Genomic DNA, 53,423 nt, shown 5'->3' with positions numbered 1-53,423 from the left:
CTCGCGCGCCGTGTCGGCTTAGACCCCGGCCGCACTGCTGCGGTCGCCCGCATGCTTACCGACGCGGGCATGCTGCCATCCGGCTCTCCCGGCAAGTCACCGGAACTGACGCCGCAAGACGTTGCGACGCTGATGCTCGGCGTGGCCGTCGACGTGCCGCTGCGTGCCGTTGCGGATACCGTGAGCGAGTACCGCGCGCTTCGGCGTGAAGGCGTACCTGTAGGCGCCCCGGCAAGCATCAGCGTCAGTGCTGGCGAGGCGCTCGATATCATCGCCGAGATCTCTGCCACGGGCTCGCTGGACGCGAGGGCGTTGGTTGCGAAGACCATCCTGTCGGTGGTCGGCTCATGGCCGGAAATCGTCCTGACCGACACCATCGACGTTCGACGCTTCAGCGGCGGCACGCCTGGCTATTGGCAAGCGTACGGCCACCGTAAGTCGGTCGAAATCAACCTCGGCGCGTTCGCTGCCGTCATCGCCGAACTCTTCTCTGGAGACCAGCAATGATCCTTAACAAAATCAAGAAACTCAAGCCCGACGCCCGGCCGGCAAAAGTTGAGCCGATTAAACTCAGCTTCACCGCACTGACATCGCGCGAAGCGCTGCCCGAGCTTGGTGCCGACGAAGATCGCCGCGCCGCAATTTTCAAGGACCGCGCCGCCGCCCTGGCGGAGCGCAAGGCGCTGCAGGCCGAGATTGAAGCCGACAAATCCATTGACATCGCACCCGAGGTTGCCGCGCTCATCGGCGAGAAGCCGTCAGCCAAAGCTGAAAAGCGCGCGCGGGTAGCGGAGTTGCGACGCTTGGAAGCTGTGGCCGGCCAGGCAATCGAACTTATTGAAAAGCGCATTGCCGCGGCCAGGCCTGCCGCCGAGCGCGCCATCTGCGCCGCGGCGCGTCCAGAAGCCGAGAGGCGTGTCGCTGCGCTTGTGAAGGCGCTGCACGCCGCTGACGCTGCCCACGCAGACCTGAACGATCTGTTCCTTGCCATCGAGGCGCAGGGCGTGTCCGCAGGCGGCCTCGGGCAGATCAAACCTTATTGGATGGGTGACGCTCAGGATCCGCAGCGGCGCATCGCGGCGTACCTGCGTGAAATTGTGGAGGCTGGCTATGCAGCTTGAGCGCCGTGAAATTGAACGTGCCAGCAGCGACGGGCGTCGCGGGCCGGCAAAGCGTCTGATCAAACTGCCAGGCGAGAAACGGCACGCAAATCGCAGCGAAACGGCCAAGGACATCGCGCGCAAGATTGCCCTCGACAAGATTGATAAGCAGATCAAGGCACTCAAACAAGATGCCTGAACCTTTCATCTCTGGTTACGCCATCCAATGGCAGCAGCCCGCAAACATCGGCGGGTTCTTTATTGAGCGGTTTCAGAAGGGCAGCCTTGATAAGTCTATCCGCGAGAACGGCGATTCTGTCGTGGCCTGCTGGGCGCACGACACGTCTCGTCCGCTTGCGCGAGTCTCTAATGGATCACTCCAAATTAAGACCGACAACATCGGCCTTTGGTATGCGCTGACGCCGAATCCAGAGTCACCCATGGGACAGGAAGCCATTGCCTCGGTCGAAAGCGGCCTGGTCGATCAGGTCTCGATTTCCTTCTATTCAGAAGCCGAGGAGTGGGACGACACGGGGGATTTGCCCCAGCGACTGGTAACGCAGGCAGGGCTCGTGGAGTTGAGCCTCGTAATCTTTGGCGCCTACGGAAAAGCCACCACGGCCGCCCTTACACGCTCTGACACTGCGATGGGCAACGCGGCTGCAGCAATGCGTCGCGTGCGCGAGAAGGCCGAGGCAGCCCACCGTCTCAGGGGTATCGTATGAGACCGCGCGAGTACGGCAATTTCATCTCCGGCATCGAGCCGAAAGTCATCCTCGACTACGGCGAGCGTTTGAAAGTCGCTGGCCCCTGCGAGTGGTTTGACGAGGGCGCTCGCGTCAGCTTTTGGGTGGTCACCGACTTAACCGGCCCGCAAGTGCGCAAGATCGCGCACTCGCTCGAGCTAGCATAAGCTAACAAGGATTCCGAAATGACGAAGAAGACAGATCGCGCCTCGGCGCCAGTGCGGAGCCGTGCTGACATCATTGACAAAGTCGAAGTGCGCGTCTGGCGTGACGAAGATGCCAGAGCCGGCAAGAGTGCGCACTCATTTGCGACTATGCTCACCCGCGCCCAGTGGGATGAACTCACCACCGAACTCGACAAGCTTGAGAAGCGTCTCGATCTGGAGGCGCGTCGTCGCAAGTTGGACGCCATTTACGCGCTCGAGCGCAAATGGCTCGCAGAGGACGAGGCGGCGCTGGCCGCTATGTGGGCCTAGCCAAGTAGTCGCCGATGTTCTTGAACGTATTTGGATCGTGGATGGCGCGTTGAAGACGCTCACTAAGCACCGCGTCGTCCTCGATCATTTGTAAAATGTCTCGGATCAGCGAATGGGCGAATTCACCGGTCCTACCAACGACCGGGCTGTCCAAAACTATAGCGCAAGCCAACTCGAGATCGTTGAAGAGATCAGCAAACGCAGCATCGCGGTTGCTGTCGTCAACAAACGGCATAGAAGAGATATGATCGATGCGAGTACGAATGCTCTCGTGGATGCCGACGACAGCCGATGCGGATCCAGCTAGTTTATCCCTCCTTATTTGGAAGAAAACCACCACCAGACCCGCAATAGCAACCGGAAAGCCGACTATTGTAACTACGTTTGCGACGTAGTGATCACGGCCGTATCGAAGATGCTCACTACTTTTTGCCGCCAACTGACGTGGAGTTGCCGCCACTCGCGCCGGAGCCGTTGCCCGTTGCGGCAGTGCTTCCACCTGTTGATGATGATCCGGTGAGCTTACCTTGGTAATGCGCCGTGGTTGCGGATTTCTGCGCCACGTCAACCGTCACGGCGGTAGCGGTGGATATGCCAGAAGACTTCTCGGCCATTGCTGTGTCCCTTTGGTTTGTGTGTGAAAAAGAACGGCGGGCCGTAGCCCGCCGCCGATTGTGGATTACTTGTTCTTCGTGTCGCCGTAGCCGGACTTCGGCACGCGCTCCACGGTAGTGGTGTTCGGCCGGCGCTCGGCCTCTTCCACCGTAATGAACTGGCCGGATTTTGAGTCGCGGCCAACATCGAAGGTCTTACGTGTAGACATGGGAGGATGTCTCCTGTGGCTTGCCAAAGGGGCCTCAGGACGCTAGTTGCCGACCTGCTAGGGAGCGGACTCGCGGTCTTTGTTCGTCCACTCGGCGCCACACGACCGCGGTACGCAACAGACAGAGGCAGACGGCGAATCAAACAGCCGTCTGCCTTTTTGTTTGGCAGAATCTTAACAAATTGTAAATAATTACCAGCGTCGCGGCGAGACCGAAAATACACGCTATCGACGGAATGTCAACGAGCGATATGTCAGCATTGCTGGCTTATTTTGTCGCACTGCGGCACGGGCTCGCCGTGCCAGCGCCTCCCTCCATTCACAGGACGCAACCATGACCAACAAACGCGCAGCCGCGCGATCGCACACCCATGCCTTCCTCATCGGAGCAGGACAATAAATGGGAGGATTGCCACGTCGCCCTGGCCGCGGTAGTTGGGGCGGTTGGGAAACCCCAACCGCACCGACCGTTCCAGAAGTCCCCGAAATCCAGACCACACTACCTACGTCTGCCTACGGCCAGACCATCCCGGTTGTGTACGGCAAGTGCAGGCTTCCGGCCGCCTATATCTGGTGTGCGCCTATCCTGACCGTTACCTCGAGCCATATCGAGTTTTGGGACACGGTTACGACTACCACGTCGAAGTTGACGGCCAGGCTGCGCTTTGCGCGCCCGCTGGTGCCGGACTCAACGTGGACCATGCGCAAGCTCTATGCCAACGGTAAGCTGATCTATGACGGTAGCGTTGGCTATCGCCAGAAGGGCCTGAAGTTCACTGCCTATGATGGTCGCGGCGATCAGCCGCGCGATCCGGCGATGGTTAGGGAAGAGGGCGCTGACTTCGTTTCTGCGCACCGCGGCTATCTCGATATCGTGGTGGTGGACTTCGACATCGTAGGCTACGGCGCGCCGCCTGTCTTCGAGGCTGAGTGGATTCAAGATGGCTCCACGACGCATGATTATGAAATCTACACGACCTTTGCCGGCACCCCCAATGCCCGCGATCTGATTCCGGTTTGGGATCAACAGAAGCTTTACGGCTTCGACGACACGGACATTTTCCTGTATTCGATCGGCGCGGCGAAACAATATTTCACCTTCGATCGCGAACCGGACGTCTATAATTACTATCGGGTCTTTCGATACAGCCGAACCCTGGACCGGCTTTTCTATTTTGCGAGTTTCACCGGCACCAGCGATTGGGACGCGGTGCTCTGCGACGGAAGCACCGGCACCGTCGTTGCAACGTCAGGGGACTCAGCGACAAGCAGCTCGCTCGTCGATGGTTGCCTCGTCGATGTCAGCAGCTCAACCGCGCTCGTCGTCGGCTTCGGCCTCAATGAGCAACTGTTTTGTTATCGCCTCACTGCCGACACGGTAACCCGCGCCTACCAGTCGACGGCAAGCTGGAACGGATATTCAGACATTCAATGCATCACGCCCGGCCCGGTGAGCGGCGATGCGGTGTTCTACCTCTGCGCGGATAACGACCTGGTCAAGGCGACGTTCTCGAGCCAGGGGACGTTCAAGAGCACGGCGGTACTGGCGACCTTTGCCGACGCGCTTCGCTATGCCGTTTACGACGACGGAGACCTCGTTGTCTGGACCGATGCCGGAACCGTTTCCCGTGTCGACGGCACGACCGGCGCTATCGAATTCACCAAGTCAGTGCCATATCAAATCGAGGCAATCGGCTCGCGCGATCTAGGCCCGCCTGATCTGCAGCGATTTGTTGACGAACTGTATTTCCTGCCAGTCGGCGGCACGACATCATATTTCACAGACCTCGACCTCGGCACGACGCGAAGCATCGCAGGGGCGAGTTCCACGGCGTCGTACTATTTCGATGGCCAGACAGATCAAATCATCTCGGAGACGGCCGGCGGCATTCCGCGGCGCCTACGCATTACCTCCGATGACGGCACCCAGCGCCAGTTGGAAGACTTCCTTGTCGCCCTAATGGAAGCTGGTGGGTTTTCGTCCGACGAAATCGAAGTCATCAATGTTGACGACGTTATCGATGGCGCCGTGATCGACGTCACCAACGGCGTGCGGGACATCGCCAAGTCTATTTGCGAACCGTACTCGATCGCCATCTTTGAGCGCGCCGGCAAGATCATTTTCAAGCGCGCATTCACTGATGGCGCCTTCGCCATCGATGCAACGTTGGCGACGGCTGGGGACGTGGCGGATATGGCTGCGTGATGGCCATCGAGACAACGGGTCTCACCCCGCGCCTCGCAGCCGTGACCGTCGGCTTCTCACGTTTCGATCTGACGCGCTGGGACGGCGTGATGGCCTGGCTGAACGCAGGGGCGTCACCAAGCGAGTGCTTTCATATTCACACCGACGATATCGCGGCCACAGACGCCGCACTGAAAGAGGAAATCGATGCTTAGAATGAACCAACTCAACGGCTTCGGCGCGAACTTTCGACGGTTCTCAGCGCCACCCTCTGGACCAGTCGTCACCCACAGGGGCACATTCACGACGTCTGGCTCGGTCAATTCGATAACCCAGACAGGCGTTTCAATTGGCGCCGCGGCTGCCGGCAGGCTTGTCGTCGTGACGGGCCACATCGTGCGCGCCGCGGCTGCACAGCGGACGTTTTCAGCCGTCACGTTCAATGGCTCGGGTGGGACGATTCACGGTCAGACTGGCATCAACGATGGTGTCAATGAGGGCGTTCAGGTTGGCATTATGTCGGGCGTGGTCGCCACCGGCACTACCGTTGATATCGTCGTCACATGGAGCGGCCTGTTGCCGGCCGGTTTGATCAATGTCTACACGATCGACGGCCTGGTATCGGCCACGCCAACAGAGACCTTGACCACGACCGGCAACGACCCGTCGGTAACAACCCTCGACGTCGCGGCATCAGGCGTAGTGGTTGGCGCTTTCGGTGGCGTCGAGCCTTCGACAGGGGCTTTCACGCTGACCGGCGTTACTGCCGTCGATGATCGCCAATTCGGTGCCGGTGGCACAAATATGCGCGCAGCCGCAGGCCACGCGTCGGGCCTGTCTGCCACGAGCGCATACACGGTCGGGTGTGCGTCGTCGGCAGGCTTCGAAGCGCTTGTCGCCTCGAGCTGGGCTTAAGGGCTACCGCTTCACGATGATGAACCGCGGGCAGCCCGTCGTCGCATAAGACGGCGTGCTGTAGGTGGCCGTGCCGGTGAAATACTTGCACAGATACCCATCCGCTGCCTTTTCTTGTTTAAGCAGAACGGCGCTTGACGTAGCGACAAGCGCGACGATGAACAGACCGATCAGGAGGCAAAGGCCGGCGAGGATTATCCGCATTTTACGTCGCCTTATCGACCAGCGGCCCCTTCGCAATCATCGCAAGAAAAGCCTACCATTTGTTAGCGCGGGATATCTGTCTGCCGTGCAAGCATATTGCGGCCGACTCTGGCGGGCTCTTGGGTCGTTTATTGCCCGCTGGCTTCGGCCGGCTGGCTTTTTTGTTTCAGCCGATCGCTAGCCTCCAGATACGCAATGTCTATTAGGTACGTCAGCAGATCTTCACCATCCTCATGCATCCGATGGCGGATTACGCCCAGCAGGGATGCAACAAAGCGCAAGTTCTCCAGCTTGCTTGGCGAATCCATGACGCGCCTCCTAAGTTGACGATTCGTCCTATAATATTAGCGTATGCTTTCGCGAACGTCCCGCCCCCAATCAAGCGGCTGCTAATATTTCCATATGGCACACGGAACCGACATTCGCCTTCTAGCGTATAGATGGCAGCGGTCATGTCCGCTTCTGGGTCCCCAGAAAAAGCCCGCCGCCATGTCCTCCAGGCGGCGGGCTTTCGTATCCCGTTGGAACTTATCGGCCTAAGCCGCATTTGGCCCCATGGCCAAAGCCCGTACACGCGATTCCATTTCCGCTTTTGAATGTGACGTGATCCGCCAAGCCTTCCTCCGGTGGGTTGCTGAGGACAATCCGCCCGAAGAGCATCGGCGCCCGGCCGTAAAGCACATCGTGCGCATCATGTCAGGCAACGAGACCATTGACCCGGACATGCTGGACTGGATCGTGCGGAAGGAACCGTAAGGCTCGCTAGTCGTTAGATCGCATGAATCCCCGTTGCCAACTCCCCAACCCTGCAGTGGCCTACTGAATAGCCCGGCGCCCGATCGAGCCGCTCTGCCATGCTGCTGAGCAGCCGGGCTATTCGGTTGCCAAATGACTCGCAAATCCACTCAACAGGTGTAAAATCTATTCATGACCCGACAACCCAAAGGGGGCGTCGATGTTGTGTTCTGTCGTTCCCAATAATTCAGGCCAGTTCACGCCGGCAGCGCCACTGCAGGGACGCCGAGTCCTTGTCGTAGAGGACGAGTATCTGATCGCAGTCGAACTCGAAGAGGCGATCAGGGAAGCTGGCGGCATGGTAATTGGCCCGGTGGCCAATCCTGAAGATGCATCGAGAAAAATCGCCAGCGAGGACGTCGAATGCGCCACGGTTGACATAAAGCTTGGTGCTGCCGCGACTTTCGCCGTCGCGGCCGAATTGAAGGCGCACGGCATCCCGTTCATATTTGTCACCGGGTATGACCGGACCATTGTCCCAAGCGAATTTTCGGGCGTTCGGCGTCTTGTGAAACCCGTTATGCCGGATGACCTCATCAGGCATTTGATAGAGCTGACCTAAGTTCAACGGCGCCTCAGGCCGCGAGCACCCAGAAGCTCGGCAATATCGGCAATCAGTTCGCGAGCCTTGGCCAATTCCGCCGCCGCCTGCTTCCGGACACGGTCATTTTCGTCGCGAAGCTTTTGCGCCCGTTTCATGGCCGCCGCGCTTATATCGAGGGAAGTCCAAGTGTCCATGTCGACCAACTCTAGGAGCGAGCAAATGTTCCGTTTGGGCGGCGGAACCTAAGGCCATCAGCCGCCTTGTCTCAGCATGAGCACCGAGACCAAGGTGGAAAGGGGAGAACGCCACGTTCGCGAAGGCAGGGCACGCATTGCTCGGCAGCGTCAACTCATCGAGGAACTAAGGCACGATGGCCACCGGACCGAGGTGGCCCGAGGGCTGTTGCAAGACTTCGAGGCGGTGCAACGCGAACTTGAGGCGCACCTGGACTTCCTGCGCACATTCGACTGACATTGCGTTCTGGCGCGTCGGACCCCCGCTCGCAAAGTCTCAATTTGAATTTCAAAAATCTGGCTCCTATTTTAGGCCGGTGACCGAAGCGCCATGAATGCAGGGGTGCAGGCGATGGCCGCCACGCTGTTCGGAACCCGGAAGCGCTATCTCAAGGCTCTTCGGATAGCAGCCGCGACAGAGCGTTCAATAGGGCGCTCCGCCACACGGATGGCGACGTGCTACAGCTTGCTCGAGTTGTCTGAATCGCTGTTGCAGAAACCAGTACGGACCGTTTTTGAAACTCCCACCGGACCTAAAGGTGAAAGCGGCCCGGCGGACCTATTGCAGCCGAAGACCGGCAAGCGCGGTCCCTATAAGAAGCGCGAGAAACCTGATATAGCTTAGCGATGAGGGAAACCGTTCTAGCGCTGCTGGAGCAACACGTTCTTTTGGGCGAGCGACACATTGCGCGCCAGCGGGAGATTGTTGCCGACTTCCACCATAAGGGCTTCAGGGCAGACTTAGCCGAAGAGCTTTTGATCCTGTTCGAGCAGATGCAGCTTCTGCACGTCGCTCACCGGGATCGGCTTTTGAATTCAACGCAAGGCTAGGCGAGGTCCTTGAGTCCCGGTAGCATGAGGGAATGAAGCGCAGCACGATCTATGCCGTCTATCACCCACCAGCGAACCGCCTGCCATACCTGGCTGTAGTCATCGCACCCGATGGAACGGCTACCGCCCGTCCATTCGATACGGAGCAAGAGGCCGCAGCGTTCAACAAGCAAATGGCAGCGGCAGGACATCCCGGCAAGGCTAACCATTGAAGCATACCCAGCCGTAGGGGAATGGCTGCAGGCCCTGTAGCGTTACCTCTGGAGGTTAAAAAGCCCCAGCGCTGATGCAGGCGATTCTGGGGCGAGCGCGGGCTTAGTCAAGAGATTGCTAATATATGCAAACGGCATGGGAACAAACGATCGCCACCCTCGTTGAAAGGGCTGGCCGGATGCCCTTGTGTCCCAAATCCCCTCTTCCGGCTAGCCTTGTTGAGCCAAGCCCGCTGCCGTCCCCTCGGCAGCGGGTTTCGCATTGGTTCAACAGCATGTAGACGCCCATGCCGCCATCAGCACGCAGGCAGCCATGCCTACCGAGCGTAGACGGCGCTGATGTAGAGCGGGACGAAGGGGATAACACCCAATAGAGAGAAGAACCGGCCGACCGACGTATACTTTTGCTGGGGCGCATTGGGGTTACTTGAAAACGTCGGCCGCCGGCCTCGGCGGGGGTGCGTCACGAATGACGCAGAGTCAGTTTTGGGTGTGATTAGATCACCCTCAATCAGATTGCCGGCTTATGGTGAACAATCGATTACTATCCACAGGTCGTGCAGCGGAGCGCTAAGGGGCAACTATGCCCGCGCCTTCCGCTTTGCTGGCGCCTTCTTCGCAGGCTTAGCCGCCGTCCGCCCTAGCCCGGCCGCCTTCGCCAAGGCCGACCGTTGGGCAGCGTAGCTGGGCGCCACCATCGGGTAATCCGGAGCCAGCCCCCACTTGGCGCGATACTCGTCCGGCGTCAGTCCGTAGGCGCTCGACAAGTGGCGCTTCAGGGATTTGAACTTCTTCCCGTCCTCGAGGCAGATGATGTAGTCCGGCGTCACCGAACGCCTGGGATTGACGGCGGGCTCCTGCTTCGGCCGTTCGGGCGCGGTAGGCTGGCGCACGCCGGTTAGCGAAGAATGTATCGACGCGATGAGATCCGGCAGGCCGGCTGCGGGTACGGGATTATTGCTCACATAGGCGGAAACAATATCCGCAGTAAGACTGACTATTTCGTGGTCTTCGGCTTGGTCGGTCAATTTTCAAACTCCTATGCTCAACAACGTTCGTAATGAAGAACGTGAACGAGCACAAGAGTTAGCCCGCCAACACGCGCCCGACCGCAATCCCCACACCAATCGCGATGCCGGTTGCCAGGCTTTCCGCCAGGCGTACCGCCGACGCTCTGTAACGGACGCGCGCGGGCCGGTGTGCAAGGATCCGAGCGAGTTCATTGAAAGTGTGTTCCATGGCTTTTCTCGCGCAAGTGACTATAAATGGATTCCACAGAACGGCTTTGGAGTCCAGCGGAGAAGTGCTTAGGCGAAAACGCCTACGTTGCTTGACATTTTAGGCGGTTTCGCCTATCCGGCAAAATAACCACCAAAAATAATTTGTGAATACCCCTTAGACAAAACTTCGATTCTCGGCGAACTTGTTTGCGGGGCGAGCACCCTACCTAGAAATGGTTCGGGCTTGCAGGGTTTTGGGGTAGCATTTCTCGGCTTGGCCGGGGGCGTTTGCTATGTCCAAGCGAAAGCCAAAAGCAGCGGCCCGTTCTCTCTACGGGTGCTTACCCCCGGCCACCACGACGGGCGTGGCGATACGGCCTAAGCAGCCGAACCAAGAGAGACCTGCATCATGAACATGCATGTTGCTACCGCAGAGACCGAAACCTGGCAGTTCGAACTCGACGCGCTCGTGACGCACCGCGATGGGCCTATGCCCTCGCTGGTGCTTTCGAGGATTAGGACCAGCAGGGGAGATGAGGTTTACGGTGTGCGCTCCTTCGCAACCGTGGATCCGAACAGGGACCGCATAATTATGGGTGCGGCGCTTAAGCCGATCGATGACGCGGCTTGGGAAATCTGCCTGCTTGCCGGCACGCCGCTGGATCCGAGAATCGCGCGGCCATTGCCGCAGTGAAAACCACCGTCCGGTTGCCGCGCGAGGCCCGTCTCTGAAAGGAGGCGGGCTTTTTCTCTAAACCATACCGTCCTTCGCGGCCATTACGGCCTCAAATCTAATATGTTAGGCGATATGGTAAGAAAACAGAAAATCAATTAAATCAAGGCGTTAGAAAACAAAAACGCCGCCCAAAGGGCGGCGTTTCGGCATTCTCGGAGGAAACCGGATTACTTGATCTTGGTTTCCTTGAACTCGACGTGCTTCTTGGCGACCGGATCGTACTTGCGGAACGACAGCTTGTCCGTCTTGGTGCGGCTGTTCTTGCTGGTCACGTAGAAGAAACCGGTGTCGGCGGTCGACAGAAGCTTGATCTTGATGTTTGCGGCTTTGGCCATGATGTTCGTCCGTTAATGTTCGTGGAGTTTTGGCCGCTGGAGCACGGGGAAAACACCCGGACGCGGGAAACTTGGCGCGACACATAAAGAACGCGTCCGGAAAGTCAACCCCAAGCGGGTTTCGGCGACGCCCGATGCGGCTGCTGCCGGCAATGGCGGAGCCGGCCAGCGGCGGCAAGGTAGGCGGTCAGGCGTCCTCCCTGACTGGGGAGGCGGCCTTCTTCCAGTCTCCGGCCGTGTTCCACCAGCGGTTGGGGTTGGCGCGGTCGTCAAGGCCCTTGGTGCGGCTGGCAAGCAGCGGCTGGATGCGGATCACCGGCTCCTCATAGCTGTGCGCCTGGTAGATCGCCTCGACGACCTGAGCGGCGAGGCCCTGGTCGTCGGGCAATTCGAACGACACCTCGACCGTACCCGGCCGCTGCCGCAGCAGCGTCTCGGCGCCGGCGGCGGCACCCTCGAGCGGCCGGTAGCGCTCGACGCCATCGGCCGACTGGAAGGCGTTGCTGTCGTAATTGCCCATGCCGAGCGGCGTGATGGCGACCACGGCGTCCATGATGCGATCGACGTCGGCTGCCGGCGCCTGGAAGCTGACAAGCAGCAGCAACTGCATCCGCACGGATTTGGTTTCGAAGCCACTGTCGATCATCTGATATCTCCCTGCATGTGGAGCGTGGGTATAGCAGGGGTGCTCCTGACACGGTGATGTCAGCAGCGTGGGCTGACGAGCGATCAGCCTGTCGGCCTACAGGACCTTGCGGATCAGCCTGACGCCGACCAGCGCTATATAGGCGGCGAAGAACAGAGCGAGCGACCAGCCGAAGCCGGAGGGGCCGAAGACGTCCATGCCGATGCCGATCGCCTGTGGGCCGAGCACCATGCCGACGCCGTAGCAGAGCACGAAGGCGGCGTTGGCGGAGGCGAGCTCATGGCCGGACAATTGCGAGCCGAGGTGGGCAAGGCCGATCGTGTAGAGCGCCGCGACGACGCCGCCCCAGACGAACAGCAGCGCCGCCATCAGGTGCCAGTCCCCGGCGAAGTGCGGCATGAAGATCGTGCCGGCAAGCCCGACGGTGGCGCAGGCCAGCAGCAGATGGCGGCGATCCGAGACGCGGTCGCTGATCATGCCGATCGGAATCTGCAGCAGCACGTTGCCAAGGCCGATCATGGTGAGCAGCAGGGCAGCGTCCGCCTCGGAATAGCCGATGCGGCTGCCGTAGACCGGGAACAGCGCAAAGCCGCCGGTCTCGACCGCGCCGAACACCAGCACCGCGAAGGTGGCGGTCGGCACCAGCCAGATGTAGCGCAGGAAATGACTGGTCTCGCTGTCGGCGACGATGGTCGGGCTTTCGTTGCGCGCCGCCAGCACCGGGATGGCGGCCAGCGTCACCAGGCCGATTGTCACGCCGAAGGGCAGGAAGCCGGTGCTGCCGAGATGGGCGAACAGCCATGGTCCGGCGGCGAAGCCGAGCGACAACACCGTGGCATAGATGCCGAGCACCAGGCCCCGCCGGTGCGGCGGCGCCGAGGTGCTTATCCAGAATTCCGACAGGATGAACAGCACCGTCAGCGCGATGTGCAGCACGACGCGGAGCGGAAACCACATCCAGAAATCCGGCGCGAAGTGGAAGCCGACGAAGGCAAGAGCGCCAGCCGCGATCATCATCAGCATCGTCCAGGCGACGCCGAACCGCATGGCCAGCGGCGTTGCAAGCGGCGCGCCGGCGATCGAGGCAAGGCCGGCGATGGCGGTGTTGAGGCCGATCATCGAAGCCGAATGGCCGCGCGTCTCCAGGATGACGCTGAGCAGCGGCATGCCGAGGCCGATGGCGATGCCGACGACGCTGATCGAGGAGATCGCAGCGATCATCGGCAGCCAGTGTACGCGCTCGTCGCCCTGTTGCTGGGTATCGACCGTCATGGGATGCCTGAATAGCCTAGAGGATTTCGCGGGTGAAGTGGTTGCGGACACGCCGGTAGAGCGGCACCGCGCCGCCGGGGCGCAGCAGCGGATCGTCGGCGAGCCGCTTTTCCAGCTCGTCGAGGATCATCCGGGTGATGTCTGGTATATCGGCCTCGCGGGCCTTGGCGAGCGGCAGCCAGACCAGTTCCTCCAACTCGTTGGTCGGGCCGCCATCCGGCAATTCGATGGCGACGTCGCTGCGCCAGGCGCTGAAGAAGCGGGTATCGAAGCGGCGCACCCGGTTCGGCGGCGTGATCGCGCGGGCGATGAAGCGCAGCACTTCCAGCGAGGGCACGACGCCATGCTCGGCAAAGCCCTGCCAGTCGCGCCTGGCAGTGGTGAAGGCGCCCTTGCGGCCGATAAGCAGGCCGGCTTCCTCATAGGTCTCGCGGATGGCCGACAGCGCGATGGCGCGTGCGCGCGCCTGGCTGGTGCGGCCGAGGCCCGCGGTCAGGTTGGCTTCTTCCTCGGGGTGGAGGTCCGTGGCAACGGCGATGCGGCCGTCGGCCGGATCGGTGCGGCCGCCCGGAAAGACGAATTTGCCGGGCATGAAGGCGTGCCCGGCATGGCGCCGGCCCATCAGCACCAGCACCTCGCTGCCCTTGCGGTCGAGCAGAATCAGCGTCGCGGCATCGCGCGGGCGCAACCGCTTGCCGGCGGGCGCGGCAGCGCTTGGCTCAAGCTTGTCGACGTTCGCCTTGTTCATTCGGTCCCCAAGCTGATGCATGTCGCCCAGACGCCGTGGCGGTCTGGGGGACGATGACATGCATGAAAGCAAAGATCTGAAGCGCGTCGCGTGAACCCGTTCATTTGCGAGGCGCTTTAGCGGAAACTTGCCGCATGCGAAAGTGGCGTTCGGACATCGCCGATTGCGCCAGCCGCGACGTCAGGCCTCGGGGTGATGCTCGATGACGTCCTCTTCGCCGCCGAAGCCGTGCATATAGAGCGCCCATTGCAGGCCGATGACGGCGCCCTTGACCGGCTGCAGCAGCACCACCGCCAGAAGGATGGTCAGCGGCACCCAGATGAGGATGTGCTGCCAGGTGGAGAGCGTGGAGGTCGCCTCGACCCCCATGAACGCGCCAAGCACGATATGGCCGACGATGACCACCACCAGATAGGCGGGCAGGTCGTCGGCGCGGTGATGGTAGAGTTCCTCGCCGCAATGCTCGCATTTGTCGACGGTCTTGACATAGGCGCGGAACAGCTTGCCTTCGCCGCAATGCGGGCAGCGGCCGAGCAGGCCGCGCTTCATCGCCGTCCACAGCGGGCGGGCGACGCGGCCCGAATGATGCTCGCCGCCGAAAACCTGGTCTTCCATCTGCAATTGCCTTGCCATCACCGTCTCCTGCCGCGTGGGCGCGATTGCGACGCGCGGGCGCGGCCCTTGGCCTTGTGAAACGACCGTTTGGAGCCGGGCAGCGGCTTCGGATCGGTCAGCATTTCGAAACGCATCGCGCCGGCCATGGGCGCGACCTCGACCAATCGGACCTCGACGCGGTCGGCAAGCTGGTAGCCCTTGCCGGTGCGTTCTCCGAAAAGCGATCGGGCGGTTTCGTCGTATATATAGTAATCGCCTTCAAGGCTTGACACGGGGATGAAACCATCCGCGCCGTACTGCGGCAATTGGACAAATAGTCCCGCCTTGGTGACGCCGGAGATGCGCGCGTCGAAACGGTCGTCGATATGCTCGGCGAGATGGGCGGCGACCAGCCGGTCGACCGTGTCGCGCTCGGCCGCCATGGCGCGGCGCTCGGTGGCGGAGATCAGCGCCGACACCTCTTCCAGCCGATCGGCTTCCTGCTGCGTCAGGCCGCCCGGGCCAAGACCGAGCGCGGCGATCAGCCCGCGATGCACGATGAGGTCGGCATAGCGGCGGATCGGCGAGGTGAAATGCGCGTAGCGTTTCAGGTTGAGGCCGAAATGGCCGATATTCTTCGGCGAGTATTCGGCCTGGCTCTGCGAACGCAGCACCACCTCATTGACCAGCGCCTCATTGTCGGCGCCGCGCACGCGCTCGAGGATGCCGTTGAACTGTGCGGGCCGCATCTGCGCGCCGCGCGCCAGCGACAGGCTGAGCGTTGCCAGGAATTCGCGCAGCGATTCCTGCTTGGCGAGCGAGGGCGCGTCATGGATGCGGTAGACCAGTGCCTGGCGCTTCGCCTCCAGCGTTTCGGCGGCCGCGACGTTGGCCTGGATCATGAACTCCTCGATCAGCTTGTGGGCATCGAGGCGTTCCGGCACGACGACGCGGTCGACGGTGCCGTCCTCCTTGAGCAGGATCTTGCGCTCGGGCAGGTCGAGTTCCAGCGGCTGGCGGCCGTCACGGCCGCGCTTCAGCACCGCATACGCATCCCATAGCGGCTTCAGCACCGTATCGAGGATCGGCCCGGTCTTGTCGTCGGGCATACCATCAATCGCCGCCTGCGCCTGCGGGTAGGCGAGCTTGGCCGCCGACTTCATCATGACGCGATGGAAGGAATGGCGCAGCTGGCGGCCATCGGCCGCGAACGTCATGCGCACGGCAAGCGCCGGCCGGTCCTGGCCCTCGCGCAGCGAGCAGAGATCGTTGGAGATGCGCTCCGGCAGCATCGGCACCACGCGATCCGGGAAATAGACCGAATTGCCACGCTTCAGGGCCTCGCGGTCGAGCGCGGTGCCGTAGCGGACGTAAGCCGCGACGTCGGCGATCGCAACGGTGACCAGCACGCCGCCGGGGTTCTTCTCGTCGGTATCGGGCGTCGCGAAGACCGCGTCGTCATGGTCCTTGGCGTCGGCCGGGTCGATGGTGATCAGCGGCAGCTCGCGCCAGTCCTCGCGGCCGGCAAGCGCCGCAGGCTTCACCGCATCGGCCTCGGCGATGACGTCGGCCGGGAAGATGTGCGGGATGTCATGCGCGTGGATGGCGATCATCGAGACCGCCTTCTCGCTGGTCAGCGAGCCCAGCACCGCCAGGACCTTGGCGCGCGGCAACCCGTAGCGGGACGCCCGCGCGGGCTCGACCTCGACCAGGTCGCCGTTCCTGGCGCCGTTCTGGAACTCCTTGTCGACGATCAGTTCGGGCTGGCGCCGCTCCACCGGTTCGATGCGCAAGGTGCCGTCCTTGAGGACGCGAAAGACGCCGAGCACGGCATCGCTGCGTTTCTCGAAGATCTTCATCACCCGGCCGGTATAGGCGGGGCCGGCCGGATCGTCGGTCGGGAAGGTCTTGGCGAGCACGCGGTCGCCGATGCCGGGCGCCGGGCCGTTGCTTCCACGCGAAATGCGGATGGAGACGACCGGCGGCGAGCCGGCGCCGCTGTATTCGCTCGGATGCGCCAGGAGCACGCCGTCGCCGTCGCGGCCGAAAATGTCGAGCACGGCGACATGGGGCAGGGCGCCGGCGCGGGTCAGCCGCTTGCGTTCCCTGGTCAGCAGGCCCTCGTCCTGCAGGTCGCGCAACAGATCCTTCAGCCAGATACGGTCGTCGCCGCGCAGCGCGAACGCCTTGGCGATCTCGCGCTTGCCGGAACGGTCCGGATTTTCGGCGATGTAGCGCAGGATCTCTTCGCGCGACGGGCGGTAGTCGTCCCGGACCTTGGCCCTCGTGTCGGCGGTGCGCGGATCGCCGTGGCTTCGTCCGGAGATCCTGCGCGCCACGCCCTATCCCTTTTTCTTGGCCGGGGATTTCTTGGCGGCCGGCTTGCCGGCCGCTGCCGCCTTGCGGAACGGCTTCTTGCCGCCACCGCCCTTGGCTTCCTTCTCGGCGATCAGCGCCAGGGCGTCCTCGACCGTCACCGATTGCGGATCCTTGCCCTTGGGCAGCGTCGCATTGACCTTGCCATAGTTGACGTAGGGCCCGTATTTGCCGTCGCGCACGACGATCTTGCCGCCGCCGTCGGGGTGGTCGCCAAGATCCTTGAGCGCCGCGGGCGTTGCGCCGTTGCGGCCGCCCTTGCCCTTCAACTGCTTCTCCGCAATCACCGAGACGGCGCGATTGAGGCCGATCGAGAACACGTCCTCGATGCTGTCGAGATTGGCGTAGGTGCCGTCATGCAGCACGAAGGGGCCATAGCGGCCCAGCCCGGCCGAGATCATCTTGCCGGATTCAGGGTGCTTGCCGACGTCGCGCGGCAGCGCCAGCAGCGCCAGCGCCTTTTCATGGTCGATCTGTTCGGCGGCCCAGCCCTTGGGCAGGCTGGAGCGCTTGGCCTCCTTGCCTTCGCCGCGCTGGATATAGGGGCCGAAACGGCCGCTGCGCAGCGTGATCTCTTCCGCCGTGTACGGATCCTTGCCGATCAGCCTGGTGCCGTCCTCGCCATTGCCGTTCTCGCCATTGGGATTGGCGGCATCGCCGAGCTGGCGGGTGAAGGAGCATTCGGGATAGTTCGAGCAGCCGACGAAGGCGCCGAATTTGCCGAGCTTCAGCGACAGGTTGCCGGTGCCGCATTTCGGGCAGATGCGCGGGTTCGAACCGTCCTCACGCGCCGGGAACACCAGCGGCGCCAGCTCGTCGTTGAGCGCATCGAGCACGTCGGTGACGCGCAGTTCCTTGATGTCGTCGACCGCGCCGGAAAAATCCCTCCAGAAGTCGCGCAGCACGTCCTTCCAGGCGAGCTTGCCGTCGGAAATCTCGTCGAGCTTTTCTTCCAGCGAGGCAGTGAAATCATATTCGACATAGCGCTCGAAGAAGCTCTCGAGGAAGGCTGACAGCAAGCGGCCCTTGGCCTGCGGCACCAGCTTGCGGCGGTCGATGGTGACGTAGTCGCGGTCCTCCAGCGTCTTCAGGATCGCCGTGTAGGTCGACGGGCGGCCGATGCCCAGCTCTTCCAGCTTCTTGATCAGCGACGCCTCGGAATAGCGCGGCGGCGGCTCGGTGGTGTGCTGGGTGGCGTTGATCGCCTGGCGGGCAAGCTGCTCGCCGGCGCGGATCTCGGGCAGGCGGCGGCTTTCCTCGTCCTCCGCGTCCTCGTCCTTCTGGTCGGTATAGGCGGCGATGAAGCCGTCGAAGCGCACGACCGAGCCGACGGCGCGAAGCTCGGCGGTGCGGGCGCCGTTGACCGCCTCGATCTCGACCGTGGTGCGCTCGATCTCGGCCGGCTGCATCTGGCTGGCGATGGCGCGCTTCCAGATCAGCTCGTAGAGGCGGGCCTGGTCGGCATCGAGATATTGGCGGACCGAAGCCGGCGTGCGCTTGAAATCGGTCGGGCGGATCGCCTCATGCGCTTCCTGGGCGTTCTTGGCCTTGGTCGTATAGAAGCGCGGCTTCTCCGGCAGGTATTTTGCGCCGAATTCGCTGACGATGGCATCGCGGGCGGCGTCGATCGCCTCGGGCGCCATTTGCACGCCGTCGGTTCGCATATAGGTGATCAGGCCGGCGGTCTCGCCGCCAATGTCCATGCCTTCGTAGAGCCGCTGCGCCACCTGCATCGTGCGGGTGGCCGAAAAGCCGAGGCCCGACGAGGCGGCCTGCTGCAGCGTCGAGGTGGTGAAGGGCGGGCCCGGGTTGCGCTTGGTTGGCTTGGCCTCGACCGACAGCGCCTTGAAGGTGGCTCCTTCGAGCATCGCCTTGATGTCGTCGGCCTGCGCCTTGTTGGCGATGTCGAGTTTTTGCAGTTTCTTGCGCTCGAACGCGGTCAGCCGCGCCTCGAAATTCTCGTTGCGCGGCGTGCCGAGGATGGCGGCGATCTGCCAGTATTCCTCGCGGATGAAGCGCTCGATCTCGGATTCACGGTCGCAGACCAGGCGCAGCGCCACCGACTGGACGCGGCCGGCGGAACGGGCGCCGGGCAGCTTGCGCCACAGCACCGGCGACAGCGTGAAGCCGACCAGATAGTCGAGGGCACGGCGGGCGAGATAGGCATCGACCAGCGGCGCGTCGATCTGGCGCGGATTGGCCATCGCATCCAGCACCGAAGACTTGGTGATGGCGTTGAAGACGACGCGGCTGACCGGCTTGTCCTTCAGCGCGCGCTTCTGCTTCAGCACTTCCAGCACATGCCAGGAAATCGCCTCGCCCTCGCGGTCCGGGTCGGTGGCGAGGATGAGGCCGTCGGCGTCCTTGACCGCCTTGGCGATGTCGGCAAGCCGCTTGCCTGAGGCGGTGTCGACCGACCAGGACATGGCGAAGTCCTCGTCGGGGCGCACCGAGCCGTCCTTGGCCGGCAGATCCCGGACGTGGCCGAACGAGGCCAGGACCTTATAGTTCTTGCCGAGATATTTGTTGATTGTCTTTGCCTTGGCCGGCGATTCGACGACGACGACGTCCATGAGGTCTCATATCAGCTATGGGCCAGCGGAAGAATTCCCGCCGCGCGCGACGCGTTCTTTTTCGTCGCTCACATGGCCGTGCTTTTGCAATCGGTCAAGGGCAGGCGGCCAAAATGCGGAGACGTCCGCGGCAATACGCTCTTAGAGTGTATGGAGAGGACCACATAATTTCGAGGAGGGCCGTTCGAGCATCGAGCCAGTGGAACGACCCGGTCGATTCGAGCGAGTCGCAAGGCGCGGCAATGGCGGAAACCGGCCGCCGGGTGATCCAGACCTTGTCCGGCGGCCGGCCGATGTCTCGGGGCGGAAATTCAGTCGGCCTTGACGATGTGCCAGACGCCGGAGGCGCCGTCGCCCGTCGCGTCGCCGGCCTTCTTGTCCTTGATGAAGGTGTAGACCGGCTTGCCGTCATAGGCCCACATCTTGGTGCCGTCGGTGCGGTCGACAATCGTCCATTCATCGTCCGCCTTGGCACCGGCCTCGGCCTTCAGGGGCGGCCAGTTGGTGGCGCATTTGTCGTAGCAGTTCGATTTGCCCTTCTCGTCCTTGTCGTAGGTGTAGAGCGTCATGCCCATGGCGTCGGTGTAGATTTTCGTGCCGCCGACCTCGGCTTCCTTCCATGCCTCGGCGGCCTGGGATGCCGTGGCACCGAGTAAAAGCGCGGCCAATCCAGCAATGATCGACTTCATGACAACCTCCCTGTCGTGATCCAAATGAAGCGTGCGGAAATCGCGGCCTCGTTCTGGTCAACGCATTCGTGGCGCCGTTTCTTCCAATTCTTCGAAAGCGGAGCGGCGACTTGCCACGTGATGGTGATTGGCAGACGCGCCTTTGTCTCGCTATATCAGCGCCATAACGTTCTGGAGCACCAGGAATGGCATTGGATATCGGCTATGTCAGCGCGGTCGGAGCGGGGGCGATCTCGTTCCTGTCGCCTTGCGTGCTGCCGCTGGTGCCGCCCTATCTCTGCTACATGGCCGGCGTTTCGGTCGACGATTTCCGCGGCGATGCCGGCGCCACCGCCAGGGCCGGCGCGCGTGGCGCGCTGATTGCATCCTCCATCGCCTTCGTGCTCGGTTTCTCCACCGTGTTTGTGGCGCTCGGCGCCGGCGCTTCGACGATCGGCCGGCTGCTGCGGCTGTGGCAGGAACCGCTGGCGATGGTGGCCGGCGCGCTGATCATCCTGATGGGGCTCAACTTCCTTGGCATCCTTCGCATTCCGCTTCTGTCGCGCGAGGCGCGCTTCCAGTCGCAGGGCAAGCCGGCCAGCCTGGTCGCCGCCTACATTATGGGACTGGCCTTCGCTTTCGGCTGGACGCCTTGCATCGGACCGGTTCTGGGTCCGATCCTGACATTGGCGGGCGGCCGCGAGACGGTGGGCGAGGGCGCGTTGCTGCTCGCCGCCTATTCGCTCGGGCTCGGCATCCCGTTCCTGATCGCCGCCCTGTTTTCCGGCGCCTTCATGCGCTTCCTCGCCAGATTCCGTGTCCATCTCGGTCGCGTCGAACAGGCGATCGGCGCACTGCTGGTCGTCGCCGGCGTGTTTTTCCTGACCGGCGGCGTGCAGAGCGCGTCCTACTGGCTGCTGGAAAATTTCCCGGGCCTGGGACAGTTGGGGTAGCTCTATCGTCCGCAACGCGGAACGATGCCGGAAAGCCCGCGTTGCAGGCTCGTGCGCAAGCGCGACGGTGAGGCGAGAATGGTATCCAGGGCGGATCTGCAAGAGTTCTTCAAGACGTATGAGAAGGTCTACAACGACGCGATCGCGGGCACCGTCGATCTGGACGACGTCGCCGACATCTACTCGACCGGCTTTGTCTCCGTGACGCCGGCAGGGGTCATCGTTGGCGAAAATGGCGCGGAGTTGAAGGACGTCATGAAAAAGGGCTTCGAGGCCTATCGGGCGATCGGCAGCAAGAAGATGATTTGTGCCGATGTCTCGGTGACGCCCATCGACCAGGACCATTGCGTTGCCAAGGTGCAATGGTCGGGCGAGTACGAACGCAAGAACAAGGATCGTCTGACCATCGATTTCGAGGTCAACTATCTTGTAGAAAGACGCGACGGCCGCCTGAAAGTGTTTGGTTGGATCGCCGGCGATGAGCAGGCGGAATTCAGCAAATACGGTCTGTTGTAGCGGTATGTTGTCTGCTGGATCACGCCTTGAGATGCGCTGATCACGAGTGGGCAGATCCGCCGTCTCACCGGAATTTAACCGCATTGGTGCAGCATGGGCGCTGATGCTAGATATGCCTTGATTCCCGACCCTGTTCATATGGTTGCCCTTTCATGAGCCAGAGATCCTGCCTGTCCGTCATCCTTGCCGCCGGCGAGGGCACACGCATGAAGAGCGCGCTGCCCAAGGTGCTGCATCCGATCGCCGGGCTGCCGATGGTCGCCCATGTGGTGAAGGCGGCGGAAGCCGCCGGCAGCGGCGACCTGGCGCTGGTGATCGGCCATGGCGCGGACGAAATGCGCAAGGCGGCGCAGAAATTCGCGCCGAACGCCGAGACTTTCGTGCAGGAGAAGCGTCTCGGCACCGCGCATGCCGTGCTTGCAGCGCGCGCTGCTATATCAAAGGGTTACGACGATATTCTCGTCATGTTCGGCGACACGCCGCTGATCGATCCGGAAGCGCTTGCCGTCGCGCGGCAGAAGCTGGCGGAAGGTGCCGCGGTCGTCGTCGTCGGCTTCCGTCCGCCCAATCCGACCGGCTATGGCCGGCTGATCGAGAAGGGCGGCCGGCTGGTCGCCATCCGCGAGGAGAAGGACTGTTCCGACGAGGAGAAGAAGATCGGTTTCTGCAATGCCGGAATGATGGCCGTCGCCGGCAGGAGCGCGCTGGAGCTGCTCGACAAGGTCGGCAATGCCAATGCCAAGGGCGAGTTCTACCTGACCGACATCGTCGAGATCGCCGGTGCCAAAGGCCTCGATGTGGTGGCGACGGAAGCCAGTTTCGAGAGCGCGCTCGGCATCAACAACCGGGCCGAGCTTGCCGAGGCGGAAGGCATCTGGCAGGCGCGCCGGCGGCGCGAGGCTATGCTCTCAGGGGTCACCCTGATCGCGCCCGAAACGGTTTATTTCTCGCACGACACCGAAATCGGCGCCGATACGGTGGTCGAGCCCAATGTCTGGTTCGGCCTGGGCGTCAAGATTTCCACCGGCGCCACGATCCATGCCTTCAGCCATATGACGGGCGCCACAATCGCGGAGAACTGCGAGGTGGGACCGTTCGCGCGGCTGCGGCCGGGGACAGATCTCAGGAAAAAGGCCAAGGTCGGCAATTTCTGCGAGGTCAAGCAGGCGACCGTCGAGGAGGGCGCCAAGGTCAACCACCTGACCTATATCGGCGATGCGCGCGTGGGTGCTGCCGCCAATATCGGCGCCGGCACCATCACCTGCAATTATGACGGCTACTCGAAATTCTTCACCGACATCGGCGAGGGCGCCTTTGTCGGCTCGAATTCCTCGCTGGTGGCGCCAATCACGATAGGCAAGGGCAGCTACATCGCCTCCGGCAGCGTCCTCACCGAAAACGTGCCCGACGATGCGCTGGCCTTCGGCCGCGCCCGCCAGAAGACAATTCCGGGCAAGGGCAAGGAAATACGCGAGCGTTTTGCTTCGGCCGCGGCGGCGAGGAAAAAGTGAATTCCGTCAGACCGGTGGCCTGAAAAGGCGAACGATTGCAGTAATCGGATTGCAAGAGCGGTCTGTCATGGTGCATGCGTAAAAATGACCGTTCCGGTGACACGGAACGAAACGCAAAGTGACTTTCACGGCAGGCCGGCAATCCCTAGATAACGCTGGTTTTCCATGGGGAATCGGGGGTAACGGCCATGTGCGGCATCGTCGGAATTGTCGGCCAACAGCAGGTGGCGCCGCTCATCGTCGACGCGCTGAAGCGGCTCGAATATCGCGGCTATGACTCGGCCGGCGTCGCTACGATCGAGAATGGCGAGCTCGGCCGCCGCCGCGCAGAGGGCAAGCTGGTCAACCTCGAGCGCCGGCTGAAGGAAGAGCCGCTCGACGGCACGATCGGCATCGGCCACACGCGCTGGGCCACCCATGGCGTGCCGAACGAGACCAACGCGCACCCGCATTTTTCCGACGGCGTCGCCATCGTTCACAACGGCATCATCGAGAATTTCGCCGAATTGCGCGACGAGCTCACCCGCGACGGCTACAACTTTTCCTCGCAGACCGATACCGAGGTCGTCGCGCATCTGGTGGCGCGCGAGCTTGCCAAGGGGCTGAAGCCAGTCGAGGCCGCGCACCAGGCGCTGAAGCGGCTCTCAGGTGCGTTCGCGCTGGCGATCATGTTCAAGGGCGACGAGGACCTCATCGTCGGCGCTCGCAACGGCCCGCCGCTCGCCGTCGGCCATGGCGACGGCGAGATGTTCCTCGGCTCCGACGCCATCGCGCTGGCGCCCTTCACCAACTCGATCACCTATCTGGAGGACGGCGACTGGGCGGTGGTGCGCCGCAACGAGGTCGCCATCTTCGACATGGACGGCAACAAGGTCGACCGCAAGCGCCAGCAGTCGCTGTCGACCGGCTTCATGGTCGACAAGGGCAACCGGCGCCATTTCATGGAAAAGGAAATCCATGAGCAGCCGGAGGTGATCTCGCACACGCTGGCGCATTATGTGGATTTCGTCTCCGGCGTCTCGAAGCCGCTGGAACTGCCGTTCGATTTCGCCAAGATCGGCCGGCTGGCGATCTCGGCCTGCGGCACCGCCTATCTCGCCGGGCTGATCAGCAAATACTGGTTCGAACGCTATGCGCGGCTGCCGGTCGACATCGATGTCGCCTCGGAATTCCGCTATCGCGAGATGCCGCTGTCGTCGAACGACGCGGCCTTCTTCATCTCGCAATCGGGCGAGACCGCCGACACCCTGGCCTCGCTGCGTTATTGCCGCAAGGCCGGCATGAAGATCGGCGCGGTCGTTAACGTGCGCGAATCGACCATGGCGCGCGAGTCCGATGTGGTGCTGCCGACGCTGGCCGGGCCCGAGATCGGCGTCGCCTCGACCAAGGCCTTCACCTGCCAGCTGTCGGTGCTGGCGTCGCTTGCGGTGCGGGCGGGCGTGGCGCGCGGCACGATCTCGCGCGACGAGGAGAAGGCGCTTGTGCGCGAGCTCTCCGAGGCGCCCCGCTTCGCCAACCAGGTGCTCAAGCTGGACGGCCAGATCGAACGCATCTCGCGCGAGCTCTCCCGCTATTCGGATGTGCTTTATCTTGGCCGCGATACCAATTTCCCGCTCGCCATGGAAGGCGCGCTCAAGCTCAAGGAAATCTCCTATATCCATGCCGAGGGCTATGCCGCCGGCGAACTGAAGCACGGGCCGATCGCGCTGATCGACGAGAACATGCCGGTGATCGTCATCGCGCCGCACGACCGCATCTTCGAAAAAACGGTCTCCAACATGCAGGAGGTGGCGGCGCGCGGCGGCAAGATCATCCTGATCACCGACAGCAAGGGCGCGGCGCAGGCGAGCATCAAGACGATGGAGACGATCGTGCTGCCCGACGTGCCGGAAATCATCTCGCCGATCATCTACGCGCTGCCGATCCAGATGCTCGCCTATTTCACCGCTGTGTTCATGGGCACCGACGTCGACCAGCCGCGCAATCTGGCGAAATCGGTGACGGTGGAATAGGCGCTCGCCAACGCACGCTCTTTAAAAACTTCGCAGTTCCAAACCGCGTTGTGGTTCACTAATGTTGCGGCGCAACCTGCGCTGCGGTGATCCATGTCCGACGCCCCGAAGACCTCAGGCATGACCCGGCTCAGGAACTATTTCCTGACGGGCTTCATCGTTTGCGCGCCGCTGGCGATCACCGCCTATATCGCCTGGTCCTTCATCGGCTGGGTCGATTCCTGGGTGAAGCCCTATATCCCGCTGCGCTACAGCCCGGACACCTATCTGCCGTTTCCGGTGCCCGGCTTCGGTCTCATCGTCGCGCTGGTGCTGATCACGCTGATCGGCTTCATGACCGCCAACATCGTCGGCCGCGCCATCGTCAATTTCGGCGAGCGGCTGCTTGGCCGCATGCCGCTGGTGCGCGGCATCTATCGCTCGCTGAAGCAGATCTTCGAGACGGTGCTGTCGAACAAGGGCGACATGTTCCGCCAGGTCGGGCTGGTCGAATATCCGCGCAAGGGCGTCTGGTCGCTGGTCTTCATCGCCAGCGAGAAGGAAACCGAGATCAACCAGAAGCTCAATCATGAAGGCGACCCGCTGATCGCCGTGTTCATGCCGTGCACGCCGAACCCGACCACCGGTTTCCTGATGTATGTGCGGAAATCCGAGATCGTGCTGCTCGACATGACGATCGAAGACGGCGCCAAGCTGATCGTTTCGGCCGGTCTGGTGGCGCCGGAGGTCAAGACCAAGCTCGTGACGTTGAACGGCGAGCAAATCGAAGGCTCGCTTGCCAATCCGGCGCTTGGGGCCGCTCAACCAGCGCGCAACAAACGCACCGCCTCGTCGCGGCCGAACAGGTAAAGCAGCAGGCGCAGCGCCTCGCCGCGCTCGGACTGCAGTTCCGGATCGCGCGACAGGATCAGACGGGCATCGTCGCGTGCGGCTTCCAGCAGGTCGGCATGGGCCTCGATGCGCGCCACCTGGAAACCGGGGGTGCCGGACTGGCGGGTGCCCAGCAATTCGCCTTCGCCGCGCAGCTTGAGATCCTCCTCGGCGATGCGGAAGCCATCCTCGGTCTCGCGCATCACCGACAGGCGGCGTTTCGCCGTCTCGCCGAGCGGATCCTTGTAGAGCAGCACGCAGGAAGAGGGCTTGTCGCCACGCCCGACCCGGCCGCGCAACTGGTGGAGCTGGGCAAGGCCGAAGCGCTCGGCATGCTCGATGACCATGATCGTGGCGTCCGGCACGTCGACGCCGACCTCGATGACGGTGGTTGCGATCAGGATGCGCGTCTCGCCCTGCTTGAAGGCGCGAATCGCCTCGTCCTTCTCGGCGCCCTTCATGCGGCCGTGAACCAGCCCGATGCGGTCGCCGAACAGCGGCTTCAGCGAGGCAAAGCGATCCTCCGCCGACATCAGCTTGATCTCCTCGGATTCCTCGACCAGCGGGCAGATCCAGTAGATCTTCTGGCCATCGGCGACGGCGTCGCGCATGCGGCCGACCAGCTCGTCCAGCCGCTCCAGCGGCAAGGTGACCGTGCGGATCGGCTGGCGGCCGGCCGGCTTTTCGGTGAGCTTGGAGACGTCCATGTCGCCGAAGGCGGTCAGCACCAGCGTGCGCGGGATCGGCGTTGCCGTCATCACCAGCATGTCGGGCGCGTCGCCCTTGGCGGTGATCGCCAGCCGCTGGTGGACGCCGAAACGGTGCTGCTCGTCGACGACGGCCAGGACGAGATCGTGGAACGCCACCGATTCCTGGAACAGGGCATGCGTGCCGACGACGATGTCGATCTCGCCGCTGGCCAGCCCAGCCAATGTCTCGGTGCGTTCGCGGCCCTTCTCGCGGCCGGTGAGGATGGCGGTGCGCAGGCCTGCCTTTTCCGCCAGCGGCGCGATGGTCGCCAGATGCTGACGCGCCAGGATTTCGGTCGGCGCCATCAGCGCCGCCTGGCCGCCTGCCTCGACGGCGCGCGCCATGGCAAGCAGTGCTACGACCGTCTTGCCCGAGCCGACATCGCCTTGCAGCAGCCGCAGCATGCGCTCGGGGTCGGCGAGGTCGGCAAGGATTTCGGCGAGCGCAAATTCCTGCGACGGGGTGAGCGAGTAGGGGAGCGCTTCGCGCAGCTTTTCGACGATGCTGCCGTCGCCGGTCAGCGGCCGGCCGGACAGGCGGCGGATCCTGGCTCGCACCAAAGCGAGCGAGACCTGGCCGGCGAGCAGCTCGTCATAGGCGAGGCGTCGCCACGCCGCCCCCTCTATGGCGACGTCGATCGGGTCCGCCGGATAATGGATGCGGGTGAGCGCGTCGGCGAAGGCGGGAAAGGTCTGGCGGCGCATGAAGGCGTCGTCCTGCCATTCCGGCAGTTCCGGCAAGCGGCCGAGCGCCTGGCCGATGGCGCGGCGCAGCACTTTGCCTGAGAGACCGGCGGTGAGCGGATAGACCGGTTCGACCAGCGGCAGGTTTTCGGCCTCGCCGGCGAGCGCGATATGGTCGGGGTGGACCATGGTCGGGCGGCCGTTGAACCACTCCATGCGGCCCGAGATGACGACGTGCTCGCCCACCGGCATCGATTTTTCGAGATAGGAAGCATGGGCATGGAAGAAGGTCAGTGCGATCTCGCCGGTGTCGTCGTGGGCGTAGACACGGTACGGCACCGACCGGTTGCCGCGCGGCGGCGGCTGGTGGCGGTCGATGCGCACGTCGAGCGTGACGATCGCACCTTCGGCGGCGAGCGCGATGCCCGGTCGGTTGCGGCGGTCGATCACGGTGTGGGGCAGCACGAACAGAAGATCGCCGGCGCGCGCGGCGCGGTCGCCGAGATCGGCGGCCACGACCTTCTCGATCAGCAGGCCAACCTTCGGCCCGACGCCGGCAAGCGAGGTGATCGGGACGAACAGCGGATCGAGGAGGGAGGGACGCATGATGTCAGCTTATGTCGCGACGGCCATTGCGCAAGGCTGACACCGCGCTCTATCCACGCTATATGCGCCGCTTCAGACAGGGACGCGGCGCCATGACCGGAACGAAACGATCAAGCGAGGGGCTGGATGCCCGCCGCCGCAAGCTCCTGTTCCGCTCCTGGCATCGCGGCATGCGCGAGATGGACCTTATCCTCGGCTCCTTCGCCGATGCCGAGATCGGCGCCTTGACCGGCGAGGAAATCGACCAATATGAGAGGCTCCTCGACATTCCCGACACCGAATTCCTGCCTTTGATCACCGGTGAGCGCCCGGTTCCGCCCGATATCGATTGCGCGGTGCTGCGAAAGATCCTGGCGTCGCGCCACACCATGACATTTTGAACGACGTGATTTCATGAGCCTGATCCCCACAATCGGCCTGCCGAAGGGCCGCGCCGGCCAGTTCATCGTCGACGGCGTCGCCGACGGCTACGAAGCCTTCGCGCTGGTGCAGACTGCGCACGAGATCGCGCCCGACAAGCCAGTGCTGTTCGTGGCGCGCGACGGCCAGCGCTTGCCGGCGATCACCGAGGCGCTGGCTTTTGCCGCGCCGGGCCTACCGGTGCTGGAACTGCCGGCCTGGGATTGCCTTCCCTACGACCGCGTTTCGCCCGGCTCGGACGCGGCCGCGCGCCGGCTCGACGCGCTCGCCGCCATGATCGCACTGGCCAGGAAGCCGCACCGCGCCGTCATCCTCACCACCGCCAATGCGCTGCTGCAGCGCATTCCGCCCGCCGATCTGATCGAAGCGCAGACGTTCCACGCCAGGCCCGGCAACCAGATCGACATGAATGCGCTGGTGTCGCGGCTGGAAACCTCCGGCTTCGAGCGGGTGCCGACGGTGCGTGGCGTCGGCGAGTTCGCGGTGCGCGGCGGCATCCTCGATCTTTACGCACCCGGCTGGAGTGAGGCGCTCAGGCTCGATTTCTTCGGCGACACGCTGGAATCGATCCGCGTCTTCGACGCCGCCACGCAGCGCACCACCGGCCAGCGCACGTCGATGGCGCTGCAGGCGATGAGCGAAGTGGCGCTAACCCCGGAGACGATCAGCCGCTTCCGCCGCGCCTATATCGAGGCGTTCGGCGCGCCGTCGCGCGACGACGGGCTCTATGCCGCGGTCAGCGAAGGGCGGCGCTTTGCCGGCATGGAGCACTGGCTGCCGTTCTTCTACGAGCGGCTGGAGACGGTGTTCGACTATCTGCCCGACGTGCCCGTGGTCTTCGACCATCTGGCGCATGAGGCGCTGGCCGAACGCCACACGCTGATCCTCGACCACTACGAAGCGCGCCGCAAGCAGGCCGACGGCGCGCTGAAGGACGCGGTGCCCTACAAGCCGGTGGCGCCGGACCTGCTTTATCTCTCGCCGGAGAATCTCAAGGCGTCTCTCGGCCCGCGCGAAGACATCGACTTCACCGTCTTCGATGCGCCCGATGTGGGGGGCAAAAAGGTCTTCCATGCCGGCGCGCGGCATGGCCGCAGCTTCGCCGAGGAACGCGCCGATCCCAACATCAACGTCTTCGATGTCGTGGTGAAGCACATCGCCGACGAGCGCGCCGCGCGCCGCCGCGTCGTCGTCGCCGGCTGGACCGAAGGCTCGCTCGACCGGCTCGGCCAGATCCTGGCCGAGCATCATCTTGGCAATTTGAAGCCGGTGGCGACGCTTGCCGAGGCGGAAAAGCTCGAGCCGGGGCAGGCGGGCCTTGCCGTGCTGCCGCTCGAATCCGGCTTCGAGACCGAGAGACTGGTTGTCGTTGCCGAGCAGGACATCCTCGGCGACCGGCTGATCCGGCGCTCCAAGCGCAAGAAGCGCGCATCAGACTTTATTGCCGAAGCCTCGTCGCTGTCGTCTGGCGATATCGTCGTCCATACCGACCACGGCATCGGCCGCTTCATCGGCCTGCGCACCATCGAGGCGGTCGGCGCACCGCACGACTGCCTGGAAATCCACTATGCCGGCGACGACCGGCTGTTCCTGCCGGTCGAGAACATCGAGCTTCTGTCGCGCTACGGCTCGGATTCGGCCGAGGCGACGCTGGACAAGCTTGGCGGCGGCGCCTGGCAGTCGCGCAAGGCGCGGCTGAAGCGGCGCCTGCTCGACATGGCCGGGCAGTTGATCCGCATTGCCGCAGAGCGGCAGATGCGCTCGGCGCCCGCCATGATCCCCGCCGAAGGCCTCTATGGCGAGTTCTCGGCGCGCTTCCCCTATGAGGAGACCGACGACCAGCAGGGCGCGATCGATTCCGTCATGGACGATCTCGGCGCCGGCAAGCCGATGGACCGGCTGGTCTGCGGCGATGTCGGCTTCGGCAAGACCGAAGTGGCGCTGCGCGCCGCCTTCATTGCCGCCATGGAAGGTTTTCAGGTCGCCGTGGTGGTGCCGACTACCTTGCTGTCGCGCCAGCACTTCAAGACCTTCTCGCAGCGCTTCTCCGGCCTGCCGATCCGCGTCGCGCAGGCTTCCCGGCTGGTCGGCTCCAAGGAACTGGCCGAAACCAAGAAGGGCATCGCCGAGGGCACGGTCGACATCGTCGTCGGCACGCATGCGCTGCTGGGGTCGGCGATCTCGTTCAAGAATCTCGGCCTGCTGATCATCGACGAGGAGCAGCATTTCGGCGTCAAGCACAAGGAGCGGCTGAAAGACCTGAAGAGCGACGTGCATGTGCTGACGCTGTCGGCGACGCCGATCCCGCGCACGCTGCAACTGGCGCTGACCGGCGTGCGCGAGCTGTCGCTGATCGCGACGCCGCCGGTCGACCGCATGGCGGTGCGCACCTTCATCTCGCCCTTCGATCCGCTGGTCATCCGCGAGACGCTGCTGCGCGAGCGCTATCGCGGCGGCCACTCCTTCTATGTCGTGCCGCGCATCAGCGACTTGGCCGAAATCCATGATTTCCTGAAGCAATCGGTGCCGGAGCTGAAAGTCGCGGTGGCGCACGGCCAGATGCCGCCGGGCGAGCTCGACGACATCATGAACGCCTTCTACGACGGCCAGTACGACGTGCTTCTGTCGACGACCATCGTGGAGTCCGGTCTCGACATCCCGACCGCCAACACGCTGATCATCCATCGCGCCGACATGTTCGGCCTGTCGCAGCTCTACCAGCTGCGCGGCCGCGTCGGTCGCTCCAAGGTGCGCGCCTATGCGCTGTTCACGCTGCCGGCCAACCGCAAGCTGACCGATACCGCCGAGCGCCGGCTGAAGGTGCTGCAGTCGCTCGACACGCTCGGCGCCGGCTTCCAGCTCGCCAGCCACGACCTCGATATCCGCGGCGCCGGCAATCTGCTGGGCGAAGAGCAGTCCGGCCACATCAAGGAGGTCGGCTTCGAGCTCTACCAGCAGATGCTGGAGGAGGCGGTTGCCGAAGTGAAGGATTCCGGCGAGGTACAGGACGGCGGCTGGTCGCCGCAGATCGCCGTCGGCACGGCGGTGATGATCCCTGAAAGCTATGTGCCGGACCTGCAACTCAGGCTCGCGCTCTACCGCCGCCTCGGCGACCTCGAGAGCACCGAGGAGATCGACGCCTTCGGCGCCGAGCTGATCGACCGTTTCGGACCGCTGCCGGAAGAGGTGACGCATCTGTTGAAGATCGTGTTCATCAAGGCGCTCTGCCGCAGGGCCAATGTCGAAAAGCTCGATGCCGGTCCCAAGGGCGTCGTCATCCATTTCCGCAAGCGCGAGTTCCCCAATCCGGTCGGGCTGGTCAAGTTCATCGGCGAGCAGGGCTCGCTGGCCAAGATCCGGCCAGACCACAGCGTCGTCTTCATCCGCGACTGGCCGAACGCCGAAAAGCGGCTGGCCGGCTCGGCCGTGGTGATGACGCAGCTGGCGCGGCTGGTCGACAAGGCAGCATAACCGTCCAGCGCATTCGCCAGTACCGAAATTCCGGTCTAGAATAGGAATTCGGCTTCGTGTATGGAGCCGCCACCCCATATAGGGGCGGGAATGGCGGGCGAGGGTGCCCGTTCATCTGTTTGTTTGACGCAATTCCGCACGGAGATCACAGTTTTCCCGGAATTGCCGCTGAAGGGCGTTTGGGTGCAACGATGACGAAATGGTCGCCGAATTCGTGGAGAGAAAAGCCGATCAAGCAGGTTCCCGCCTATCCGGACCTTGCCGCGCTGAAGAACACGGAAGCCCAGCTCGCCACCTTTCCGCCGCTGGTTTTTGCCGGTGAGGCGCGCAAGCTGAAGAAGCAGTTGGCTGCCGTCGCCGCCGGCGACGCCTTCCTGCTCCAGGGTGGCGATTGCGCCGAAAGCTTCGCCGAGCACGGCGCGGACAACATCCGCGACTTCTTCCGCGTCTTCCTGCAGATGTCCGTCGTTCTGACCTTCGCCGGCGCGCAGCCGGTGGTGAAAGTTGGCCGCGTCGCCGGCCAGTTTGCCAAGCCGCGCTCGTCCGACAACGAGACCAAGGCCGGCGTGACGCTGCCAAGCTATCGCGGCGACATCATCAACGGGATCGAATTCGACGCCAAGTCGCGCATCCCCGATCCCGCCCGGCAGGAGATGGCCTACCGCCAGTCGGCGGCGACGCTCAACCTGCTGCGCGCCTTTGCCCAGGGCGGCTATGCCAGCCTGGAGAATGTGCATCGCTGGATGCTCGGCTTCGTCTCCGACAGCCCGCAGGGCGAAAAATACGAGTCGCTCGCCAACCGCATCACCGAGACGATGGACTTCATGAAGGCGGTCGGCATCACCTCGGAGACCAACTTCGCGTTGCGCGAGACCGATTTCTACACCAGCCACGAGGCGCTGCTGCTGGGCTACGAGGAAGCGCTGACGCGCGTCGATTCGACCTCGGGCGACTGGTATGCGACGTCGGGCCACATGATCTGGATCGGCGACCGCACGCGCCAGCCCGACCATGCCCATGTCGAATATTGCCGCGGCATCAAGAACCCGCTCGGCCTGAAATGCGGCCCGTCGCTGACGCCGGACGGTTTGCTGGAACTGATCGACCTGCTCAATCCGGAAAACGAGCCGGGACGGCTAACGCTGATCGCGCGCTTCGGTTCCGACAAGGTGGCCGAGCATCTGCCGAAGCTGGTGCGGGCAGTGCAGAAGGAAGGCCGCAGCGTGGTGTGGTCGTCGGACCCGATGCATGGCAACACGATCGAGGCCGCCGGCTACAAGACGCGGCCGTTCGATCGCATCCTGAAGGAGGTGCAGACCTTCTTCGAAGTGCACCGGGCCGAAGGCACGCATCCCGGCGGCATCCATGTCGAGATGACCGGCAAGAACGTCACCGAATGCACCGGCGGTGCCCGCGCCATCACCGCGGAAGACCTGCAGGACCGCTACCACACGCATTGCGACCCGCGCCTCAACGCCGACCAGGCGATCGAGCTCGCCTTCCTGGTCTCGGACCTGCTCAAGAAGAGCCATACAGTCCAGCACAAGCAGGCCGCCAACGGCTGAACCGCTTGCTGCTTTGGATCCAGTCAAGGGCGCCGGAGAAATCCGGCGCCTTTTTCGTTCGGGGCCGAGCCCGGTAACGTCAGACTTACGAAAATGTGTTCTGGCGCGACCACTGCAAGACCAAGATTGGGTGGAACTGCATCGTCCACCGCAACTGGTTCCTGCATTCATCATGCGTCACGAGCATGCCGTCATCCACCACCGCGCGCTTGATTTCTGGTCGGCACGCGCGGCGGTCCTCGTCATCATCTGCCTGCAGCTTCTGGTCATAAACGACCTGTCGTTCGGCCCGCGCTGGCTGGCGCCTGCGATCGAGGCGGTGCTGCTGGTGCCCCTGTCGGTCGCGACGGCGTGGACGCAAATGGCGACACGGAAGGCCGTCGACCACGAGCATTGGTACGCGATCGGCCGGTTTCGCCTTTACATCCGCCGCATCGCGCTGGTCCTCACCGGCGTCATCAGCGTCATGAACTGCGGGGCGCTGGTCTTCCTGGTCAGGGCGCTGCTCGAAGGCCATGCCGGCGCCGGCAGCACGCTGCTTGTCGATGCGCTCAACATCTGGGTCACCAACGTCATCGTCTTCGCGCTCTGGTTCTGGAGCACGGACCGCGGCGGGCCGCCGACCTGTGGGCTGGTCAAGCGCGCGCAGGCCGATTTCCTGTTTCCGCAGATGACGCTGCCCGACCGCGAGATCCGCGGCTGGCTGCCCGGCTTCGTCGACTATGCCTTCCTGGCGTTCACCAACGCGACGGCATTCTCGCCGACCGACACCTTGCCGCTTAGCCAGCGCGCCAAGCTCTTGATGATGGCGGAGGCGTTGATCTCGCTGCTGACAATCGCCCTGGTGGCGGCGCGGGCCGTGAACATATTGGCTTAGATCAGGAGGGCGTTTCGTTGGATCGTCATCCCGATCCAACTCTTTGCTGGAGCATTATCTTTTCCGAAAACCGGTTCCCAGTTTTCGGGATCATGCTCTAGCGCCCACGTTCCCAGCGCAGCCCGGCAAGCCGCGGATCGGTGAAGGCCGCCCTGGAGAATTCGATCCGCTTCTCCGGAAACTCGCAGATCGCCTGCACGCCGAAGGCGCCGAGGCGGATGCGCCAGGTCTGCGGCTCCAGCGGCTTTGCTTTTGCAAAACCCTTGCACGTCAACAGCGCGATGTTGGCGCCTTTCGGGTCGCGCGCCGAGCGGTAGCGGATCGCCTCCAGCCCGGCCTCGCGCGCGACATCGGCGATGGCCTGGCAAGCGGCGTAGTCGGTCGGATGCGTCCATACGGCCGCGTCACGATCGAGCGGCGGCCTCGTCAGGTCGATGGCGGCGGCGCATTTGATGGCGGCGGCGAATGCGGTGTAGTCGGCGGCGTCGCGCGGCCAGGGCGTGTCAGGGGATTCGGCGAAGAACAGCAAGCGGTAGAACGCCATCTCGGCGACAGCCGTGAACATGGTCTCCGCCGCATAGTAGACGCCCCTGGTCCGGCCGGCGCGGCGAAAGCGCGAGCCATGCGGATAGACCGAGCCGTAGCGAAAGGGCGTCGCCAGCAGATAATGGAGATGCCGGCATTCGAGCGGGATCTGCGGCTTGGTCTCCTCGATCAGCTCTTCCAGCAGGGCCTGCTCGTCGAGCGTGTCGACGACCTTCAGTGTCGAGACGCGGTGCTGCGCCTCGACCATGCGCCAGTATTTGCCTTCGAGCCGGATGGATTCAGACGAGAGCGCGTCGGGAGTCCAGATAGGCGATGACATCGACAAGTCCTGAGATCGTCTGGATTTTCTCGATCGGGGCGCCGTCGAAAGCCGTGTTGGCGTTCTTCAGCCAGGCCCGGGCGATGCCCTCGTCGCCGCCGACGATGGCGTCGAGAGAACGAAACAGCCGGACAAACAGGACGGCCAGCTCGAACGGCTTGGTGCCGCGCTCGAGCAGGAAATCCTGCTTGCGCATGCGCGAAACCGTGGCTTCGGAGACACCGATGACCGACGCCAGCACCCTTGCTGTAACGTCGAGCAGTTCGGCGGCGCGCAACGTGGACTTGGTGACGACGGCGTTTTCGGCCGTGCCGCTGGCGATATGAGGTTGCACGGATGGCATGGCGTGCTCCTTTCCATGGAAAATATAGGCTACAAAAATTCACATGGAAAGGGATTGCCGCGAAACATTTTTCGCGGGCAGGCCGATGATCGGCACGAAAACTCAGTCCTTCTTGTAGAGCAGCCAGCTCTTGCCGGCGCGGGCGGCCATCGCCGAATGCCTGGTCACGCGGTTGCGGCCGCCGACCTTCGAACGATAGAGCGCCCGGTCGGCCTTGGTGTAGAGGTCCTCGGGGCTTTCGGCCTCGGACGCCATGCAAATGCCCATCGACACGGTCACCGTGCCGTAATTGGTGCCGGTCTGGCTGCTGGTGAACGGCGTCTGCTCGATAAGCGTCCTGATGCGCTCGGCGATCTCGAAGGTAGTATCCTCGCTGGCGCCCTCGACGATCAGCGCAAATTCCTCGCCGCCGGTGCGAGCAACGAACATGTCGCCGCGAATGCTGGTCTGGAAGATCTCGGCGATGATCTGGATGATCCTGTCGCCGACCGGATGGCCGAAGCGGTCGTTGATGTCCTTGAAGCGGTCGATGTCGGCGAGGATCAGAGCATTGAACAGGATGCCCTTGTTGGAATTGTAGATCCTGGTGATTTCCTTGTCGAAGGCGCGGCGGTTCCAGACCTGCGTCAAGGGATCGGTGTCGGCGAGCCGCTTGTACTCCTCGAGCTTCGACTTGACGCTCTCGAGCTCGGCGGTCTTTTCGCTGAGCGTGCTCGCCACTTGCCTGCCATGGTCGATCGTCGAGTTTGTGGCCGCCGACATGGCGGTGACGATCTTCTGCAGCAGGTCCTGCGACAGCATGCTGCGGTTGCCGAGCCCGCTCGACGTCTCGTCGAGGATGCGGCCGTATTTTTCGATGTGGGATCGCTCGCTGCGCAAGAGCGAGGCAATGTCCTCGAGCTCCTTGGCGATGACGTCGCGCGCGTGCTCGACGATGCCGGGGCCATGATGCTGGGCAAAGAAGGTACGGCCGATGCGGTCGAGATCCTCCTGGGTCGGCCGGTTGCTGAGCGAGACGACGGCCAGGCTGAGTTCGTGATTGCTGCCGCTCAGCGCCTCGTAGAAGATCTCGTAGTTGCGCGGCAGGCCGAGCACGCCGAGCTGGCGCATCGTCGCCACGACGGTGCTCGCAATGTCGGTGTTCCTGTCATTTGGAACGAAAGCCGGCTGCATGTTCTGTTCACTCCTCAAGAACCACCGCAGACCTGCGCGTGCCGGTGTCGCCATGAGGGGAGTGCGACCGGAAATGCCAGACACGAGAAGTATCGCGTCCCCGCTCACGACCTTCACTCATAACGACCATAGATGCGAGCGCGCTAAAGTTTCCTTAATAGGACGGATTTCAGCACGGTTTTCTCTACCTCAGGATGTAATAGCCCCTTATGCAGGTGCAGGGCGAAACACGTCCCGCCGATGTCGCATTTGCCGGTGCCCGGCGGGCGCAAAACTGGAATCCTGCCACCAGCGCGAGAGGAATTCGAAGGAGACCGGGATGGAGGAAAAACACAGCGGAGCATGCCTGTGCGGAGCGGTGCGCTTCAGGACGAGGGGAGCCCTGCGCGGTGTCGTCTACTGCCACTGCTCGCAATGCCGCAGGCAGAACGGCCATTTCGTCGCGGCGACATCGGCCAAGGATGCCGATGTCGACATAGAGGGAGCCGAGGTGCTCAGCTGGTATGGCGCGTCCGATGTCGCCAGACGCGGATTTTGCCGCATCTGCGGCTCGCTGCTGTTCTGGAAGCACAACGAGCTGGACCAGATTTCGATCATGGCCGGCGCCTTCGACAGGCCGTCCGGACTTGCCGGGGAAAGCCATATCTTCGTTGGCGACAAGGGCGACTATTATTCGATCGACGACGGGCTGCCGCAGTTCGAGAAATCGTCGCCCTCGGTCAAGGTCGCCGGTGAGGCCGCCGAATGACCGGCAAGCGAGCAAAGCGGCAGAGCGCGTGATTTTGGCGGCACTGCCTTATTCCATTGATCCAGCCGTTGCTATATCCCCTGCCGGTCACTCGGAAAGGGGATTTGGGCATGCAGCGGCTGATCGATGCTTTCTTCAACTCGGTGCGGGCGTTCCGCAAGCTGGCTGCCCACGAAGAGGCCTTCCAGCAGGAGCTGATGCTGCTCACCCTTGCCCTACCGGCGGGCTGGTTCATCTCGGTGTCGTGGCGCGGCTACGCGCTGCTGATCGGCGCGGTGCTGCTGCTGATCATGGTCGAAGTGCTCAACACCGGCATCGAGGCTGCCTGCGACGCCTTCAGCCGCGAGTTCAATGTCGACATCCAGCTCGCCAAGGATTGCGGTTCGCTGGCAGTGCTGATCTCGGTAGTGATCGTAGCCGGCGTCTGGGGCATCGCCATTATCGAGCGCATCACGGGACTACCGATCTAGTATAGCGCTTCCTACATGACGGTTACCAAAGGAGACTGTCATGTCGGACGCCGCTGATTTTTCGTTGCTCGAGCGAGCCGGCCTGCCGGACGATCTGCGCTGGCTGACGCAAAAATATCCGCGCGAGACCTGGCAGGGCCACGGCAATATTCATGGCCTCGCCAATATGTGGCTTGGGCGGCACGACATGTTCCGCGAGCTCGGCGGCATGCTCACCGACGGCATTGGCAATTATCGCGAGGGCAGGCTGGCAGCACCGGACTTCGCGCGCTGGTTCGCGCCGCGGCTGAACCATTTCCTCGGCAATCTCGACGGTCACCACAACGTCGAGGACTATCAGTACTTTCCGGCTTTCGCCAAGGCCGAGCCCCGGTTGAAGCGCGGCTTCGAGATCCTCGATGCCGATCATCACACCATCCACGAGGGGCTGGAGCGCAATGCCGAGGCGGCGAATGCCTTCATCCGAACGCTGCAGGAGAGCGAGGACAGACAGCGCGTTGCCGCCGATGCCTATGCCGATGAGAACAGCCGGCTGATCGCCATGCTCACAAGGCATCTGGCCGACGAAGAGGATTTGATCATCCCGCTGATCCTCGACCGTGGCGACGGCGCGCTCGACGCCGAGACCGACATCGACTGAGCCTATTTGGCCTCGCTCTGACCATCCCTTGCGTCGTTGGCGCGCTCCTTCCTGGCGACGCTATGGGCGAGGAACCAGGCGAGGAAGGCGACGGCAAGGCCGATCGCCAGCGCGGTCAGCAGCCGTTCGTGACGCGCCAGCGCCTGGCCGACGATGCGTTCGGCGCCCAGTCCGAAGACGTAGCCGACCGTGCAAAACAGCGCCGCCCAGACCAGCGACGAGATGGCATTGAGGACGACGAAGCGCGTCACTGTGATGCTGGCGAAGCCGGCGGCGACGCCGCCGACCAGGCGCATGCCGTAGATGTAGCGGTTCGAAAGCACGAAGATGTTGGGATGGGAGGAGACGAGACGGAAGGCATGGCTGAAGCCTGGCCGTGCCTTCAGCCTGAGCACATAGGGATGATCGGCGAAGCTGCGGCCGAGGATGAAGAAGAAGGTGTCACCGGCGAAGGCGCCGATGGCCGCAGCCAGAAAAGCCTGCCAGGCCACGAAGACATGCTGATGGGCAAAGAAGCCGGCGAGGATGGCAGCGCTTTCGCCTTCGGCGACGCAGCCCAGGAAGACCGCGACCAGCCCGTACTGCTCGATGAGATGATGGATCGCCTCGGTCATCAGGGGCTTTGTCGCGCCGACAGCTTTTCGTCGATGCGTCTAACCTGCTCGGCCAGCCGCACGATCTCGTCGCGCATGCCTATCAGCTCGCTGTGGCGCAGTTCGTCCAGCTTCTCGTGCAGCGCCATGATCTCGATCTCGGCCTTGAGGTTGACCTCATAGTCGTGGGCGGCGTCGATGCGGTCGCGCTCGGTCTGGCGGTTCTGCGACATCATGATCACCGGCGCCTGCAGTGCTGCGATCATCGACAGCACGAGGTTGAGGAAGATGAAGGGGTAGGGGTCGAAGGCGGCGCGCGACAGCAGCCAGACATTGCCGCAGGTCCACAGGATCAGGAAGGCGACGAAGGTCAGGATGAACGACCATGAACCGCCGATGCGGGCGATGGTGTCGGCGACGCGGTCGCCGAACGTCTGGTGAAAGGCGACGGCCTTGTTTGTGTCCTTCGAGATGGTGGTGCGATCGAGCGCGCTTTGCAGCACCCGGCTCTCGATCTGGCCGAGGCCATCCAGCCGGCGTTTGAGCCAGCGGTTCGCCAGGTCATCGATTGTCTTGTTCATGTCGCCCTCCGTCATGAAAGCTTGCATAGAGGTAGAGGCTGCCGGCCCGAACGGGAAGTGTTACATTGACGCGAACCCGCGAGGATACCCATGGCCGATTTCCAGAAAATCCGCGCCCGCGCGGCGAAGCGCAAGGGCGGGGAAGCAGCGCTTCAATCGTTGCTCGGGCCGATGCCCGACAACCAGGCCGTGGCGAAGATCGGGGATGACCGCATCCTGTCGACCATGGCCGAGCGCATTTTCGCAGCCGGTTTCGTCTGGCGCGTCATCGAGCAGAAGTGGCCGGGTTTCGAGGAGGCGTTCCTCGGCTTCGAGCCGAAGCGGCTGTTGTTCCAGCCCGACGATTTCTGGCACGAACTGGCCTCCGACAAGCGAATCGTGCGCAATCCGCAGAAGATCAGGTCCGTCCGCGACAATGCCGCCTTCGTCGAGCGCGTGTCGAAGGAGCATGGCGGCTTCGGCAAATTCCTCGCCGCCTGGCCGGCCGACGACCAGGTCGGGCTGACCGCCTGGCTTGGCAAGCATGGCAGCCGGCTTGGCGGCAACACCGGCCAGTACTTCCTGCGCTGGCTGGAGTGGGACACCTTCATCGTCTCGACCGACATGGCGGCGGCACTGCGCGATGCCGGTATCGACATCGCCGAGAACCCGACCTCGAAGCGGGACCTCGACAAGATCCAGGCGCAGATCAATCAATGGTCGGCTGAAACCGGCCTGCCGCGCCGGCACATTTCCCGAATACTTTCGATGTCGATCGGCGAGAACCACTCGCCGGAAGCCTTGCGAGAATATATGAGCGAATAGGATTTCGGGACATTGGCCCGCTGGGCATAGTGGCCCAAGCGAACGCCATTGCCCGGCGAAATTTGCCGCGCTAAACCCGCAGGCATGACCAAGAAGCCCGACATCCTGCGCATCGCCATCGCCCAGCTCAATCCGACTGTCGGCGACGTCGCCGGCAATCTCGCCAAGGCGCGCGAGGCGCGCGCGGACGCCGCCCGACAGGGCGCCGACATCGTGCTCTACACCGAGCTCTTCCTCGCCGGCTATCCGCCGGAGGATCTGGTGCTGAAGCCGGCTTTCCTGAAGGCTTGTGAGCAGGCCGCGGAAGATTTCGCCAAGGACACTGCCGATGGTGGTCCCGGCGTCATCATCGGCACGCCCCTGAAGCGCAAGAGCGGCACGCACAATTCGATCATCGTCGCCGATGGCGGCAAGACCCTCGCCGAGCGCTACAAGCTCGATCTGCCGAACTACGGCGAATTCGACGAGAAGCGCGTCTTCCAGGCCGGGCCGGAATTGCAGGGACCGGTCAATTTCCGCGGCGTGCGCATCGGCATTCCGATCTGCGAGGACATCTGGGGCGAGGTCGCCGTCTGCGAGACGCTGGCCGAAAGCGGCGCGGAGATCCTGCTGGTGCCGAACGGCTCGCCCTATTACCGCGCCAAGATCGACGTCCGCCACCAGGTCGTCATCCGCCAGGTGATCGAATGCGGCCTGCCGATGATCTACGCCAACCAGCTCGGCGGCCAGGACGAACTGATCTTCGACGGCGCTTCCTTTGCCATAGGCGCTGACAAGACGCTTGCCTTCCAGATGAGCCAGTTCGAGGAGGCGGTCGACGTCACCACCTGGAAGCGCACGCAGGATGGCTGGGCCTGCTCCGAAGGGCCGATGTCGAAGATCCCGGAGCGGGAGGAGGCCGACTACCGGGCCTGCATGCTGGGCTTGCGCGACTACGTCAACAAGAACGGCTTCAAGAACGTCGTGCTCGGCCTTTCCGGCGGCATCGATTCGGCGATCTGCGCCGCGCTAGCCGTCGATGCGTTGGGCGAGGAGCGGCTGCGCGCCGTGATGATGCCGTATCGCTATACCTCGAAGGATTCGCTTAAGGATGCCGAGGACTGCGCCCGCGCGCTCGGCTGCCGCTATGACATCGTGCCGATCTTCGAGCCGGTCGAAGGTTTTCTGCACACGCTGACGCAGATGTTCGAAGGCACCAAGGAAGGCATCACAGAGGAGAACCTGCAGAGCCGCGCGCGTGGCACCATCCTGATGGCGATCTCCAACAAGTTCGGTTCGATGGTCGTCACCACCGGCAACAAGAGCGAGATGTCGGTCGGCTACGCAACGCTTTACGGCGACATGAATGGCGGCTTCAACCCGATCAAGGACCTCTACAAGATGCAGGTCTACGCGCTGTCGCGCTGGCGCAACAGCCATGTGCCGCCGGGCGCGCTCGGTCCTTCCGGCGAGGTGATCCCGAAGAACATCATCGACAAGGCGCCGTCGGCGGAGCTGCGCGAAAACCAGACCGACCAGGACTCGCTGCCGCCCTATCCGGTGCTCGACGACATTCTGGAGTGCCTGGTCGAGAACGAGATGGGCGTCGACGACATCGTCGCGCGCGGCCATGACCGGGCGACGGTGGCGCGGGTCGAGCACCTGCTCTACATCGCCGAATACAAGCGCCGGCAGGCCGCGCCGGGCGTGAAGATCACCCGAAAGAATTTCGGCCGCGATCGCCGCTACCCGATCACCAACCGGTTCAGGGACGGGCGGTAAGCGCTTTTTTCCTGCCCAGCCTGAGCAGCCACGGTACAACCGGCCGTTGTTGCAAAATCGTCTCACTGCTTGGACCAGATGCGCATTCGCCCGCGGTCTGTCTTGGCGATGCGCAAGAGCGTCTCTATAAGAACGTCTCCGCGATTCTCCACCAGGAGGAACCGAATGCCACGATTTGAAATCGTTATGCGAGGCCGCGAAGCCTAGGTCCTGATCGTCGCCTCGCGAAGGCTTGCCTTCGCGACAAAGCTTCGATCGAGGACAGGCATTTGCCGCTGCCGGTCGCCGCCCGCATATGGGCGAGCCGCCACTATGCTGAACCTCCGTATTCCGGGCGCCAGATTGGCGCCGACGCGGTTTTTCTCAATTCCATCTTATCGGGACCGGGCACATTTGCGCCCGGATGACATCATGGCTCGTTTTCGAATCGACCTGCGCGCCGACGCCTTCCGCAGCGTGCTCGGCTTCACGCTCGGCCATTGGCGGCGCCAGCCGTGGCGGCTTTCGCTGATCATGGGCGCCTTCCTGCTGTCGACGCTGGCCGACGTGCTGACGCCGCTCTATTCCGGCCGGCTGGTCGACGCCGTCGCCAATGGCAGTGCAGCCGATGCCGTCGCCTGGAACGCGGCGATTTCGGCCTTCTGGATGCTGGTTGCCCTGGCGCTGACCGGCGTCGTGCTGCGCAACGCCGCCTTCATGGCCATCGTCGAGCTGACGCTGAAGATGATGGCCGATATCGCGGCCGACGCCTTCCATCGCGTCCAGCGCTTTTCCACCGACTGGCATGCCAACAGCTTCGCCGGTTCGACCGTGCGCAAGATCACGCGCGGCATGTGGGCGCTCGACCTGCTCAACGACACGATCCTGATCGCGCTCTTGCCGTCGGTCGTCATGCTCGTCGGTTCGACGCTGCTGCTCGGCTGGTTCTGGCCGCTTATGGGCGCGGTGGTCGCCGCGGGCTCGGTGCTGTTCATCACGGTGACGGCGACGCTGTCGCTTGGCTATGTCGCGCCGGCCGCCCGACTCGCCAACACCTGGGACACGCGGCTTGGCGGGTCGCTGGCCGATGCGGTGAGCTGCAATGCCGTGGTCAAGGGCTTCGGCGCCGAGACGCGCGAGGAGGCGCGGCTTGCGAGGGTCGTCGCCAAATGGCGCGCCCGCACCGGCCGCACCTGGGTGCGCGGCACCGTCAACGGCACCACGCAGGGCACGATGCTTCTGCTGCTGAGAACCGCCGTCATCGGTCTGGCGCTGATGCTGTGGGCGTGGGGGCAGGCCAGCGCCGGCGACGTCGCCTTCGTGCTGACTTCGTTCTTCGTGCTGCAAGGCTATCTGCGCGACATCGGCACGCATATCCGCAATCTGCAGCGCTCGATTAACGACATGGAGGAACTGGTCGACTTCCAGGCCGAACCGCTCGGCATCGAGGACCGGCCGGCGGCCGGGCCGATCCGCATCAACGATGGGCGCATCAGGTTCGACAGGGTCACCTTCCACTATGGTAACCACCGGCTGCCGCTCTATCGCGATCTCTCGGTCGAGATCGCCTCCGGCGAGCGCGTCGGACTGGTCGGCCATTCCGGTTCGGGCAAGACGACCTTCGTCAAGCTGATCCAGCGCCTCTACGACGTGAACGCCGGCAGGATCCTGATCGACGGCCAGGATATTTCCGAGGTGGCCCAGGCATCGCTGCGCGCGCAGATCGCCATCGTCCAGCAGGAGCCGATCCTGTTCCATCGGTCGCTGGCCGAGAACATCGCCTATGCCCGGCCCAGCGCCACGCAGGCCGAGATCGAGCATGCGGCGCGGCTGGCGAGCGCGCATGACTTCATCTGCGACCTGCCGAAAGGCTATGGCACGCTGGTGGGCGAGCGTGGCGTGAAGCTGTCGGGCGGCGAGCGGCAGCGGGTGGCGATAGCGCGCGCCTTCCTCGCCGACGCACGCATCCTGATTCTCGACGAGGCGACGTCCAGCCTCGATTCGGAATCGGAAGTGCTGATCCAGCAGGCAATGGAGCGGCTGATGGTCGGCCGCACGACGCTGGTCATCGCGCACCGGCTGTCGACGGTCAGGGCGCTCGACAGGCTGCTGGTGTTCGATCGCGGCCGCATCATCGAGGAGGGCTCGCACGACCAGCTGATCCGGTTGAACGGCGGCATCTACCGCCGCCTGTTCGAGCGCCAGGCGCTCGAACTGACCAAGGGCCTGGTGATCTGAGGCGAAGGGCATTCCGGACCCTCCCGGTCCGGGGTGCCCTTTATTTCGATACGGAGAGGAACGACCCCGGTCCGGCGAGACCTGGCCTGGGCGACGGCGATCAGCCGTAGTGCAGCTTCGGCTTCGGCTCGGTGCCGCAGAATTGGACGCCGACGCGGTCGTTGCGGCGCCAGCGGACCTCAGACCGATAGGCGACGCCGTCGACCGGCACGTAGAGCAGGAAGCGATCGGGAACGTGGGCGTCCGGCGCGACCTTCAGCTCGGCGCCGCCGTCATTCTGGTTGCGCAAGGTGCAGCTGATCTCGGAATTCTGGATGCCGGTGATGATCGAGCCGCCCTTGAGCACACGCTGTCGGTGCTTACGCCGAAGATCGTCGGAATTGTCCTCGAGGGGTCGTGCGGTATTCGTCATCACCAAAACGCCAAGGCAGCCGAATCGAATCTAGGGGCCATCCTTGCGTACGGCAATGCCCACGCCAAAGCCTTGCCCGCCGGCAATGGCTTTTGGTGGACAACTCACGCGAATTTGTGCGGGTCGGCGCAGAAATAGGCGATGATCTGGCAGAGGTCCGGTTCGTTGACCATGCGCACGGCTTCGGCGGAGCTCACCCATTTGCGGGTGCGCGCGCGCTTTTCCTTCCAGCGGTCGGCGATGTGGTCGACCCGCAACGGGTAGACCAGCACCTCGCAAGGCACTTCCTCACCGGAAGCCAGCACCTTGGCGTAGAAATACCGGCCGGCTTCGAGATGGGAGACGGTGCCGCGCAATCCGGCTTCCTCGCCGGCCTCGCGCGCGGCCGCCTCGCTAAGCGGCTCCTTGGCCTCCGGCCAGCCCTTGGGCAGCACCCAGCGGCCGGTGTCGCGGCTGGTGATCAGCATGATCTCGACACCATTTTCGGCCTCGCGCCAGGGCAGGGCGGCAACCTGCAGGCGGCAAGGCGCGCTGCCGAAGAGTCGCCGGACTCTTTCGGCCAGATGGTTGTGCGTCGTTGGCCTTGTCAGCATCGGAGAAGCTAGCCCCAGCCCTCGAACTCGTTCGTTGCCTCACGAATCTTACCTCTGATCATACGCGACAAAAGTAAAAAACTTCACAGGAACTTGTTGAATTCCACCAAGAAAAGTCGATTGCGTGAAATGGCCTTGCGGCGCGCATTTCATGCGCAGCAAAAAAATGCGTCGTGAACCGTTTCAGTGGAAAAAATGACCGATCAACCGGCGTGATCGTCCGCGATCGGCTTCTGGTAGGTGAAGCCCATATCCCAGGGGAAATAGATCCAGGTGTCCTGGCTGACCTCGGTGACGAAGGTGTCGACCAGCGGCCGCCCCTTCGGCTTGGCGTAGACGGTGGCGAAATGCGCCTTGGGCATCATGGCGCGCACGATGCCCGCAGTCTTGCCGGTGTCCGTCAGGTCGTCGATGATCAGCACGCCGGCACCATCATCGGCGAGCAGCGCCGGCGTGATCTCCTTCAGCACCTGCAACTGCCCCTGGCTGGTGTAGTCGTGATAGGAGGCGACGCAGACCGTCTCGATCACCCGGATGCCGAGCTCGCGCGAGATGATGGCGGCGGGCACAAGGCCGCCGCGGGTGATGCAGACGATCGCCTTCCACTGCCCCTTGCTGGCGCCGGCAAGCCGCCAGGCAAGCGCGCGGGCGTCGCGGTGGAACTGGTCCCAGGAGACCGGGAAAGCTTTTTCGGGAAGGGACATTTTTCACGCACTCCGCAGCACGCGACCAGGCGCGTGACGATATCCAAGGGAATGCAGGCGGAATTAGCGGGAAAATGCCGGCTTTGGCAAGCTCGCAACAAGCCATGCCTGTGGACTTAAGCCCGCGTCGCTTTGCTTGTCGGGATTATCGCGACAGGAAAGCTGCCACCGGCGCGGTGCGCAGCACCGTGCGCGTCACGCCGCCGAACAAGAGCTGGCGCAGCCAGGAATGGCTGTAGGCGCCGAGCACGAGCAGATCGGCGCCGGTCTCGGCGATGCGGGTCTGGATGAGGTCGTCGACGGAAGCGCCGTTCGACTTCTGCACCGACACGCTGACGGTGGCACCGTGCCTGGAAAGCGCCGCGGCGATTTCGGCGCCGGCGGCTTCCGGGGTCTCGTCCAGCGACTCAGGCGGATCGATGATCAATATGTCCGTCTTCTCGGCCTCGCTGATGAAGGGCAGGGCGTCGAAGGCGGCGCGTGCCGCTTCCTTGCTGCCGTTCCAGGCCAGGAGCACGCGCTTGAAAGTTGTAAGGAGTGGCCCTTCATGCGGCACCACGAGCACCGGCCGGCCGGCATCATAGACGAGCGTGTCGACGTCGGCGCCCGGGTCGCCGCCGGTGTCGCGCTGCGCGGCGATGATCAGGTCGGCGGCGCGGACGGTGGAAATGCCGGTCAGCGCGCTGTCGCCGGAAAAGCTCTCGAGGCTGCGCCACTCGAAGGACAGGCCGGACTCCTCGATACGCCTCAGGAACAGGGCCTCCAGCTTGTCGGCGCGCTCGCGGTTCATCTCGGCCGACACCTGCAGGAATTCGGTGTCCGGAAAGCCGGTGGCCGAGGTGTAGGGAACGGGCAGCGCTTCGGCATGGATGCCGACGAGATGGCTCTGGAAGCGGTCGGCAAGCGGGATGGCGCAAGCGAGCACGCGCTCGGCGTCCTGCTCGTTCTGCAAAATGGCGACGATGGTCTTGAAGCGCATGCTGGGTCCCTCAACGTGTCGGCGCAATGCGGCGCGCGCCCAAGGAAACGTCACAGTGCCATGCTTGGTTCCGGGTCGACCGGGGAACCGAAATCGCCAGATCAGCCGGCAGCAGCGGCGAAGCCGGCAACCATGGCTTCAACATCCTTGCGCGCGGCCTCCAGCGCCTCCTCGTCGCGGGCGCGCACGACGAGCTCGGTCCAGAACTTGCCGTCGCCATATTTCGGATAGGAGCCGATGATGGTGTCGGGATGCGCCTTCTGGATGTCGGCCAGCGGGCCGCCGATGAGGCCTTCGCCGAACGGGCAATGGACGGTCGCCGACAGCATTTTGGTGCCCGCCTTCAGCGTCGGCACGACATTGTCGAGCATAGCCTGGAAGATCGCCGGCACGCCGGCCATGACATGGACGTTGCCGATGCGAAAGCCGGGCGCGATCGACACCGGATTGTCGATGTGGTCGGCGCCGCGCGGCATGCGCGCCATGCGCTTCCTGGCCTCGGTGTATTCGATGCCGCGCGCGGCGTAGCTCGCCTCCAGCATCGCATAGGCCTTGGTGTCATATTCGCACGGCACGCCGAATGCCTTGGCGATCGAATCTGCGGTGATGTCGTCGTGCGTCGGGCCGATGCCGCCGGTGGTGAAGACATAGGTGTAGCGGGCGCGCACGGCATTGACCGCGGCGACGATCTCGTCCTCCTCGTCGGGAACGACGCGGACTTCCTTGAGGTCGATGCCGATGGCCGTCATGATGTCGGCGAGGTGGCCGATGTTCCTGTCCTTGGTCCGACCCGACAGGATCTCGTCGCCGATGACGAGCATGGCGGCGGTGACGATTTCAGGCATGACAGGCTCCGGCAAACAGGGTCGCCTGAGATAGCGCGGCGACGGAGCGGCGGCAATGCGCCAGCACTATGCCACGGCGGCGCCTTGCGGCGACATCTGCGGCAGGTAAGCTGCCTGCGTTGCCAGTGAGAGGAAAAATGCTGCTGTCGATCTTGTCCTGGCTGCTCGGTGGCCTGCTCCTGCTCGCTGTTGCCGTAGTCGTCGGCCTTGTGCTGGCGACATGGTGGATCAGCGCCAAGGCCGAGAGGCTGGTACCGGCGCGCGGAAAATTCGTCGAGATCGACGGCAACCGTATCCATTATGTCGAGGAAGGCGAGGGCAGGCCGATCGTCTTCCTGCACGGGCTCGGCGCCCAACTTCACCATTTCCGCCACACGCTGTTCGGCCGCTTCGGCCCGGGCTATCGCCTGATCGCGCTCGACCGTCCGGGCTCCGGCTATTCTGTGCGGGCTAGTGACGCCACGGGGCGACTGCCCGAGCAGGCCGAAATCGTGCGGCGCTTCATCGACAGGCTCGGGCTGGAAAAGCCGCTGGTCGTTGGTCATTCGTTGGGCGGCGCGATCGCGCTGACGCTGGCGGTGGAGCACCCCGGGACAATTTCTGGCATCGCCTTGCTGGCACCCCTGACGCATCTGGAAACCATGGCGCGCCAGAAATTCGACCTGCTCTACGTTCCTTCGCGACTGCTGCGCCGGATCATGGCGAATACGGTGGCGATACCCTTGAGTTTGAAATACGCGGAGCCGACAATGAGGTTCATCTTCGCGCCGCAGGCCGTTCCCGGTGACTATATGACCGCAGGAGGCGGCTGGCTTGGGCTGCGGCCCGCCCATTTCCATGCGACCTCGACCGACGTCGTTGCGGTGGAACAGGATCTCGGCCGCATCGAGCTGCGCTATGGCGAGATCGCCATGCCTGCCGGCATTCTGTTCGGCACCGCCGACCGCGTCATTGGCATGCCTATCCATGGCGAACCGATGCGGGACAGGCTCAAAGGGCTCGATTTCGAGGCCGTCGACGGTTTGGGCCACATGCCGCAATTCATCGATCCGGAGCGCGTCACCGCCTTCATCAAGCGCATTGCCGCGCGCGCCTTTGCCACGAAGAGCCTCTCAGCCATCGACTGAACGCCGAAGCGGGCTAGCCGGGACCCGATGCCAATGCCGGGCAGAATGTCAACGATCATTATTGCGGCAAGTAGCAGACCGCGCGCTTTCCAAGTGGCTGGCTAGGATGCCCTCGCGGGCATCCGCGCCCGCTCCGGCAAGAGCCGCCCCAGGAATAGATGCTAATCGGAAACTTCGGTTTGTGGCCGGTCCCTGCCATCGGCCAGTTCATCGTGCCACTTGCCTTCGGCGTCCTCGTACTGGATGCCGTCCGTGGTGCCGGCGATCTGCTGCTCGGCCGAAGCGATCTCGGCGGCGCGCAGCGCGTCCTGGTGGGTGGGGAACGTCTCCGAGAAGGTCGAGCCGACCTTGTAGGCCCAGCCGCCATCGTGCTCGACGATCTTGTAAGTCAGCTTCGCCATGAAGTCCTCCGGTTGAAAAGGCCCCTTTTTGCTCAATGCAGCCGATCGTCGGGCAAGCGGTCGTCGGGCACCAGCACTTCCGATTCCTTGGCCGCTTCGATCAAGGCCCGGCGCGCATCCGCGGTTGAACGATATCCTTCCAGCACTTTCAGGCAAGTGTCGACTGCATCACGATGGCGGGGGCCGCGATTGAGCGGCCAAACCGTCATCAGGCACTCCGCTGCCTCCCTGGTGCTGCGGATCTGGCGATATTTGCCGACATGGCCGAGTTCGACCACCACCGGCTTTTCAAAGGGTTTGCTGTCCATCATGGCCGCAAACGCAAAGCAGCCAAATTGGTTGCAATCGTGTCTTCCGGGCTGCGCCCAAACGTCTCAGCGAGGTGGTCAGCTCGCCGCCTTCATCCAGTGCCGCATCGTCGTCACCGAGCGGGCAAGCTGCGGCGCGGGATGGATCTCCTGGCCGAAGGTCGCCGCGGCGCGCCATCCCCAGCGCGGATCGGCGAGGAAGGCGCGCGCCAGCGCCACCATATCGGCCTGGCCGTCGGCAACGATCGCCTCGGCCTGCTTCGGGTCGTCGATCAGCCCAACGGCTCGCGTCGGGATGCCGGCGCCTTTTCGCACCGCTTCCGCCAGATGCACCTGGTAGCCAGGCCCAGACGGCAGCTGCTGCAAGGGGGAATTGCCGCCGCTCGAGCAGCAGAGATAGGCGATGCCCTCGGCCTTCAGCGCCTTGGTCACCTCGATGGCGTCCTCGACATCGAAGCCGCCATCGACCCATTCCTTGACCGACAGGCGCGCGCCGAGCATCAGCTTGGGGACGGCTTTCCGCACCGCCCTGGCGATCTCGATGACGAAACGCATGCGGTCCTCAAGCGAACCGCCCCAGCGATCGGTGCGCCGGTTGGACAGCGGCGACAGGAACTGGAAGATCAGGTAGCCGTGCGCCGCGTGCAGTTCGATGAAGTCGAAACCGGCGCGTTCGGCGCGCCTCGCCGCATCGGCGAAACGCTCGATGATGCGCAGGATCTCGTCTTCCTCCAGGGCGTGCGGCACCTGCCAGCCTGTGTCGTAGGCGATGGCCGAGGCTGACACGATCGGCCAGGGATCCTGGTCGGGCTTGAGCGGCCCGCCGCCCTCCCACGGCCGCTGGCACGAAGCCTTGCGGCCGGCATGGGCAAGCTGGGTGCCGAATTTCGTGCCAGGCGCGGCGACGCGCCTTGCCGCGTCCAGCGTGCGCCGGGCAGCGGCTTCGTTGTCGTCGGAAAAGAGACCGAGGCAGCCATGCGAGATGCGTCCGCGCCGCTCGACGTCGGTCATCTCGACGGTGACCATGCCGGCGCCGGACATGGCAAGGTTCATCCAATGATAGAGATGCCAGTCGCTGGCGGATCCGTCCTCAGCCGAATACTGGCACATCGGCGCCACGGCGATGCGGTTGGGCAAGGTGAGGCCGCCAAGCGTGATCGGCTGGAAAAGCGATGAGGTCATGAAAAGAACTCCGGCAGGGGATGCTTATTTAGGCGAGGGCACCGGCACGCACCAGACACGAGGCGGTGAAACCTTGGTCTGGCCCAATCGTCGCCCGGATTGCATGAACGCCGGTTCGCGGCTACGCCATGGCGCCGGCACAAGGAGTTCATAATGGAAGATCGCATTCGCATCCGCTCGGAAGAGGTGCTTTCCGACGATTGGGCGGTCCTGAAGAAGACGGTCTTCGACTATCGCCGCCGCGACGGGCAGTGGGAGACGCAGATCCGCCAGACCTACGATCGCGGCGACGGCGCGGTGATCCTGCCTTTCGATCCATCGCGCTCGACCGTTCTGCTCGTGCGGCAGTTCCGCTATCCGGCCTATGCCACCGGCCACCAAGAGCCGCTGATCGAGGCCTGCGCGGGCCTGCTCGACGAAAACGACCCGGAAACCTGCATCCGCAAGGAGGCGGAGGAAGAACTCGGCTACCGGCTGAAGGACGTCCAGAGGCTGTTCGCGCCCTACATGAGCCCAGGCAGCGTGACCGAGCGGCTCTGGTTCTTCGTCGCGCGCTACTCGCCGGCCGACCGTATCTCGGCCGGCGGCGGCGCGCCGGAAGAGGGCGAGGACATCGAGGTCCTGGAGATGACGCTCGACGAGGCGCTCGCCGGTATCGCCGACGGTAGCATCGTCGATGCCAAGACGATCATCCTGATCCAGCACCTGAAACTATATCCGATACCGGCCTGAGGCGCCTGCCAGCGCCAAGTTCCGGTGACTAAGGAAAGCGTACTTCAGAAGAGCGCCATGGAAAAAGCCCGGCCAACATGGCCGGCGCTCTGTGAATTTTGTCACAGACGCATTCACGCATTGGCCTAGCTTGCACGGCGTAGTTTTTCTGCAGCGGTGAAGGGAGCACTCCGATGCTTGTCAACCTTCCTATGCTTGTAACCCTTCCTCTTGTCGTAGTTGGTCCCCTTGTCGATTGGCTCGGTCGCCGAGCCGATCAGAAGGCGCAGTTGAAGGCAACGGACGAACTGAGCGAGTCGCCGGACGACATTCTCAGCGACATCGGGATTTCCCGTGACGACATCGAGACCATGCGCTGGCAGTCCAGCCATTAGGGTGGGGTTACACCCATGCTTCCGCCCTAATCGCGGGTGGCATCGACGTTGTTGCAACTAGCCGCCGGCCAGAGCATGCATCACCCGCGGTCACGCTTTCGGTCTACGCCACCTCTTCAGGAAGCCGGACGAAGGCGCGGCGGCGGCGATCGAAGCTGCGATGAGAGCGGGCGCGGAACAGCAATAGGGATATTTGGTGCCAAACGGTGCCAAATCCACCCACAGGACTAGACCGGTCTCGCCTTAAGTGCTTGTAATCGCGGCGCGCGGACGTGGCGGAACTGGTAGACGCAAGGGACTTAAAATCCCTCGATCTCTGATCGTACGGGTTCGATTCCCGTCGTCCGCACCAGCGCACTGGTGCGATCACGGAATTACGCTCTGCGCTCATGTCGCTAAGTTCATCTGGCGGCGGATTTGATCCGCCCAGGCCGGCGTCTTACCCCAAAGCCCCCCGCCCAACAGGCGCCGGCCTCTTTTTATCCGAGATGACCTTGGAACTGAGCAATTCCGAACGGAAGACCTCCAGGCACTTTTTGGGCTAACGCTTCTCGAAAATCAGCTTTCAGTTGCGAGCCCTCTCCCGTCACTCGCGAAAGTCCCGATTTCGTCCGTTAGAAGTCGCTTAAGTAACCTTGTCGCGATTAGGCATTCGCACTAAACTCTGCCCTTCTCAAAGCGTGCCTAGTCCTCCGGTTTGTCACAAGGGGGTAGCGAATGCGCCACGTTTTGCTTTTGCTTCCATTGGTGCTTTTGCACATACCGATTGTAACGCATGCCGCCGCTATCCACGACGCCGCCACGAAGGGCGACGTGGCGGGGATCACGGCAGCGCTCGACGCAGGTGCCGGCGTCGATGAGAGCGATGGGAAGGCGACACCACTCTATCTTGCGGTCAAGGGTGGGCATTTCGCGGCGGCCAAACTGCTCCTGGATCGCGGTGCCGACGTCAACGCCGCCCCGACACCGGTTTTGGGTCCTGCCCTGATGCCGGCTTTGGCTAAACGCAGGATCGACTTGATCAAACTGTTGCTGGACGGAGGCGCAAATCCAAATTCGAAACGCAGCCGCGAAAACGCGATCCACATCGCGGTCAATCTCGGTT

62 protein-coding genes and 1 tRNA gene (1 of these 63 running past the window's edge) are annotated in these 53,423 nt (G+C 63.4%); 36 read left to right on the top strand and 27 right to left on the bottom strand.

Annotated features, from left to right (window positions below; all coding sequences use genetic code 11):
* The 6 genes in view from EN846_RS18645 to EN846_RS18620 are tightly spaced (at most 18 nt apart) and all read left to right on the top strand, a layout consistent with a single transcriptional unit that may run on beyond the window.
* Positions 1 to 507, top strand: the 3' portion of a protein-coding gene (locus EN846_RS18645) for a hypothetical protein (protein WP_127392583.1). 30 nt of this gene lie to the left of the window's left edge; 507 of the gene's 537 nt are visible here — the last part of the coding sequence; the start codon falls outside the window, past its left edge; its stop codon occupies positions 505 to 507.
* Positions 504 to 1,121 (top strand): hypothetical protein, encoded by a 618-nt coding sequence (locus tag EN846_RS18640; protein ID WP_127392584.1) that lies wholly within the window; start codon positions 504 to 506, stop codon positions 1,119 to 1,121. The genes EN846_RS18645 and EN846_RS18640 overlap by 4 nt, the downstream gene beginning before the upstream one ends.
* On the top strand, positions 1,111 to 1,299 hold the full coding sequence (locus EN846_RS18635) for a hypothetical protein (RefSeq protein ID WP_127392585.1): 189 nt from the start codon (positions 1,111 to 1,113) through the stop codon (positions 1,297 to 1,299). The genes EN846_RS18640 and EN846_RS18635 overlap by 11 nt, the downstream gene beginning before the upstream one ends.
* On the top strand, positions 1,292 to 1,825 hold the full coding sequence (locus EN846_RS18630; RefSeq protein WP_127392586.1) for an HK97 family phage prohead protease: 534 nt from the start codon (positions 1,292 to 1,294) through the stop codon (positions 1,823 to 1,825). Before EN846_RS18635 ends, EN846_RS18630 begins: the two co-directional genes overlap by 8 nt.
* Positions 1,822 to 2,013 carry a hypothetical protein gene (locus EN846_RS18625; RefSeq protein WP_127392587.1) on the top strand — a complete coding sequence of 64 codons (192 nt, stop codon included), beginning with the start codon at positions 1,822 to 1,824 and terminating at the stop codon, positions 2,011 to 2,013. The genes EN846_RS18630 and EN846_RS18625 overlap by 4 nt, the downstream gene beginning before the upstream one ends.
* Positions 2,014 to 2,031: 18 nt before the next feature.
* Positions 2,032 to 2,322, top strand: a complete 291-nt coding sequence (locus tag EN846_RS18620; protein ID WP_127392588.1) for a hypothetical protein — start codon at positions 2,032 to 2,034, stop codon at positions 2,320 to 2,322.
* Here EN846_RS18620 and EN846_RS18615 read toward each other — a convergent pair.
* Both EN846_RS18615 and EN846_RS35180 read right to left on the bottom strand, forming a co-directional pair.
* Positions 2,309 to 2,821 (bottom strand): hypothetical protein, encoded by a 513-nt coding sequence (locus tag EN846_RS18615; protein ID WP_127392589.1) that lies wholly within the window; start codon positions 2,819 to 2,821, stop codon positions 2,309 to 2,311. The two genes, EN846_RS18620 and EN846_RS18615, sit on opposite strands and share 14 nt — an antisense overlap.
* Before the next feature lie 180 nt (positions 2,822 to 3,001).
* The gene (locus EN846_RS35180) at positions 3,002 to 3,145 is read right to left on the bottom strand and encodes a hypothetical protein (protein ID WP_189523707.1); all 144 of its coding nucleotides are present in this window, start codon (positions 3,143 to 3,145) and stop codon (positions 3,002 to 3,004) included.
* Between the two features lie 400 nt (positions 3,146 to 3,545).
* Here EN846_RS35180 and EN846_RS18610 point away from each other — a divergent pair, with 400 nt between their 5' ends.
* From EN846_RS18610 to EN846_RS18600, 3 genes are read left to right on the top strand one after another with little or no spacing between them, the layout of a single operon-like run.
* On the top strand, positions 3,546 to 5,351 hold the full coding sequence (locus EN846_RS18610; protein ID WP_135898862.1) for a hypothetical protein: 1,806 nt from the start codon (positions 3,546 to 3,548) through the stop codon (positions 5,349 to 5,351).
* Positions 5,351 to 5,545: a hypothetical protein gene (locus EN846_RS18605; RefSeq protein ID WP_128374337.1), complete on the top strand. Its 195-nt coding sequence runs from the start codon at positions 5,351 to 5,353 to the stop codon at positions 5,543 to 5,545. The genes EN846_RS18610 and EN846_RS18605 overlap by 1 nt, the downstream gene beginning before the upstream one ends.
* 1 nt (position 5,546) lies before the next feature.
* On the top strand, positions 5,547 to 6,245 hold the full coding sequence (locus EN846_RS18600; protein ID WP_127394267.1) for a hypothetical protein: 699 nt from the start codon (positions 5,547 to 5,549) through the stop codon (positions 6,243 to 6,245).
* Positions 6,246 to 6,248: 3 nt separating this feature from the next.
* Here EN846_RS18600 and EN846_RS18595 read toward each other — a convergent pair whose 3' ends face one another.
* A complete protein-coding gene (locus EN846_RS18595) occupies positions 6,249 to 6,449 on the bottom strand; it encodes a hypothetical protein (protein ID WP_127394266.1) in 201 nt (66 codons plus the stop codon).
* 128 nt (positions 6,450 to 6,577) lie between these two features.
* Positions 6,578 to 6,757, bottom strand: coding sequence for a hypothetical protein (locus EN846_RS18590; protein ID WP_127394265.1), 180 nt, complete (start codon positions 6,755 to 6,757; stop codon positions 6,578 to 6,580).
* 247 nt (positions 6,758 to 7,004) lie between these two features.
* On the opposite strand from EN846_RS18590, the gene EN846_RS18585 reads away from it, so the two are divergent.
* The 6 genes from EN846_RS18585 to EN846_RS18560 all read left to right on the top strand — a co-directional run bounded on the left by EN846_RS18585 (position 7,005) and on the right by EN846_RS18560 (position 9,064).
* Positions 7,005 to 7,205: a hypothetical protein gene (locus EN846_RS18585; RefSeq protein ID WP_127394401.1), complete on the top strand. Its 201-nt coding sequence runs from the start codon at positions 7,005 to 7,007 to the stop codon at positions 7,203 to 7,205.
* A 199-nt stretch (positions 7,206 to 7,404) separates the two neighbouring features.
* A complete protein-coding gene (locus tag EN846_RS18580) occupies positions 7,405 to 7,806 on the top strand; it encodes a response regulator (RefSeq protein ID WP_135898864.1) in 402 nt (133 codons plus the stop codon).
* A 252-nt stretch (positions 7,807 to 8,058) separates the two neighbouring features.
* Positions 8,059 to 8,259: a hypothetical protein gene (locus tag EN846_RS18575; protein ID WP_127393317.1), complete on the top strand. Its 201-nt coding sequence runs from the start codon at positions 8,059 to 8,061 to the stop codon at positions 8,257 to 8,259.
* A 114-nt stretch (positions 8,260 to 8,373) separates the two neighbouring features.
* Entirely contained in the window at positions 8,374 to 8,646 is a 273-nt protein-coding gene (locus EN846_RS18570; RefSeq protein WP_127393316.1) for a hypothetical protein, read from the top strand.
* A gap of 2 nt (positions 8,647 to 8,648) precedes the next feature.
* A complete protein-coding gene (locus tag EN846_RS18565; protein ID WP_127393315.1) occupies positions 8,649 to 8,852 on the top strand; it encodes a hypothetical protein in 204 nt (67 codons plus the stop codon).
* Between the two features lie 32 nt (positions 8,853 to 8,884).
* Positions 8,885 to 9,064: a hypothetical protein gene (locus tag EN846_RS18560; protein ID WP_127393314.1), complete on the top strand. Its 180-nt coding sequence runs from the start codon at positions 8,885 to 8,887 to the stop codon at positions 9,062 to 9,064.
* 581 nt (positions 9,065 to 9,645) lie between these two features.
* Here EN846_RS18560 and EN846_RS18555 read toward each other — a convergent pair.
* Positions 9,646 to 10,092 (bottom strand): MucR family transcriptional regulator, encoded by a 447-nt coding sequence (locus tag EN846_RS18555; protein WP_127393313.1) that lies wholly within the window; start codon positions 10,090 to 10,092, stop codon positions 9,646 to 9,648.
* Positions 10,093 to 10,693: 601 nt separating this feature from the next.
* Here EN846_RS18555 and EN846_RS18550 point away from each other — a divergent pair.
* Positions 10,694 to 10,978 carry a hypothetical protein gene (locus EN846_RS18550; RefSeq protein ID WP_127393312.1) on the top strand — a complete coding sequence of 95 codons (285 nt, stop codon included), beginning with the start codon at positions 10,694 to 10,696 and terminating at the stop codon, positions 10,976 to 10,978.
* Between the two features lie 209 nt (positions 10,979 to 11,187).
* Here the strand turns inward: EN846_RS18550 and rpmG are convergent, their stop codons facing one another.
* The 8 genes from rpmG to EN846_RS18510 all read right to left on the bottom strand — a co-directional run bounded on the left by rpmG (position 11,188) and on the right by EN846_RS18510 (position 20,253).
* Positions 11,188 to 11,355 carry a 50S ribosomal protein L33 gene (rpmG, locus tag EN846_RS18545; protein WP_006201775.1) on the bottom strand — a complete coding sequence of 56 codons (168 nt, stop codon included), beginning with the start codon at positions 11,353 to 11,355 and terminating at the stop codon, positions 11,188 to 11,190.
* A gap of 187 nt (positions 11,356 to 11,542) precedes the next feature.
* On the bottom strand, positions 11,543 to 12,001 hold the full coding sequence (locus EN846_RS18540) for a hypothetical protein (RefSeq protein ID WP_127393311.1): 459 nt from the start codon (positions 11,999 to 12,001) through the stop codon (positions 11,543 to 11,545).
* 96 nt (positions 12,002 to 12,097) lie between these two features.
* Positions 12,098 to 13,273 carry an MFS transporter gene (locus EN846_RS18535; RefSeq protein ID WP_127393310.1) on the bottom strand — a complete coding sequence of 392 codons (1,176 nt, stop codon included), beginning with the start codon at positions 13,271 to 13,273 and terminating at the stop codon, positions 12,098 to 12,100.
* 16 nt (positions 13,274 to 13,289) lie between these two features.
* Positions 13,290 to 14,021, bottom strand: coding sequence for an NUDIX hydrolase (locus tag EN846_RS18530; RefSeq protein ID WP_245511281.1), 732 nt, complete (start codon positions 14,019 to 14,021; stop codon positions 13,290 to 13,292).
* 180 nt (positions 14,022 to 14,201) lie between these two features.
* Positions 14,202 to 14,654, bottom strand: a complete 453-nt coding sequence (locus EN846_RS18525) for a DUF983 domain-containing protein (RefSeq protein ID WP_128347116.1) — start codon at positions 14,652 to 14,654, stop codon at positions 14,202 to 14,204.
* Positions 14,654 to 16,954: a ribonuclease R gene (gene rnr, locus EN846_RS18520; protein WP_135858393.1), complete on the bottom strand. Its 2,301-nt coding sequence runs from the start codon at positions 16,952 to 16,954 to the stop codon at positions 14,654 to 14,656. Before rnr ends, EN846_RS18525 begins: the two co-directional genes overlap by 1 nt.
* Before the next feature lie 3 nt (positions 16,955 to 16,957).
* Positions 16,958 to 19,564, bottom strand: a complete 2,607-nt coding sequence (gene topA / locus EN846_RS18515) for a type I DNA topoisomerase (protein WP_127283341.1) — start codon at positions 19,562 to 19,564, stop codon at positions 16,958 to 16,960.
* 311 nt (positions 19,565 to 19,875) lie between these two features.
* Positions 19,876 to 20,253: a hypothetical protein gene (locus EN846_RS18510; protein WP_127283342.1), complete on the bottom strand. Its 378-nt coding sequence runs from the start codon at positions 20,251 to 20,253 to the stop codon at positions 19,876 to 19,878.
* Between the two features lie 185 nt (positions 20,254 to 20,438).
* Between EN846_RS18510 and EN846_RS18505 the strand changes: the two genes are divergently transcribed.
* The 5 genes from EN846_RS18505 to EN846_RS18485 all read left to right on the top strand — a co-directional run bounded on the left by EN846_RS18505 (position 20,439) and on the right by EN846_RS18485 (position 26,073).
* Positions 20,439 to 21,185 (top strand): cytochrome c biogenesis CcdA family protein, encoded by a 747-nt coding sequence (locus EN846_RS18505; protein WP_127392444.1) that lies wholly within the window; start codon positions 20,439 to 20,441, stop codon positions 21,183 to 21,185.
* 24 nt (positions 21,186 to 21,209) lie between these two features.
* Positions 21,210 to 21,701, top strand: a complete 492-nt coding sequence (locus EN846_RS18500) for a nuclear transport factor 2 family protein (protein ID WP_245493484.1) — start codon at positions 21,210 to 21,212, stop codon at positions 21,699 to 21,701.
* A 152-nt stretch (positions 21,702 to 21,853) separates the two neighbouring features.
* Positions 21,854 to 23,212, top strand: coding sequence for a bifunctional UDP-N-acetylglucosamine diphosphorylase/glucosamine-1-phosphate N-acetyltransferase GlmU (gene glmU / locus EN846_RS18495; RefSeq protein WP_127392443.1), 1,359 nt, complete (start codon positions 21,854 to 21,856; stop codon positions 23,210 to 23,212).
* 188 nt (positions 23,213 to 23,400) lie between these two features.
* Complete coding sequence (gene glmS, locus EN846_RS18490; RefSeq protein WP_127392442.1) at positions 23,401 to 25,224, top strand: glutamine--fructose-6-phosphate transaminase (isomerizing); 1,824 nt, start codon at positions 23,401 to 23,403, stop codon at positions 25,222 to 25,224.
* Between the two features lie 93 nt (positions 25,225 to 25,317).
* A complete protein-coding gene (locus tag EN846_RS18485) occupies positions 25,318 to 26,073 on the top strand; it encodes a DUF502 domain-containing protein (RefSeq protein WP_127392441.1) in 756 nt (251 codons plus the stop codon).
* Here EN846_RS18485 and recG read toward each other — a convergent pair.
* Positions 26,025 to 28,133 carry an ATP-dependent DNA helicase RecG gene (recG, locus tag EN846_RS18480; protein WP_135913943.1) on the bottom strand — a complete coding sequence of 703 codons (2,109 nt, stop codon included), beginning with the start codon at positions 28,131 to 28,133 and terminating at the stop codon, positions 26,025 to 26,027. The genes EN846_RS18485 and recG overlap by 49 nt on opposite strands.
* A gap of 92 nt (positions 28,134 to 28,225) precedes the next feature.
* Here recG and EN846_RS18475 point away from each other — a divergent pair, with 92 nt between their 5' ends.
* From EN846_RS18475 to EN846_RS18460, 4 genes are all read left to right on the top strand, one after another.
* Positions 28,226 to 28,513, top strand: a complete 288-nt coding sequence (locus tag EN846_RS18475) for a succinate dehydrogenase assembly factor 2 (RefSeq protein WP_127394212.1) — start codon at positions 28,226 to 28,228, stop codon at positions 28,511 to 28,513.
* A gap of 13 nt (positions 28,514 to 28,526) precedes the next feature.
* Positions 28,527 to 32,024 (top strand): transcription-repair coupling factor, encoded by a 3,498-nt coding sequence (mfd, locus tag EN846_RS18470; protein WP_135858395.1) that lies wholly within the window; start codon positions 28,527 to 28,529, stop codon positions 32,022 to 32,024.
* A gap of 191 nt (positions 32,025 to 32,215) precedes the next feature.
* Entirely contained in the window at positions 32,216 to 33,589 is a 1,374-nt protein-coding gene (locus EN846_RS18465) for a 3-deoxy-7-phosphoheptulonate synthase class II (RefSeq protein WP_127391367.1), read from the top strand.
* A gap of 172 nt (positions 33,590 to 33,761) precedes the next feature.
* Positions 33,762 to 34,466, top strand: coding sequence for a hypothetical protein (locus tag EN846_RS18460; protein ID WP_127391368.1), 705 nt, complete (start codon positions 33,762 to 33,764; stop codon positions 34,464 to 34,466).
* Positions 34,467 to 34,563: 97 nt separating this feature from the next.
* Here EN846_RS18460 and EN846_RS18455 read toward each other — a convergent pair whose 3' ends face one another.
* The 3 genes from EN846_RS18455 to EN846_RS18445 form a co-directional block, all read right to left on the bottom strand.
* The gene (locus tag EN846_RS18455; protein ID WP_127391369.1) at positions 34,564 to 35,331 is read right to left on the bottom strand and encodes an RES family NAD+ phosphorylase; all 768 of its coding nucleotides are present in this window, start codon (positions 35,329 to 35,331) and stop codon (positions 34,564 to 34,566) included.
* On the bottom strand, positions 35,291 to 35,674 hold the full coding sequence (locus EN846_RS18450; RefSeq protein ID WP_187331292.1) for an MbcA/ParS/Xre antitoxin family protein: 384 nt from the start codon (positions 35,672 to 35,674) through the stop codon (positions 35,291 to 35,293). The genes EN846_RS18455 and EN846_RS18450 overlap by 41 nt, the downstream gene beginning before the upstream one ends.
* Positions 35,675 to 35,776: 102 nt before the next feature.
* Complete coding sequence (locus EN846_RS18445; RefSeq protein WP_127283868.1) at positions 35,777 to 36,847, bottom strand: diguanylate cyclase; 1,071 nt, start codon at positions 36,845 to 36,847, stop codon at positions 35,777 to 35,779.
* Between the two features lie 319 nt (positions 36,848 to 37,166).
* Here EN846_RS18445 and EN846_RS18440 point away from each other — a divergent pair, with 319 nt between their 5' ends.
* From EN846_RS18440 to EN846_RS18430, 3 genes are all read left to right on the top strand, one after another.
* Positions 37,167 to 37,595, top strand: a complete 429-nt coding sequence (locus EN846_RS18440) for a GFA family protein (RefSeq protein WP_127391370.1) — start codon at positions 37,167 to 37,169, stop codon at positions 37,593 to 37,595.
* A gap of 110 nt (positions 37,596 to 37,705) precedes the next feature.
* Positions 37,706 to 38,065, top strand: coding sequence for a diacylglycerol kinase (locus EN846_RS18435; protein ID WP_127391371.1), 360 nt, complete (start codon positions 37,706 to 37,708; stop codon positions 38,063 to 38,065).
* Positions 38,066 to 38,105: 40 nt separating this feature from the next.
* Positions 38,106 to 38,705, top strand: a complete 600-nt coding sequence (locus EN846_RS18430; protein ID WP_127391372.1) for a hemerythrin domain-containing protein — start codon at positions 38,106 to 38,108, stop codon at positions 38,703 to 38,705.
* Between the two features lie 2 nt (positions 38,706 to 38,707).
* Here the strand turns inward: EN846_RS18430 and EN846_RS18425 are convergent, their stop codons facing one another.
* Complete coding sequence (locus EN846_RS18425) at positions 38,708 to 39,319, bottom strand: DedA family protein (RefSeq protein ID WP_127391373.1); 612 nt, start codon at positions 39,317 to 39,319, stop codon at positions 38,708 to 38,710.
* The gene (locus EN846_RS18420) at positions 39,319 to 39,879 is read right to left on the bottom strand and encodes a DUF1003 domain-containing protein (protein ID WP_127283872.1); all 561 of its coding nucleotides are present in this window, start codon (positions 39,877 to 39,879) and stop codon (positions 39,319 to 39,321) included. The genes EN846_RS18425 and EN846_RS18420 overlap by 1 nt, the downstream gene beginning before the upstream one ends.
* A 90-nt stretch (positions 39,880 to 39,969) precedes the next feature.
* Between EN846_RS18420 and EN846_RS18415 the strand changes: the two genes are divergently transcribed.
* From EN846_RS18415 to EN846_RS18405, 3 genes are all read left to right on the top strand, one after another.
* On the top strand, positions 39,970 to 40,683 hold the full coding sequence (locus EN846_RS18415; RefSeq protein WP_127391374.1) for a DNA-3-methyladenine glycosylase I: 714 nt from the start codon (positions 39,970 to 39,972) through the stop codon (positions 40,681 to 40,683).
* Between the two features lie 84 nt (positions 40,684 to 40,767).
* On the top strand, positions 40,768 to 42,444 hold the full coding sequence (locus tag EN846_RS18410) for an NAD+ synthase (protein ID WP_127391375.1): 1,677 nt from the start codon (positions 40,768 to 40,770) through the stop codon (positions 42,442 to 42,444).
* Positions 42,445 to 42,855: 411 nt separating this feature from the next.
* Positions 42,856 to 44,661: an ABC transporter ATP-binding protein gene (locus tag EN846_RS18405; RefSeq protein ID WP_127391376.1), complete on the top strand. Its 1,806-nt coding sequence runs from the start codon at positions 42,856 to 42,858 to the stop codon at positions 44,659 to 44,661.
* Positions 44,662 to 44,761: 100 nt separating this feature from the next.
* Here EN846_RS18405 and EN846_RS18400 read toward each other — a convergent pair whose 3' ends face one another.
* The 5 genes from EN846_RS18400 to EN846_RS18380 all read right to left on the bottom strand — a co-directional run bounded on the left by EN846_RS18400 (position 44,762) and on the right by EN846_RS18380 (position 48,194).
* Entirely contained in the window at positions 44,762 to 45,073 is a 312-nt protein-coding gene (locus EN846_RS18400; protein ID WP_127391377.1) for a PilZ domain-containing protein, read from the bottom strand.
* Positions 45,074 to 45,177: 104 nt separating this feature from the next.
* Positions 45,178 to 45,666: an NUDIX hydrolase gene (locus EN846_RS18395; protein ID WP_127310130.1), complete on the bottom strand. Its 489-nt coding sequence runs from the start codon at positions 45,664 to 45,666 to the stop codon at positions 45,178 to 45,180.
* 203 nt (positions 45,667 to 45,869) lie between these two features.
* Positions 45,870 to 46,370 (bottom strand): xanthine phosphoribosyltransferase, encoded by a 501-nt coding sequence (gpt, locus tag EN846_RS18390; protein ID WP_027145490.1) that lies wholly within the window; start codon positions 46,368 to 46,370, stop codon positions 45,870 to 45,872.
* A 145-nt stretch (positions 46,371 to 46,515) separates the two neighbouring features.
* Positions 46,516 to 47,349, bottom strand: coding sequence for a universal stress protein (locus EN846_RS18385; protein ID WP_127283878.1), 834 nt, complete (start codon positions 47,347 to 47,349; stop codon positions 46,516 to 46,518).
* Positions 47,350 to 47,450: 101 nt separating this feature from the next.
* Positions 47,451 to 48,194 carry a competence/damage-inducible protein A gene (locus EN846_RS18380; RefSeq protein ID WP_127283879.1) on the bottom strand — a complete coding sequence of 248 codons (744 nt, stop codon included), beginning with the start codon at positions 48,192 to 48,194 and terminating at the stop codon, positions 47,451 to 47,453.
* 137 nt (positions 48,195 to 48,331) lie between these two features.
* Here EN846_RS18380 and EN846_RS18375 point away from each other — a divergent pair, with 137 nt between their 5' ends.
* Positions 48,332 to 49,321 (top strand): alpha/beta hydrolase, encoded by a 990-nt coding sequence (locus EN846_RS18375; protein WP_127391378.1) that lies wholly within the window; start codon positions 48,332 to 48,334, stop codon positions 49,319 to 49,321.
* Positions 49,322 to 49,482: 161 nt separating this feature from the next.
* Here EN846_RS18375 and EN846_RS18370 read toward each other — a convergent pair whose 3' ends face one another.
* The 3 genes from EN846_RS18370 to EN846_RS18360 all read right to left on the bottom strand — a co-directional run bounded on the left by EN846_RS18370 (position 49,483) and on the right by EN846_RS18360 (position 51,212).
* Positions 49,483 to 49,722 carry a DUF2188 domain-containing protein gene (locus tag EN846_RS18370; RefSeq protein WP_127283881.1) on the bottom strand — a complete coding sequence of 80 codons (240 nt, stop codon included), beginning with the start codon at positions 49,720 to 49,722 and terminating at the stop codon, positions 49,483 to 49,485.
* Positions 49,723 to 49,754: 32 nt separating this feature from the next.
* Complete coding sequence (locus EN846_RS18365; RefSeq protein ID WP_127310126.1) at positions 49,755 to 50,033, bottom strand: DUF982 domain-containing protein; 279 nt, start codon at positions 50,031 to 50,033, stop codon at positions 49,755 to 49,757.
* 75 nt (positions 50,034 to 50,108) lie between these two features.
* Complete coding sequence (locus EN846_RS18360; RefSeq protein ID WP_135913942.1) at positions 50,109 to 51,212, bottom strand: NADH:flavin oxidoreductase/NADH oxidase; 1,104 nt, start codon at positions 51,210 to 51,212, stop codon at positions 50,109 to 50,111.
* A 153-nt stretch (positions 51,213 to 51,365) separates the two neighbouring features.
* On the opposite strand from EN846_RS18360, the gene EN846_RS18355 reads away from it, so the two are divergent.
* The 4 genes from EN846_RS18355 to EN846_RS18340 form a co-directional block, all read left to right on the top strand.
* Positions 51,366 to 51,944: an NUDIX domain-containing protein gene (locus EN846_RS18355; protein WP_127394154.1), complete on the top strand. Its 579-nt coding sequence runs from the start codon at positions 51,366 to 51,368 to the stop codon at positions 51,942 to 51,944.
* A gap of 173 nt (positions 51,945 to 52,117) precedes the next feature.
* Positions 52,118 to 52,318, top strand: coding sequence for a DUF1127 domain-containing protein (locus EN846_RS18350; RefSeq protein ID WP_127283885.1), 201 nt, complete (start codon positions 52,118 to 52,120; stop codon positions 52,316 to 52,318).
* Between the two features lie 266 nt (positions 52,319 to 52,584).
* Positions 52,585 to 52,670 (top strand) — tRNA-Leu (locus tag EN846_RS18345).
* A 365-nt stretch (positions 52,671 to 53,035) separates the two neighbouring features.
* Positions 53,036 to 53,423 (top strand): ankyrin repeat domain-containing protein (locus tag EN846_RS18340; RefSeq protein WP_189523706.1); only part of this gene is annotated, 388 nt, incomplete at its 3' end.

Source organism: Mesorhizobium sp. M4B.F.Ca.ET.203.01.1.1, from assembly GCF_004791025.1.
In the GTDB taxonomy this organism is placed as follows: Bacteria; Pseudomonadota; Alphaproteobacteria; order Rhizobiales; family Rhizobiaceae; genus Mesorhizobium; species Mesorhizobium abyssinicae.
The sequence above is the reverse complement of the archived record's forward strand: the minus strand, read 5'-3'. Positions and strand labels throughout refer to the sequence as shown.

Excerpts from the sequence above, each read along its gene's own strand:
- EN846_RS18440 (WP_127391370.1), top strand. The coding sequence starts at position 37,167 with ATGGAGGAAAAACACAGCGGAGCATGCCTGTGCGGAGCGGTGCGCTTC.
- EN846_RS18640 (WP_127392584.1), top strand. The coding sequence starts at position 504 with ATGATCCTTAACAAAATCAAGAAACTCAAGCCCGACGCCCGGCCGGCA.
- EN846_RS18600 (WP_127394267.1), top strand. The coding sequence starts at position 5,547 with ATGAACCAACTCAACGGCTTCGGCGCGAACTTTCGACGGTTCTCAGCG.
- EN846_RS18595 (WP_127394266.1), bottom strand. The coding sequence starts at position 6,449 with ATGCGGATAATCCTCGCCGGCCTTTGCCTCCTGATCGGTCTGTTCATC.
- EN846_RS18430 (WP_127391372.1), top strand. The coding sequence starts at position 38,106 with ATGTCGGACGCCGCTGATTTTTCGTTGCTCGAGCGAGCCGGCCTGCCG.
- EN846_RS18580 (WP_135898864.1), top strand. The coding sequence starts at position 7,405 with ATGTTGTGTTCTGTCGTTCCCAATAATTCAGGCCAGTTCACGCCGGCA.
- EN846_RS18420 (WP_127283872.1), bottom strand. The coding sequence starts at position 39,879 with ATGAACAAGACAATCGATGACCTGGCGAACCGCTGGCTCAAACGCCGG.
- EN846_RS18355 (WP_127394154.1), top strand. The coding sequence starts at position 51,366 with ATGGAAGATCGCATTCGCATCCGCTCGGAAGAGGTGCTTTCCGACGAT.
- EN846_RS18590 (WP_127394265.1), bottom strand. The coding sequence starts at position 6,757 with ATGGATTCGCCAAGCAAGCTGGAGAACTTGCGCTTTGTTGCATCCCTG.
- EN846_RS18400 (WP_127391377.1), bottom strand. The coding sequence starts at position 45,073 with ATGACGAATACCGCACGACCCCTCGAGGACAATTCCGACGATCTTCGG.
- glmU (WP_127392443.1), top strand. The coding sequence starts at position 21,854 with ATGAGCCAGAGATCCTGCCTGTCCGTCATCCTTGCCGCCGGCGAGGGC.
- EN846_RS18630 (WP_127392586.1), top strand. The coding sequence starts at position 1,292 with ATGCCTGAACCTTTCATCTCTGGTTACGCCATCCAATGGCAGCAGCCC.
- EN846_RS18445 (WP_127283868.1), bottom strand. The coding sequence starts at position 36,847 with ATGCAGCCGGCTTTCGTTCCAAATGACAGGAACACCGACATTGCGAGC.
- EN846_RS18585 (WP_127394401.1), top strand. The coding sequence starts at position 7,005 with ATGGCCAAAGCCCGTACACGCGATTCCATTTCCGCTTTTGAATGTGAC.
- EN846_RS18370 (WP_127283881.1), bottom strand. The coding sequence starts at position 49,722 with ATGGCGAAGCTGACTTACAAGATCGTCGAGCACGATGGCGGCTGGGCC.
- EN846_RS18535 (WP_127393310.1), bottom strand. The coding sequence starts at position 13,273 with ATGACGGTCGATACCCAGCAACAGGGCGACGAGCGCGTACACTGGCTG.
- rpmG (WP_006201775.1), bottom strand. The coding sequence starts at position 11,355 with ATGGCCAAAGCCGCAAACATCAAGATCAAGCTTCTGTCGACCGCCGAC.
- EN846_RS18510 (WP_127283342.1), bottom strand. The coding sequence starts at position 20,253 with ATGAAGTCGATCATTGCTGGATTGGCCGCGCTTTTACTCGGTGCCACG.
- EN846_RS18435 (WP_127391371.1), top strand. The coding sequence starts at position 37,706 with ATGCAGCGGCTGATCGATGCTTTCTTCAACTCGGTGCGGGCGTTCCGC.
- mfd (WP_135858395.1), top strand. The coding sequence starts at position 28,527 with ATGAGCCTGATCCCCACAATCGGCCTGCCGAAGGGCCGCGCCGGCCAG.
- EN846_RS18575 (WP_127393317.1), top strand. The coding sequence starts at position 8,059 with ATGAGCACCGAGACCAAGGTGGAAAGGGGAGAACGCCACGTTCGCGAA.
- EN846_RS35180 (WP_189523707.1), bottom strand. The coding sequence starts at position 3,145 with ATGTCTACACGTAAGACCTTCGATGTTGGCCGCGACTCAAAATCCGGC.
- EN846_RS18565 (WP_127393315.1), top strand. The coding sequence starts at position 8,649 with ATGAGGGAAACCGTTCTAGCGCTGCTGGAGCAACACGTTCTTTTGGGC.
- EN846_RS18365 (WP_127310126.1), bottom strand. The coding sequence starts at position 50,033 with ATGATGGACAGCAAACCCTTTGAAAAGCCGGTGGTGGTCGAACTCGGC.
- topA (WP_127283341.1), bottom strand. The coding sequence starts at position 19,564 with ATGGACGTCGTCGTCGTCGAATCGCCGGCCAAGGCAAAGACAATCAAC.
- EN846_RS18610 (WP_135898862.1), top strand. The coding sequence starts at position 3,546 with ATGGGAGGATTGCCACGTCGCCCTGGCCGCGGTAGTTGGGGCGGTTGG.
- gpt (WP_027145490.1), bottom strand. The coding sequence starts at position 46,370 with ATGTCCCTTCCCGAAAAAGCTTTCCCGGTCTCCTGGGACCAGTTCCAC.
- EN846_RS18465 (WP_127391367.1), top strand. The coding sequence starts at position 32,216 with ATGACGAAATGGTCGCCGAATTCGTGGAGAGAAAAGCCGATCAAGCAG.
- EN846_RS18550 (WP_127393312.1), top strand. The coding sequence starts at position 10,694 with ATGAACATGCATGTTGCTACCGCAGAGACCGAAACCTGGCAGTTCGAA.
- EN846_RS18350 (WP_127283885.1), top strand. The coding sequence starts at position 52,118 with ATGCTTGTCAACCTTCCTATGCTTGTAACCCTTCCTCTTGTCGTAGTT.
- EN846_RS18540 (WP_127393311.1), bottom strand. The coding sequence starts at position 12,001 with ATGATCGACAGTGGCTTCGAAACCAAATCCGTGCGGATGCAGTTGCTG.
- EN846_RS18525 (WP_128347116.1), bottom strand. The coding sequence starts at position 14,654 with ATGGCAAGGCAATTGCAGATGGAAGACCAGGTTTTCGGCGGCGAGCAT.
- EN846_RS18410 (WP_127391375.1), top strand. The coding sequence starts at position 40,768 with ATGACCAAGAAGCCCGACATCCTGCGCATCGCCATCGCCCAGCTCAAT.
- EN846_RS18450 (WP_187331292.1), bottom strand. The coding sequence starts at position 35,674 with ATGCCATCCGTGCAACCTCATATCGCCAGCGGCACGGCCGAAAACGCC.
- EN846_RS18620 (WP_127392588.1), top strand. The coding sequence starts at position 2,032 with ATGACGAAGAAGACAGATCGCGCCTCGGCGCCAGTGCGGAGCCGTGCT.
- EN846_RS18360 (WP_135913942.1), bottom strand. The coding sequence starts at position 51,212 with ATGACCTCATCGCTTTTCCAGCCGATCACGCTTGGCGGCCTCACCTTG.
- EN846_RS18500 (WP_245493484.1), top strand. The coding sequence starts at position 21,210 with ATGCCGGAAAGCCCGCGTTGCAGGCTCGTGCGCAAGCGCGACGGTGAG.
- EN846_RS18415 (WP_127391374.1), top strand. The coding sequence starts at position 39,970 with ATGGCCGATTTCCAGAAAATCCGCGCCCGCGCGGCGAAGCGCAAGGGC.
- EN846_RS18505 (WP_127392444.1), top strand. The coding sequence starts at position 20,439 with ATGGCATTGGATATCGGCTATGTCAGCGCGGTCGGAGCGGGGGCGATC.
- EN846_RS18475 (WP_127394212.1), top strand. The coding sequence starts at position 28,226 with ATGACCGGAACGAAACGATCAAGCGAGGGGCTGGATGCCCGCCGCCGC.
- EN846_RS18380 (WP_127283879.1), bottom strand. The coding sequence starts at position 48,194 with ATGCCTGAAATCGTCACCGCCGCCATGCTCGTCATCGGCGACGAGATC.
- EN846_RS18405 (WP_127391376.1), top strand. The coding sequence starts at position 42,856 with ATGGCTCGTTTTCGAATCGACCTGCGCGCCGACGCCTTCCGCAGCGTG.
- EN846_RS18385 (WP_127283878.1), bottom strand. The coding sequence starts at position 47,349 with ATGCGCTTCAAGACCATCGTCGCCATTTTGCAGAACGAGCAGGACGCC.
- EN846_RS18395 (WP_127310130.1), bottom strand. The coding sequence starts at position 45,666 with ATGCTGACAAGGCCAACGACGCACAACCATCTGGCCGAAAGAGTCCGG.
- EN846_RS18625 (WP_127392587.1), top strand. The coding sequence starts at position 1,822 with ATGAGACCGCGCGAGTACGGCAATTTCATCTCCGGCATCGAGCCGAAA.
- recG (WP_135913943.1), bottom strand. The coding sequence starts at position 28,133 with ATGCGTCCCTCCCTCCTCGATCCGCTGTTCGTCCCGATCACCTCGCTT.
- EN846_RS18460 (WP_127391368.1), top strand. The coding sequence starts at position 33,762 with ATGCGTCACGAGCATGCCGTCATCCACCACCGCGCGCTTGATTTCTGG.
- EN846_RS18560 (WP_127393314.1), top strand. The coding sequence starts at position 8,885 with ATGAAGCGCAGCACGATCTATGCCGTCTATCACCCACCAGCGAACCGC.
- EN846_RS18485 (WP_127392441.1), top strand. The coding sequence starts at position 25,318 with ATGTCCGACGCCCCGAAGACCTCAGGCATGACCCGGCTCAGGAACTAT.
- EN846_RS18570 (WP_127393316.1), top strand. The coding sequence starts at position 8,374 with ATGGCCGCCACGCTGTTCGGAACCCGGAAGCGCTATCTCAAGGCTCTT.
- EN846_RS18425 (WP_127391373.1), bottom strand. The coding sequence starts at position 39,319 with ATGACCGAGGCGATCCATCATCTCATCGAGCAGTACGGGCTGGTCGCG.
- EN846_RS18455 (WP_127391369.1), bottom strand. The coding sequence starts at position 35,331 with ATGTCATCGCCTATCTGGACTCCCGACGCGCTCTCGTCTGAATCCATC.
- EN846_RS18605 (WP_128374337.1), top strand. The coding sequence starts at position 5,351 with ATGGCCATCGAGACAACGGGTCTCACCCCGCGCCTCGCAGCCGTGACC.
- EN846_RS18375 (WP_127391378.1), top strand. The coding sequence starts at position 48,332 with ATGCTGCTGTCGATCTTGTCCTGGCTGCTCGGTGGCCTGCTCCTGCTC.
- EN846_RS18635 (WP_127392585.1), top strand. The coding sequence starts at position 1,111 with ATGCAGCTTGAGCGCCGTGAAATTGAACGTGCCAGCAGCGACGGGCGT.
- EN846_RS18530 (WP_245511281.1), bottom strand. The coding sequence starts at position 14,021 with ATGAACAAGGCGAACGTCGACAAGCTTGAGCCAAGCGCTGCCGCGCCC.
- glmS (WP_127392442.1), top strand. The coding sequence starts at position 23,401 with ATGTGCGGCATCGTCGGAATTGTCGGCCAACAGCAGGTGGCGCCGCTC.